At 72.8% G+C, this 55,354-nt stretch carries 57 protein-coding genes and 1 tRNA gene (1 of these 58 cut by a window edge); 26 read left to right on the top strand and 32 right to left on the bottom strand.

The window, feature by feature from the left end:
* The 3 genes from BIV04_RS17110 to BIV04_RS08510 all read right to left on the bottom strand — a co-directional run.
* On the bottom strand, positions 1-1,222 hold the 5' portion of the coding sequence (locus tag BIV04_RS17110; protein WP_071255793.1) for a hypothetical protein. Its footprint begins 659 nt before the window's first position; the window shows 1,222 of its 1,881 coding nt (coding positions 1-1,222); the start codon lies at positions 1,220-1,222; its stop codon lies off the left edge, out of view.
* 99 nt (positions 1,223-1,321) lie between these two features.
* Positions 1,322-2,374, bottom strand: coding sequence for a hypothetical protein (locus BIV04_RS08515; RefSeq protein WP_071255792.1), 1,053 nt, complete (start codon positions 2,372-2,374; stop codon positions 1,322-1,324).
* Between the two features lie 181 nt (positions 2,375-2,555).
* A complete protein-coding gene (locus tag BIV04_RS08510; RefSeq protein ID WP_071255791.1) occupies positions 2,556-3,239 on the bottom strand; it encodes a TetR/AcrR family transcriptional regulator in 684 nt (227 codons plus the stop codon).
* A 372-nt stretch (positions 3,240-3,611) separates the two neighbouring features.
* Here BIV04_RS08510 and BIV04_RS08505 point away from each other — a divergent pair, with 372 nt between their 5' ends.
* The 3 genes from BIV04_RS08505 (at position 3,612) to BIV04_RS08495 (ending at position 5,935) form a co-directional block, all read left to right on the top strand.
* Positions 3,612-4,913, top strand: coding sequence for an ice-binding family protein (locus BIV04_RS08505; RefSeq protein WP_071255789.1), 1,302 nt, complete (start codon positions 3,612-3,614; stop codon positions 4,911-4,913).
* Positions 4,910-5,320: a hypothetical protein gene (locus tag BIV04_RS08500; RefSeq protein WP_071255787.1), complete on the top strand. Its 411-nt coding sequence runs from the start codon at positions 4,910-4,912 to the stop codon at positions 5,318-5,320. Before BIV04_RS08505 ends, BIV04_RS08500 begins: the two co-directional genes overlap by 4 nt.
* Before the next feature lie 102 nt (positions 5,321-5,422).
* Positions 5,423-5,935 (top strand): MarR family winged helix-turn-helix transcriptional regulator, encoded by a 513-nt coding sequence (locus BIV04_RS08495; RefSeq protein WP_071255786.1) that lies wholly within the window; start codon positions 5,423-5,425, stop codon positions 5,933-5,935.
* A 24-nt stretch (positions 5,936-5,959) separates the two neighbouring features.
* On the opposite strand, the gene BIV04_RS16470 is transcribed toward BIV04_RS08495, so the two are convergent.
* The 4 genes from BIV04_RS16470 to BIV04_RS08475 form a co-directional block, all read right to left on the bottom strand.
* The gene (locus BIV04_RS16470; protein ID WP_083396291.1) at positions 5,960-7,378 is read right to left on the bottom strand and encodes a LamG-like jellyroll fold domain-containing protein; all 1,419 of its coding nucleotides are present in this window, start codon (positions 7,376-7,378) and stop codon (positions 5,960-5,962) included.
* A 35-nt stretch (positions 7,379-7,413) separates the two neighbouring features.
* Complete coding sequence (locus BIV04_RS08485; protein WP_071255784.1) at positions 7,414-8,019, bottom strand: hypothetical protein; 606 nt, start codon at positions 8,017-8,019, stop codon at positions 7,414-7,416.
* Positions 8,020-8,203: 184 nt separating this feature from the next.
* Positions 8,204-9,880 carry an AarF/ABC1/UbiB kinase family protein gene (locus BIV04_RS08480; RefSeq protein WP_255364222.1) on the bottom strand — a complete coding sequence of 559 codons (1,677 nt, stop codon included), beginning with the start codon at positions 9,878-9,880 and terminating at the stop codon, positions 8,204-8,206.
* 41 nt (positions 9,881-9,921) lie between these two features.
* Entirely contained in the window at positions 9,922-10,464 is a 543-nt protein-coding gene (locus BIV04_RS08475) for a PadR family transcriptional regulator (protein WP_054147384.1), read from the bottom strand.
* A 386-nt stretch (positions 10,465-10,850) separates the two neighbouring features.
* On the opposite strand from BIV04_RS08475, the gene BIV04_RS08470 reads away from it, so the two are divergent.
* Positions 10,851-13,133: an Ig-like domain repeat protein gene (locus tag BIV04_RS08470; RefSeq protein ID WP_071255782.1), complete on the top strand. Its 2,283-nt coding sequence runs from the start codon at positions 10,851-10,853 to the stop codon at positions 13,131-13,133.
* Between the two features lie 193 nt (positions 13,134-13,326).
* Here the strand turns inward: BIV04_RS08470 and BIV04_RS08465 are convergent, their stop codons facing one another.
* The 4 genes from BIV04_RS08465 to BIV04_RS08450 are packed head-to-tail and all read right to left on the bottom strand — an operon-like array spanning position 13,327 to position 18,953.
* A complete protein-coding gene (locus BIV04_RS08465) occupies positions 13,327-15,678 on the bottom strand; it encodes a glycoside hydrolase family 3 N-terminal domain-containing protein (RefSeq protein ID WP_071255828.1) in 2,352 nt (783 codons plus the stop codon).
* Positions 15,679-15,719: 41 nt separating this feature from the next.
* Positions 15,720-16,625, bottom strand: coding sequence for a carbohydrate ABC transporter permease (locus BIV04_RS08460; RefSeq protein ID WP_054147387.1), 906 nt, complete (start codon positions 16,623-16,625; stop codon positions 15,720-15,722).
* Entirely contained in the window at positions 16,622-17,656 is a 1,035-nt protein-coding gene (locus BIV04_RS08455; RefSeq protein WP_055977817.1) for a carbohydrate ABC transporter permease, read from the bottom strand. Before BIV04_RS08455 ends, BIV04_RS08460 begins: the two co-directional genes overlap by 4 nt.
* A gap of 10 nt (positions 17,657-17,666) precedes the next feature.
* Positions 17,667-18,953, bottom strand: coding sequence for an ABC transporter substrate-binding protein (locus BIV04_RS08450; RefSeq protein WP_071255781.1), 1,287 nt, complete (start codon positions 18,951-18,953; stop codon positions 17,667-17,669).
* 147 nt (positions 18,954-19,100) lie between these two features.
* Here BIV04_RS08450 and BIV04_RS08445 point away from each other — a divergent pair, with 147 nt between their 5' ends.
* The 3 genes from BIV04_RS08445 to BIV04_RS08435 all read left to right on the top strand — a co-directional run bounded on the left by BIV04_RS08445 (position 19,101) and on the right by BIV04_RS08435 (position 21,527).
* Positions 19,101-20,108 (top strand): LacI family DNA-binding transcriptional regulator, encoded by a 1,008-nt coding sequence (locus BIV04_RS08445; protein WP_071255779.1) that lies wholly within the window; start codon positions 19,101-19,103, stop codon positions 20,106-20,108.
* A gap of 235 nt (positions 20,109-20,343) precedes the next feature.
* On the top strand, positions 20,344-20,814 hold the full coding sequence (locus BIV04_RS08440; protein ID WP_255364221.1) for a hypothetical protein: 471 nt from the start codon (positions 20,344-20,346) through the stop codon (positions 20,812-20,814).
* Positions 20,811-21,527 (top strand): hypothetical protein, encoded by a 717-nt coding sequence (locus BIV04_RS08435; RefSeq protein WP_071255775.1) that lies wholly within the window; start codon positions 20,811-20,813, stop codon positions 21,525-21,527. The genes BIV04_RS08440 and BIV04_RS08435 overlap by 4 nt, the downstream gene beginning before the upstream one ends.
* 303 nt (positions 21,528-21,830) lie before the next feature.
* Here the strand turns inward: BIV04_RS08435 and BIV04_RS08430 are convergent, their stop codons facing one another.
* On the bottom strand, positions 21,831-23,195 hold the full coding sequence (locus BIV04_RS08430) for an SLC13 family permease (protein WP_071255774.1): 1,365 nt from the start codon (positions 23,193-23,195) through the stop codon (positions 21,831-21,833).
* Between the two features lie 111 nt (positions 23,196-23,306).
* The gene (locus BIV04_RS08425; RefSeq protein WP_071255772.1) at positions 23,307-24,668 is read right to left on the bottom strand and encodes a homoserine dehydrogenase; all 1,362 of its coding nucleotides are present in this window, start codon (positions 24,666-24,668) and stop codon (positions 23,307-23,309) included.
* A gap of 168 nt (positions 24,669-24,836) precedes the next feature.
* On the opposite strand from BIV04_RS08425, the gene otnK reads away from it, so the two are divergent.
* Genes otnK through BIV04_RS08410 form a run of 3 tightly spaced genes read left to right on the top strand, consistent with a single transcriptional unit; the run spans position 24,837 to position 27,570 of the window.
* Entirely contained in the window at positions 24,837-26,099 is a 1,263-nt protein-coding gene (gene otnK, locus BIV04_RS08420) for a 3-oxo-tetronate kinase (protein ID WP_071255771.1), read from the top strand.
* Positions 26,096-26,764 (top strand): class II aldolase/adducin family protein, encoded by a 669-nt coding sequence (locus BIV04_RS08415; protein WP_255364219.1) that lies wholly within the window; start codon positions 26,096-26,098, stop codon positions 26,762-26,764. The genes otnK and BIV04_RS08415 overlap by 4 nt, the downstream gene beginning before the upstream one ends.
* Positions 26,765-26,784: 20 nt before the next feature.
* Positions 26,785-27,570, top strand: coding sequence for a DeoR/GlpR family DNA-binding transcription regulator (locus BIV04_RS08410; protein WP_071255767.1), 786 nt, complete (start codon positions 26,785-26,787; stop codon positions 27,568-27,570).
* On the opposite strand, the gene opgC is transcribed toward BIV04_RS08410, so the two are convergent.
* Genes opgC through BIV04_RS08385 form a run of 5 tightly spaced genes read right to left on the bottom strand, consistent with a single transcriptional unit; the run spans position 27,571 to position 34,042 of the window.
* A complete protein-coding gene (opgC, locus tag BIV04_RS08405) occupies positions 27,571-30,117 on the bottom strand; it encodes an OpgC domain-containing protein (protein WP_071255766.1) in 2,547 nt (848 codons plus the stop codon).
* On the bottom strand, positions 30,105-30,524 hold the full coding sequence (locus BIV04_RS16765) for an ATP-binding protein (protein WP_143048621.1): 420 nt from the start codon (positions 30,522-30,524) through the stop codon (positions 30,105-30,107). Before BIV04_RS16765 ends, opgC begins: the two co-directional genes overlap by 13 nt.
* Positions 30,517-30,849: an STAS domain-containing protein gene (locus BIV04_RS08395; RefSeq protein WP_055977855.1), complete on the bottom strand. Its 333-nt coding sequence runs from the start codon at positions 30,847-30,849 to the stop codon at positions 30,517-30,519. The genes BIV04_RS16765 and BIV04_RS08395 overlap by 8 nt, the downstream gene beginning before the upstream one ends.
* On the bottom strand, positions 30,846-32,825 hold the full coding sequence (locus BIV04_RS08390) for a glycosyltransferase (protein ID WP_071255827.1): 1,980 nt from the start codon (positions 32,823-32,825) through the stop codon (positions 30,846-30,848). The genes BIV04_RS08395 and BIV04_RS08390 overlap by 4 nt, the downstream gene beginning before the upstream one ends.
* A gap of 29 nt (positions 32,826-32,854) precedes the next feature.
* On the bottom strand, positions 32,855-34,042 hold the full coding sequence (locus BIV04_RS08385) for a PP2C family protein-serine/threonine phosphatase (protein WP_071255763.1): 1,188 nt from the start codon (positions 34,040-34,042) through the stop codon (positions 32,855-32,857).
* Between the two features lie 167 nt (positions 34,043-34,209).
* On the opposite strand from BIV04_RS08385, the gene BIV04_RS08380 reads away from it, so the two are divergent.
* Together BIV04_RS08380 and BIV04_RS08375 are read left to right on the top strand one after the other, a co-directional pair.
* Positions 34,210-34,455 (top strand): type II toxin-antitoxin system ParD family antitoxin, encoded by a 246-nt coding sequence (locus BIV04_RS08380; RefSeq protein ID WP_071255761.1) that lies wholly within the window; start codon positions 34,210-34,212, stop codon positions 34,453-34,455.
* 11 nt (positions 34,456-34,466) lie between these two features.
* A complete protein-coding gene (locus BIV04_RS08375; protein WP_255364218.1) occupies positions 34,467-34,769 on the top strand; it encodes a type II toxin-antitoxin system RelE/ParE family toxin in 303 nt (100 codons plus the stop codon).
* Positions 34,770-34,825: 56 nt separating this feature from the next.
* Here the strand turns inward: BIV04_RS08375 and BIV04_RS08370 are convergent, their stop codons facing one another.
* The 8 genes from BIV04_RS08370 to BIV04_RS08335 all read right to left on the bottom strand — a co-directional run bounded on the left by BIV04_RS08370 (position 34,826) and on the right by BIV04_RS08335 (position 39,259).
* A complete protein-coding gene (locus BIV04_RS08370) occupies positions 34,826-35,425 on the bottom strand; it encodes a hypothetical protein (RefSeq protein WP_071255758.1) in 600 nt (199 codons plus the stop codon).
* Between the two features lie 77 nt (positions 35,426-35,502).
* Positions 35,503-35,895, bottom strand: coding sequence for a hypothetical protein (locus BIV04_RS08365; RefSeq protein WP_083396295.1), 393 nt, complete (start codon positions 35,893-35,895; stop codon positions 35,503-35,505).
* A gap of 20 nt (positions 35,896-35,915) precedes the next feature.
* Positions 35,916-37,010, bottom strand: coding sequence for an Asp23/Gls24 family envelope stress response protein (locus tag BIV04_RS08360; protein ID WP_071255756.1), 1,095 nt, complete (start codon positions 37,008-37,010; stop codon positions 35,916-35,918).
* A gap of 96 nt (positions 37,011-37,106) precedes the next feature.
* Complete coding sequence (locus BIV04_RS08355; protein ID WP_071255755.1) at positions 37,107-37,709, bottom strand: hypothetical protein; 603 nt, start codon at positions 37,707-37,709, stop codon at positions 37,107-37,109.
* On the bottom strand, positions 37,706-38,284 hold the full coding sequence (locus BIV04_RS08350) for a DUF6286 domain-containing protein (RefSeq protein WP_071255754.1): 579 nt from the start codon (positions 38,282-38,284) through the stop codon (positions 37,706-37,708). The genes BIV04_RS08355 and BIV04_RS08350 overlap by 4 nt, the downstream gene beginning before the upstream one ends.
* On the bottom strand, positions 38,281-38,634 hold the full coding sequence (locus BIV04_RS08345) for a hypothetical protein (RefSeq protein ID WP_071255753.1): 354 nt from the start codon (positions 38,632-38,634) through the stop codon (positions 38,281-38,283). The genes BIV04_RS08350 and BIV04_RS08345 overlap by 4 nt, the downstream gene beginning before the upstream one ends.
* On the bottom strand, positions 38,631-38,819 hold the full coding sequence (locus tag BIV04_RS08340; protein WP_071255750.1) for a DUF2273 domain-containing protein: 189 nt from the start codon (positions 38,817-38,819) through the stop codon (positions 38,631-38,633). Before BIV04_RS08340 ends, BIV04_RS08345 begins: the two co-directional genes overlap by 4 nt.
* Positions 38,816-39,259 (bottom strand): Asp23/Gls24 family envelope stress response protein, encoded by a 444-nt coding sequence (locus BIV04_RS08335; protein WP_071255749.1) that lies wholly within the window; start codon positions 39,257-39,259, stop codon positions 38,816-38,818. The genes BIV04_RS08340 and BIV04_RS08335 overlap by 4 nt, the downstream gene beginning before the upstream one ends.
* A 298-nt stretch (positions 39,260-39,557) precedes the next feature.
* On the opposite strand from BIV04_RS08335, the gene BIV04_RS08330 reads away from it, so the two are divergent.
* Genes BIV04_RS08330 through BIV04_RS08320 form a run of 3 tightly spaced genes read left to right on the top strand, consistent with a single transcriptional unit; the run spans position 39,558 to position 41,010 of the window.
* Positions 39,558-40,073, top strand: coding sequence for an RNA polymerase sigma factor (locus BIV04_RS08330; RefSeq protein ID WP_143048620.1), 516 nt, complete (start codon positions 39,558-39,560; stop codon positions 40,071-40,073).
* Positions 40,070-40,678, top strand: coding sequence for an Asp23/Gls24 family envelope stress response protein (locus tag BIV04_RS08325; protein WP_071255825.1), 609 nt, complete (start codon positions 40,070-40,072; stop codon positions 40,676-40,678). Before BIV04_RS08330 ends, BIV04_RS08325 begins: the two co-directional genes overlap by 4 nt.
* Positions 40,675-41,010: a hypothetical protein gene (locus tag BIV04_RS08320; RefSeq protein WP_071255747.1), complete on the top strand. Its 336-nt coding sequence runs from the start codon at positions 40,675-40,677 to the stop codon at positions 41,008-41,010. The genes BIV04_RS08325 and BIV04_RS08320 overlap by 4 nt, the downstream gene beginning before the upstream one ends.
* 99 nt (positions 41,011-41,109) lie before the next feature.
* On the opposite strand, the gene hxlA is transcribed toward BIV04_RS08320, so the two are convergent.
* Positions 41,110-41,733: a 3-hexulose-6-phosphate synthase gene (gene hxlA, locus BIV04_RS08315; protein WP_043597635.1), complete on the bottom strand. Its 624-nt coding sequence runs from the start codon at positions 41,731-41,733 to the stop codon at positions 41,110-41,112.
* 177 nt (positions 41,734-41,910) lie between these two features.
* Between hxlA and BIV04_RS08310 the strand changes: the two genes are divergently transcribed.
* The gene (locus BIV04_RS08310) at positions 41,911-42,762 is read left to right on the top strand and encodes a LuxR C-terminal-related transcriptional regulator (protein ID WP_071255746.1); all 852 of its coding nucleotides are present in this window, start codon (positions 41,911-41,913) and stop codon (positions 42,760-42,762) included.
* 371 nt (positions 42,763-43,133) lie between these two features.
* Here BIV04_RS08310 and BIV04_RS08305 read toward each other — a convergent pair.
* Together BIV04_RS08305 and BIV04_RS08300 are read right to left on the bottom strand one after the other, a co-directional pair.
* Positions 43,134-43,206: transfer RNA gene (locus tag BIV04_RS08305), tRNA-Arg, on the bottom strand.
* Between the two features lie 87 nt (positions 43,207-43,293).
* Complete coding sequence (locus BIV04_RS08300; RefSeq protein ID WP_071255745.1) at positions 43,294-43,584, bottom strand: hypothetical protein; 291 nt, start codon at positions 43,582-43,584, stop codon at positions 43,294-43,296.
* 221 nt (positions 43,585-43,805) lie between these two features.
* Here BIV04_RS08300 and BIV04_RS08295 point away from each other — a divergent pair, with 221 nt between their 5' ends.
* The 3 genes from BIV04_RS08295 (at position 43,806) to BIV04_RS08285 (ending at position 46,825) form a co-directional block, all read left to right on the top strand.
* A complete protein-coding gene (locus BIV04_RS08295) occupies positions 43,806-44,393 on the top strand; it encodes a helix-turn-helix domain-containing protein (RefSeq protein ID WP_071255743.1) in 588 nt (195 codons plus the stop codon).
* An 8-nt stretch (positions 44,394-44,401) separates the two neighbouring features.
* Entirely contained in the window at positions 44,402-45,892 is a 1,491-nt protein-coding gene (locus BIV04_RS08290; RefSeq protein ID WP_083396286.1) for an MFS transporter, read from the top strand.
* A gap of 72 nt (positions 45,893-45,964) precedes the next feature.
* Positions 45,965-46,825 (top strand): phosphatase PAP2 family protein, encoded by an 861-nt coding sequence (locus BIV04_RS08285; protein WP_143048619.1) that lies wholly within the window; start codon positions 45,965-45,967, stop codon positions 46,823-46,825.
* Positions 46,826-46,847: 22 nt separating this feature from the next.
* On the opposite strand, the gene BIV04_RS08280 is transcribed toward BIV04_RS08285, so the two are convergent.
* The gene (locus BIV04_RS08280; RefSeq protein ID WP_071255740.1) at positions 46,848-47,999 is read right to left on the bottom strand and encodes a VIT1/CCC1 transporter family protein; all 1,152 of its coding nucleotides are present in this window, start codon (positions 47,997-47,999) and stop codon (positions 46,848-46,850) included.
* A 100-nt stretch (positions 48,000-48,099) separates the two neighbouring features.
* On the opposite strand from BIV04_RS08280, the gene BIV04_RS08275 reads away from it, so the two are divergent.
* From BIV04_RS08275 to BIV04_RS08265, 3 genes are all read left to right on the top strand, one after another.
* On the top strand, positions 48,100-48,969 hold the full coding sequence (locus BIV04_RS08275; protein ID WP_071255738.1) for a DUF429 domain-containing protein: 870 nt from the start codon (positions 48,100-48,102) through the stop codon (positions 48,967-48,969).
* A 163-nt stretch (positions 48,970-49,132) separates the two neighbouring features.
* Positions 49,133-49,645, top strand: a complete 513-nt coding sequence (locus tag BIV04_RS08270; protein ID WP_071255823.1) for a GNAT family N-acetyltransferase — start codon at positions 49,133-49,135, stop codon at positions 49,643-49,645.
* 16 nt (positions 49,646-49,661) lie between these two features.
* Complete coding sequence (locus BIV04_RS08265; RefSeq protein ID WP_071255736.1) at positions 49,662-50,021, top strand: hypothetical protein; 360 nt, start codon at positions 49,662-49,664, stop codon at positions 50,019-50,021.
* A 391-nt stretch (positions 50,022-50,412) separates the two neighbouring features.
* Here BIV04_RS08265 and BIV04_RS08260 read toward each other — a convergent pair whose 3' ends face one another.
* Positions 50,413-50,832: a YchJ family protein gene (locus tag BIV04_RS08260; protein ID WP_071255733.1), complete on the bottom strand. Its 420-nt coding sequence runs from the start codon at positions 50,830-50,832 to the stop codon at positions 50,413-50,415.
* A gap of 719 nt (positions 50,833-51,551) precedes the next feature.
* Between BIV04_RS08260 and BIV04_RS08255 the strand changes: the two genes are divergently transcribed.
* The 3 genes from BIV04_RS08255 (at position 51,552) to BIV04_RS08245 (ending at position 54,110) form a co-directional block, all read left to right on the top strand.
* Entirely contained in the window at positions 51,552-51,947 is a 396-nt protein-coding gene (locus BIV04_RS08255; RefSeq protein WP_071255731.1) for a hypothetical protein, read from the top strand.
* A gap of 172 nt (positions 51,948-52,119) precedes the next feature.
* Positions 52,120-52,986, top strand: coding sequence for a metallophosphoesterase (locus BIV04_RS08250; protein ID WP_071255730.1), 867 nt, complete (start codon positions 52,120-52,122; stop codon positions 52,984-52,986).
* A gap of 107 nt (positions 52,987-53,093) precedes the next feature.
* Positions 53,094-54,110 (top strand): NAD-dependent epimerase/dehydratase family protein, encoded by a 1,017-nt coding sequence (locus tag BIV04_RS08245; RefSeq protein ID WP_071255728.1) that lies wholly within the window; start codon positions 53,094-53,096, stop codon positions 54,108-54,110.
* A 103-nt stretch (positions 54,111-54,213) separates the two neighbouring features.
* Here BIV04_RS08245 and BIV04_RS08240 read toward each other — a convergent pair whose 3' ends face one another.
* Positions 54,214-54,867 (bottom strand): HAD-IA family hydrolase, encoded by a 654-nt coding sequence (locus tag BIV04_RS08240; protein WP_071255727.1) that lies wholly within the window; start codon positions 54,865-54,867, stop codon positions 54,214-54,216.
* A gap of 58 nt (positions 54,868-54,925) precedes the next feature.
* On the opposite strand from BIV04_RS08240, the gene BIV04_RS08235 reads away from it, so the two are divergent.
* Positions 54,926-55,345, top strand: a complete 420-nt coding sequence (locus BIV04_RS08235; protein ID WP_071255726.1) for a hypothetical protein — start codon at positions 54,926-54,928, stop codon at positions 55,343-55,345.
* Positions 55,346-55,354 lie beyond the last annotated feature (9 nt).

Raw genomic sequence — 55,354 nt, 5'->3', positions numbered from 1 at the left:
CCACGGTCACGGGCAGGCCCGCCGACGGCACGACCTGCGTGCCGCCGAGGATGCCGTCGTCACCGCTCGTGGTGCCACCGGTCGAGCCGGTGCCGGTGCCGGTGCCGGTCGTGGTGCCGGTGCCGGCCGAGTCGCCGACCACCGAGATCGCGTTGCCGCCCACGGTCACGGGCAGCCCCACCGACGGCACGACCTGCGTGCCACCGAGGACGCCGTCGTCACCGCTCGTGGTGCCACCGGTCGAGCCGGTTCCGGTGCCGGTGGTGCCGGTGCCGGTCGTGGTTCCCGTGCTGGCCGAGTCGCCGACCACCGAGATCGCGTTGCCGCCCACCGTGACCGGAGCGGTCACAGCCGGGATCACCTGGGTGCCCCCGGCGATGCCGTCGTCACCGCTGGTGGCGGCTCCGTCCGTGGTCGACCCGGTGCCGGAACCGACGGCCGGAGCCGTGGACGAACCGGTGCTGCTGCTGTCGCCGATCACGGAGACGGCGTTGCCGCCGACCGTCACGGGCAGCTGCACCGACGGCACGACCTGCGTGCCACCGAGGATGCCGTCGTCACCGCTGGTGGTGCCGGTGGCCGAGTCGGCGGGAACGGCGTCAGCCGCGCCTCCTGCGGGGGCTTCGGTCGGGGTGCCGGTGCTGGCGGAGTCGCCCAGCACCGAGATCGCGTTGCCGCCGACCGTGACCGGCAGGGTCACGTCGACCAGGCCCTGGGTGCCCGAGCCGATCGAGTCGTCACCCGACGTGGTGGCCGGTGCGGGCGCCACAGGGGCGGCAGGGGCTGCCGGGGCTGCCGGGGCCGCGGCGGCCGAGTCGCCGAGCACCGAGATCGCGTTGCCACCGACGGTGACGGGCACGTCGACCGAGACGATGCCCTGGGTGCCCGAGAGCACTCCCGAGTCACCGCTCGTCGTGGTGACCGGCGCGGCAGGCGCGGCCGGTGCGGCAGGTGCCGCCGGTGCGGCAGGTGCCGCAGCCGGCGCGGCGGGAGCAGCAGCCGGGGCAGCAGGTGCCGCGGCCGTGCTGCTCGATTCGCCGAGGACGCTGACGGCGGTGCCGAGGGCCGAGACCGGGGCCTCGACGACGGCGCCGACCTGGGTGCCCGAGAGCAGCCCGTCGTCACCGGTGGTGGTCGCCGCGTTCGCGGCGGTCGTTCCGAGGGCCCAGATGCCCCCGACGAAGAGCGCTCCCATGAGCCCTCTCGAGACGTACTTGTTCATGGTCTTCTCCAAGAGATGAGGTGTGTGGTGCCGCGTGGTCGCGGCGGGGTCGCTGATGTCGCCGGCAGCCGGAACGCTGCAGGGGCGACGCGACCGGCCTCAGTCGGGGGAAGAGTCGGTGTCGTACGCAGGCGTCGACGGGAGGTCGTCGTCGCCGTCCGCGGACCCCGCCGAGACGGCGAGTCCGGGAAGCTGGGAGGCGCGGGTCGCGTCGAGCGCGACGGCACCGCCGGCCGCTCCACCGCCCGAGGCCTGACCGTTCGCGCCGCCGCCGGTGCTCGAGGGCAGGGCGGGCGTGCCGTGGTCGTCGCCGGCGGGACGCGGCGTGGGGCCCGGGGTGGGCGCCAGAGGCACGGTGGTCGTGTCGGAGGCCGAGGCCGAGGCCGCACCGGCGGCGATCTGCGCGCGCAGGGTGGTGACCGCGTCGGTCGCGTCCGTCGCCTCGGACGCCGCGTCGGCGAAGGAGGCAGCCGGGATGACGTCGGCTCCGGCAGCGCCGAGGGCGTCGATGCCGTCGGCGTCTGCGGCCGCACCGGTGAGCGCGTCGCTCGCGGGAAGCGTGACGCCGGGCCGGGGCGTGACGCCCTCGGGCACGACGGGCGGGAGGATCGGCGCGGCGGGGGCCGCCGCCGAGTCACCGACGGCGGCGAGGCCACCGTCGACGACGCCGGTCAGCGGGTCGGTCACGGTCGAGACGGGTGCCGGGCCGGTGACGGCGGACACCACCGGGACGGCCGCGACGACCTGGTCGACGGTCTGCGCGACGGGAGCCACGACGGACGAGACGGGCGCGACGGCCGTGACCTGCTGGACGGCCTGCGGCACCACGGGGGCGGCGGCCTGGACGACGTGCTGCACCGGCGGGGCGACGGCCGTGGCCTGGACGGCGACGTCCGTGACCTGCGACACCGCGCCTCCTGCGGTCTGGCCCACGGCGGCCACGGGGGCGTCGAGCGATCCGGCGACCTGGCCGACGGCCGAGGTGACACCGCCGAGGAGCGACGAGGGAGCCTCGTCGGCCGAGGCCGACGTCGACGAGAAGGCGAGTCCGAGACCGACCATGCCGATCGCGGCGAGACCGGAGAAGCCGAGGAGGCGCGCGAGACGGAGCGGGGCGGGTCGCCTCGTCGTCGTCTCGGCCGTCTGATCCACGGCGTACCTTCTTCGGTCGCAGTTCACGCCGGACTGGTGGGTTCCGGCGTCGGGGTCGTGCCCCTCATCACGCTGGTGAGTCGCGATGTGCCGTCTTTTCTACGCCGCCGGATCCGGAATGTCCATGAGTCTGCCTCAGATGTACCCCGATCGCCCCGGTCCTCCCCGCTCGAGGGGCGGGTCAGACCAGCTCGAGGTCCCAGGCCGGCGGCACGTAGGCGGAGCCCCACCCGGCGCGCAGACGGGTGACGGCGCGGTCGAACGACTCGAGCACGTCCATCTCGCGGCGGACCATCGACTGGAGCTGCAGCCCCTCGTACAGGGCGACCAGTTGCTCGGCGCCCCGGGCCGGCTGCATGGTCTCGGGCTCGCGCCCGAGCTCCACGTCCTGGGCGAGGGAGGTGTGGATCAGCCGGTAGAACTGCAACCACTGCTCGTACAGGGGCCTCGCGAGCGGGTGGCCGGGGGTGGCCGCGACGTTGACCGTGGCGCTCAGCAGGCGCATCAGCGCGGGCTCGGCGGCGTTGGCCTTGACGATGGCCCGCAACAAGGCGATCGTGCCGTGGGTCCGGGCGAGGGGCAGCAGGGGGCGGGTGCGGCGGCCGACCCAGAGGTCGACCGTCGCGAGCACGAGCCCGTTCCAGTGGGTGAACTCGTCGGTCACGACCTTCACGGGCAGGCCGGCGGCCCGGGCGACCAGCGCGAACGACGCCTCGTGGAAGGCGTGCTCGGTGAAGACGCGCATGGCCGCCTCGACGATGGCGATGCGTCGCTCGACGGCGGCGGAGGGGGCTCCGAACGGGATGACCCGGGCGGTGGTGGCTGCCGGGGCGTCCGCCGGCTCGGGGTGGGTCTCGTGGATCACGGATCGACGTTACGGACCGTGAGGGGTACCGGTCGACGCCCAGTCCGGGGCACAAGGCACCACTGCGCCGGCCGCGTCACCGAGGCGACGCGACCGACGGGGCCGGAGGGGGCGCGTACCCGAACGCCGCCGCCCTCCTTGCCGCACGACACCCGATGGGTCGTGGCCGGTCCTCACCCGAAGAGGACCGGTGTGGCGTGTCCAAGTAGTACGCCAGGCGTGCCCCGATCCCTATTCTCCCGGGCAGATTGTCAGGAACTAGATTAAACATTGTGTTATCAGCTTGAGCCGCGTATACCTCAGGTAACGGGGAACGCTCGCACGTACCGACACGTGTGTCCAGGTGGCTCCTCTTCTCAGTCAGGTGGCGCCATGCCCCGTTCGACGCCCACCTCCCTCCTCGCCCGCTCGGGGCTCGTCCTCGGCGTCGCCGCAGCCCTCACGGTGGCCTCGGCCCTGCCCGCCAGTGCCGCGAACGTCATCGACGGCCCCGTCGACCTCGGCTCGGCCTCGACCTACGCCGTGCTCGCCTCGTCCACGGTCACGAACACCGGGACCAGCGTCGTCAACGGCGACGTCGGCCTCAGCCCGGGCACCTCGGTCGTCGGATTCGACGCCGGCGGCCCCGGCGTGATCGTCGGCGGTGTGCAGCACGTGAACGACGAGCCGGCACAGCTCGCCCAGCAGGACCTCACGACGGCGTACGACGTGGCCACGGCCCTCACCCCGCAGGAGAGCAACGTCATCGACCTGGCCGGTCGGTCGCTGACCCCGGGCGTCTACTCGGGAGGCGCGGTGCAGGTCACCGACAACGGCGCCCTCGCGTTCGCCGGCAGCGCCGAGTCGGTCTGGGTCATCCAGGCCGCCAGCACCCTGACCATCGGCTCCAACACCACGATGACCTTCTCCGGTGGCGCGAGTGCCTGCAACGTCTTCTGGCAGGTCGGCAGCTCGGCCACCCTCGGCAGCGCGGCGCAGTTCCGCGGGACGATCCTCGCCCAGGAGTCGATCACGGCGACGACGGGCGCCACCGTCATCGGACGCCTCCTCGCCCGCACCGGCGCGGTGACCCTCGACACGAACACCATCACCGTCCCCGCAGCCTGCCCCACGGTCGGCACCCCGTCCACGACCGTCGCACCGACCATCACGTCGGGCAGCCCGACGACCGCGACCGAGGGCACCCCCTACTCGTTCACCGTCACGGCGACCGGCACCCCGGCCCCGACGTACACCGTCACCACCGGCACCCTGCCCGCCGGCCTCACGCTGAACGGCACCACGGGCGAGATCTCGGGCACACCGACCACGCCGGGTGACACCACCGTCACCATCACGGCCGACAACGGCACCACGCCGCCCGACACCGCGGACTACACGATCACGGTCACACCGGCCGACGTCGTCACCCCGACCCCGGGCGAGGGCGGCACCCCTCCCGGCACCGTGACTCCCCCCGGCACGACCACGCCGCCCGGCACGACCACCCCGCGGACCCCGGTGGTCCCCGTGTCCGACCGGAACGGCAACGGCCCCCGCGGCGACCTGGCCTACACCGGTTCGGACAGCACGCTGCCCGCGATCGGTGCCGGCCTGGCCCTGCTGCTCGGTGCCGCGCTCGTCGTCGTCACGGCGATCCGTCGCCGTCGACTCACCGCACGCTCCGGACGATGACCGTCCTCGGGCCCCGGCCGGCACCGGCCGTCGGCCCGAGGCGGGCACCGGCCGGTCCGGTGACCCGGCCCGTCCGGACCCGACCCGCCCATTCGCCCTTCACCTTGACCTACCTCGACGCTCCGACCACGGTCGAGACGCCGGGCGTCCCGGCCGGGACCTGCCTCGTCCTGCGGAACACCGGAGGCCGCGCCCTGCGCTGGGCGAGCGTCACCCCGGTCGACGGGACCGTCGGCGCCCGGGTCGGACGCCCCCTCCCCCGCCACGGCGACCTGGGCCTCGGCGGACGCGAGGACGTCGCCCGCCTCGCCGCCGCCTCGGACCTCTTCGTCGACTGGGTGGACCAGGCCGGGACCGACCGCTCCACCTGGATGCGTGTGCCTCCCGTGCCCGCCCGCTACCGCTGACCTCGCGGGGCCTCGACCCGAGCGTACGGATGTGCTTCGATGGGACTCTGCGGATGTTCTCTGTCACCGGACGGATGCTCGCGGACCACATGAGAGGTCCTGATGAGCCAACCCCCGCCGATCCCTGTCGACTACGTCCACGATCCCGACTCCAACTCGGGCCGCGTCGTCGACGCGATCTACGCCCTGCAAGACGCCGAGGCCCTCTTCCGGGCACGACTGCGGTCCAAGTTGGGCATCGGGGCCAGTGAGCTGACGACCGTGCAGTTCCTCGCCCGGCTCGAGACCCGCCGCATGTCGGCCAGACCGATGGACGTCGCGGCGCACCTCGGCATGACCAGCGGCGCCGCGTCGATCATCGTCACCCGCCTCGTGACCCGCGGCTACGTCGTCCGGCGGACCAACCCCCGCGACGGTCGGGGGCAGCACCTGCAGCTGACCGAGGCCGTGCACCGCGCGGTGACCCGAGCCGCGGGCGGGGGCCGACTCGGGGCGCTCGAGGGGGTCCTCGGCCTCTCCGACCGGGAGTCGCGACGCGTCGTGTCCCTCCTGTCGGGCGTGACCACCGGCTTCACGGACGGTGCCTCGACGGACCGACCCGCGCCTCCTGTCTGAGGCCGTCCGACCCGGTCGTGGGTCTCACCGACCGGCGGCGTACCTCGCGCTCACCTCGGCCGCCGTCGAGGCCACGTCCAGGACCGTCGTGTCGTCGAGGTCGCCGCGGTAGTACTTGCTCGTCGGGGACGACGGCCACGAGATGCTCACCGCGTCGTAGCCGATCCGCCAGTAGCCCCGGGCGTTCTCGGCGGCCGCCTGGGTCGACGAACCGACCCGCGTGCCGTCGACGTAGAGGGCCATGCCCGACGGGCTCAGGGTCGCCGTCGCCAGGTGCCACGCACCGTCCGTGTAGGTCGCCGGGCTCTCCACGCTGAAGTAACCGCCGCTGTAGACGCCGAAGATCAGCGTGCCCCTGTCGGTCAGGTAGAGGTGGCGGTCGTACTGGCCCGACGCGCCCGCCTGGCTGTTCCCGAAGCCGATCAGCTTGCCGCCCGTCGTCGTGGTCGTGCGGAACCAGGTCTCGACGGTGAAGACCTGCGGGCCGTCGATGACCTGCCCCGTCGTGACCTGGCCGCTCACGCCGTCGAGCCGCAGGTAGGGGCCGTCGCCGGCGGCGCACGTGCCGCTGCCGATCGTGGCCCCGCGGGTGAGGGTCCCCGATCGCCCGTTGCCACTGCTGTCGCGCGCGGTCGTGCCGACGCCGTCGTTGAACTGGTAGGCGAACCGCGCCTGCGCCGCCACCGGTCGGTCGAGGCAGGTGAACCGGGCCGTGGCGAGTGAGCTGGACGCCGACGTGGTGGCCGAGAACGCGGCGTGACTCGAACCGACGACGAGGAACAGCACCGCCACCCCGGCGACCACGGCCAGCAGGAGACCCGAGATCCGGACGGCGCGGGACCGGCCCGTCGGGTGCGTCGGTGCGCGGTGGCGGGAGAGGGCGAGGGGGTCGACGACGTCGTCGCTCGCCGGCTCCAGCCGGGTCGCCGCGAGCAACAGCAGCACGACGAGGGACACGACGAGCACGCCCAGGACGCGGTCGCCGCCGTGCCAGAGCATCGACGATCCGATCGACGGGACGAGCAGGACCCCGACGCCGTGCACGGCCTCGGCCGACACGAGGCTGGAGTCGACCTGGGCATTGGCGTCGCCCTTCAGTCGCAGCGAGCCGTCGTCGGTCGTGTCGACCAGTCGGTGCAACCGCAGTTCTCCGGCCCGGTCCGGGTCGTCGACCAGCAGCACCTGCCCCGCATCGAGGTCGGCTGTGTCCACGGGCATCGCCACCACGACGTCCCCGGCGGCGATCGCGGGCGCCATCGACCCCGAGACCACGGTCGTGGGCGACCAGCCCCAGAGGGCCGGGACGGCCGCCCAGAGCAGGAGGCACACGACCGTCGTCAGGACGACCCGCGCGACCGTCGCCAGGCACAGCGCACCCCAGAACGACAGGTCGGAGCGGACCTGCGGGGTGGTGGCGACGGTGGAGGTCGCGACGGTCGTCATGAGGGCGTGTTCCGGCTCGGGCGTCGACTCCCGCGTCAGCGGGTCTGGGCCTCCCAGGTGAAGGCGATCGCCGCGCGCGAGTCCTGACCGGTGTTCGGGGTGGACTGGCTGAGCGTGTACGAGAACTTGAACGAGCGGGACTCGCTGGTGGTCCCGGTCGGCGACCAGGTCGGGGCGCCGTTCGCGTAGCCGGTCCGCTGGCCCGCGAAGTCGGCCAGCGTGCCCGAGAAGACCTGGGCACCCTGGCTCGCCGGGGTGAAGCCGTCACACGAGGCGCTCGAGGCTCCCGACCCCTGTTGGATCGTCAGGTCGAGGTACGACGACAGCGAGTTCGTCGTGGTCGCGGCGGTGCCGTAGAGGCGGACGGCCGAGGGCAGGCTGCCCGTCGAGGTGACCGTGATGCACTTCGTCCCGGCGTCACCGGGCATCAGGTTCGAGGCCGAGAACAGGGCGACGCCGGAATCGTCGTCCGTGAGCTGCACGGTGCCGGTCGACCAGTTGCTCGTGGGGTTCGAGGTGGTGGCCGAGAAGGCCGAGTACGACGCCGTGGAGATGATGGCGCCGGAGGCGATGACGGCGACGGGCACGGCGGCCCAGCGGGCACGGCGCGTCCAGCGGGCGCGACTGATCGATCGGGACATGTCGGGGAGTCCTTCGGGTGGGGGGTCGCCGAGGCCCCCGTGGTGCCTGTCGGGAGGGGGCTCGGACGTCTCGGCACGGTGCCGATGGGGCGAAGGTACCGACGGAACGTCATCTCGGTAAGGGGCGTCGTGTCCCCAGTGAGGGGGATCGCCACGTACCCCGCCGGATCGTCCCGACCCCGCCTCAGCGGCCGCGACCCGCGACGAGCGCGTGCAGCAGCGGGACCGCCGAGGTGACCATCAGCACCGTGCCGACCACGTCGTCCCCGCTGCGCAGGACCGCTCCGGCGATGAGCAGGGCCGCGAAGAGCACGGCCGAGACCACGCGCCGGGCGGTCCGCTCGATGCGGGTCAGCTGACGTTCGATCCGGGGGCTGCCCACCTCGAGCGTCCCGTCTTCGAGGCGCGTGACGAGGTGGTCGAGTCGGCCGGGCAGGCGCACGGCCACCGTGGCGGCGTCGAGGGTGCGGCGCGTGACGTCCTGCACCGCGTTGCCCCGTTCGTCGCGGATCAGCTGGGCGGCGTACGGCTCGACCGAGTCCCACAGGTTGAAGGCGGGGTCGAGCGCGCTGGCGACCCCCGAGGTCAGCGTCATCGCCCGCAGGACGAGCAGGAAGTCCTCGGGCAGCTGGAACGGCAACGACCGGATGAGGTCGCCGAACTGGCCGGCGAACTCGCGGTACTCGCGCGGGTCGACCTGACGGAGCTCGGCGAACCCCATGCCGCCGAACCGGGCGAAGGTGGCGGTCACGGCCCGCTCGAGCCCGAGCGTGTCGGCGCTCGGCAGCAGGACGCCGAGGTCGCGCATGGCGTTGACCATGCCCGAGCCGTCGCGGGAGGCCGCCGCGATCAGCAGCTTGCGCAGGCCCGTCCGGGTGCCCGTCGGCACCTCGCCCATCATGCCGAAGTCGATGAAGGTGAGCTTCCACGGGCGCTGCCCGTCGACCGCGTCGGGCACGGGCGTGACGAAGATGTTGCCGGGATGCGGGTCGGCGTGGAAGAACCCGTGGGTGAAGAGCTGGTCGAACATCACCTCGGCGAAGACGGGCGCGACGTCGGCGGGGTCGATGCCGGCCGCGGCGAGAGCGTCGACGTCGGTGATCTTGATCGCCGAGACGTCGTCGAGCACGAGGACGCGACGCGTGGTGCGCTCCCACACGACGTCGGGCACGCTCACGCGGTCGTCGTCGGCGAAGTCGGCGGCGAACCGGGCCGAGTTGGCGGCTTCGTTCAGGTAGTCGATCTCCTCGAGGCTGGTGCGCGCGAACTCCTCGACGAGGGCGGGGGCGTCGACCCGGTCCGACACCAGCCGGACGTGGCTGAGCCAGCCGCCGACGCGACGGAGTGCCGCCAGGTCGACGTCGACCACGGCGTCGATGCCGGGCCGCTGCACCTTGAGCACGACGTCGGTGAGGCCCGTGTCGGCGGCGTCGGCGGGCCCGAGCGTCGCGCGGTGCGCCTGGCCGAGCGACGCGGCGGCGATGGGCGTCTCGGCCACCGTCGCGAAGACCTGCCCCAGGGGTCGGCGCAGTTCGGCCTCGGCCAGGGCGCGGATGCCGGCGAAGGGGACGGGCGTGACCTCGTCCTGCAGCCCCTCGAGTTCTTTGGTGATCTCGGGCGGCAGCACGTCGAGGCGTGACGACAGGTACTGGCCGACCTTGATCATCAGGCCGCCGAGGTCGAGCGCGAGCGCGTGGAAACCTCGGGCGAAGCGCCGCATGCGCCGGGCCCGGGTCCGTTCGGCCAGACGCCGCAGACCGAAGCGGGGCAGGACGAGTTCGAACCACCAGGTGACGGCGAGATGCCGCGAGGCGAACCGCAGGATGCGGCGGTAGCGCGCGCGGCCGGCTCGGTCACGCACCGGTGGACTGGACGCGGAGGGGTCGGTCGACGCCACCCTCGTCAGTCTCGGGCGAGGATCGAGTAGATGCGACGACGGGCCTCGTCGAGCACCGCCACCGCCTCGTCGACCTGCTCGGGCGAGCCCGTGCGGCCGACCTGCGCCGTGGCGCGGGCCAGCTCGACGCCGGCTTTCGGCAGGGCGCGGAAGCGGTCGCCGGTGGCGGAGCGCTCGGGCTCCCACGGTGCCGACGGGTCGACCCCGGCGGCGGCGCGGCCGGCGTCGGTCAGCGAGTAGACCTTGCGACCGTCGGTCTCCTCCGCGGCGACGAGCCCCTCGTCGGAGAGCAGCTGCAGGGTCGGGTAGACGGATCCGGCGCTGGGCTTCCAGTCGCCGCCGCTGCGCTCGTCGATCTCGCGGATGATCTGGTAGCCGTGCATCGGGCGTTCGGCCAGCAGCGCGAGGATCGCGGCACGCACCTCGCCCCGGGGGGCGCGGGTGCCCTCGCGGCGGTCGAAGGTCGAGCGGAGCTGCTCCATGGCCTGCCACATGCCGTCGAGGCCGGTGCCGAATCCGAAGGTGCCGGGTGCTGACGTGCTGCTCATGGTGTTCTCCTTCTCGAGGGTGGAGCGCGGTCGAACGATACCCGGACGATATACCCCGTCCCCCGGTCCGTCAGGGCTGACGCCCAGGCAGGAGGCGCGGCCCCGGAGATCCCGAACGGTCCTGTTCTGGGGGTGCCCGCCCACTCGTACGGGGGGTCCGCGAGGGCGGACGGGGGTGGTTGAGTTCCATTCGTGGGTATGAACCCCCACCGACGGCTCGCTGCCGTCACCTCTCCGGCGTTCCCCGACGTCCGCCGGCGAGCCCTGCCGCCTCGACGTTCCCCGACGTCCGCCGAGGCGGCAGGACCTCCGTCGTTCCCCGACGTCCGACGGAGCATCACATCCTCGGTGACGACTCGCGCCTCCGAGACCTCTTGGAGTCCTGCATGCCCTCGTTCCCGACCGGCCGCCTCGCGGCCACCGCCGCCGCCGCGGCCCTCGTGCTCACCGCCCTGGCGTCCGCACCGGCCCAGGCCGCCGCCCCCTCGTCCGTCTCGGCCGGCACGGTCCCGGTCACGACCTCCGCGGCCTCGACGTCCGCCGCCTCGACCGTCACCGCGGGCGTCGCGGCCGACCTGTCCCGCGACATGGTGAAGGTGCCCGCCGCGCCCCTCCTCAAGGCACAGACCGACGACGCCGTGTCGCCGGCGGCCGGGGTGACGAACCACCCGGTCTACGTCAGCATCGCCACGGTGACCGCCGCGACCTCGGACGACTCCGCCACGCCGCCCGACGACGCCTCGATCCGCACCGCCGTCACGCAGCTGCACGACTACTGGTGGGAGGAGTCGGGCCACACCGTGAACGTGACGCTCGCCGGCATCGAGACCCGCCCGCTCGACCAGGCCTCGTGCGTCCCCGCCACGGTGCTCAACACGGTCCACACCTCGGCCTTCGGAGGTCGGTTCGCCAAGTACGCCTGGGCCGGGACCAACGAACACCTGATCGTCCTCAGCCGCGAGACCTGCGGCACGACGGCGACGGCGTTCGGCACGGTCGGCGGCGACGGCGGCGAGGTCTTCAGCTCGTACGGTGCGGGGACCGCACTCGGCGTCCCGGTCCTGCTCCACGAGTTCGGCCACAACCTCGGCTTCGGCCACGCCGGCGCCGGCATGTGCCGCAGCACGACCTCGTTCGACGGGGCCGCGAGCGACTACCGCTACGCCACGTCGACCGACACCCCCGCCGCCTGCCCCGTGCTCGAGTACGGCGACTTCCTCGACATCATGGGCTACTCGGTCTCGTCGGCCCGACCCCACCTGTCGTCCGTCCAGAAGGTCCGTGCCGGTTACCTGACCGACGTCACCACGCTCAGCGGGGCCGGCACCACCCGGCAGGTCACCGTCGCCTCGCTCGACGGCACCGCCAAGGGCCGCGCCCTCAAGGTCGTCGATCCGCTCAGCGGGCAGGACTACTACGTCGAGTACCGCACCGCCACCGGCACGGACGCGACCAGCGCCGAGTTCGGCGGCCGGGCGGCGTCCTGCGCACTCGTCGCGTCGGGCTTCACCCGCTGTGCCCTCACCAGCGACAAGACGACCGGCAGCGTCCGCGTGCTCCGACCGCTCACCCTCTCGGGCAGCACGGTGTCGACCGTCGCCCTGGCCGTCGGCCTCGACGCGAAGCGCGACCCCAGCCGCCGCGACACGCACCTCGACGCGGGCGAGTCGTTCACGAGTGCGAACGGTGGCTTCACCGTGTCGGTCCGCTCCGTGACCCCGTCGGGAGGCGCGGTGCTCGACGTCACGTTCGCCGGCGCCGCGAAGAAGGCTCCCGCCACGACGACCACGAGCGCGCTGACCGTCGACCGGACCCGCCAGACCTATGGCTCCACCACGCTCATCACGGCCACCACGCAGGTCACCACGGCCGACGGGTCCGCCCCGGCCGGCACGGTCACGCTGCGGGACGGCACCACCGTCGTCGGCTCCGTGCGGGTCGGGGCCGGCGGACGCGCCGCGGTGACCCTGCCGGGGACGACGGCCGCGGGCGCCCACTCGCTGCGCGCCTCCTTCGTCCCCGACACGGCCGCGCAGGCCGCGTCGGACTCGACGGTCGTCCCCGTCACGGTCGACAAGGCGGCGTCGGCGACCTCGCTGACGCTGAACCGCAGCACCCAGGCCTACGGCTCGAACCCCGTGACGGCGACGGTCACCGTCACCGGCGTCGCCGGGGTCGTGCCGACCGGCACGGTCTCGGTGTCGCTCGACGGCACCCGCGTGGTACAGGTCGCCGTCTCGGGCGGCAAGGCGAGCTACGCGCTGCCCTCGACGACGACCGTGGGAACCCACCGCCTCGTCGCGACCTTCACCCCGGCCGACGCCTCGCTGACGTCGTCGACGAGCGTCACGGCCACCATGACCGTCACGAAGGCGACGTCGACCAGCGCCCTCGTGCCCGGCTCGACCGCCGTCAAGAAGAACACCGCCTCGAGCGTCACCGTCACGGTCTCGGCCGCGGGCGTCCCGAACCCGACCGGCACCGTCACCGTGACCGCCGGCGGCAAGGTCGTCGGCACGGCGACGCTGTCGGCCACGGGTTCGGGGCGGGTGACCGTCGCGGTCGCGAAGTTCGCGCAGGCGGGGACCTACTCGCTCTCGGCCTCGTACGCCGGGGCAAGCACGGTTTCGACCAGCGTCTCGAAGCCGGTGCAGGTCACCGTCCGCTGACGCCCGCCGCGCCGCCTGCCTCGCGCGACCGCCCCCGCACTGCCGTTCCGCACTGCCGTTCCGCGACGAACCCCGTTCCGTGCGATGAACCACGAAGGTTCGTGGTTCATCGCACGGAACGGGGTTCACGGGCAGAGGAGGTGCGGGTCGGCGACCAGCGGAGGCGCGGGGCGGCCACCCGGGGAGGCGCGGGTCAGCTCACGACGGGCGTCGCGATCTCGACGCCGACGATGCGCTCGTCGGCGAGCGTCACCGGGTACGCGTCGCCCGTCAGGCGCACCGCCGCCTCGGTCTCGCGCTCGGCGCACGAGCCGCCGACCCAGAGCTCGACGTCACCGGGCTCGACGACCCGTCGGTGCTGCCGGTCGGTCAGCGCCAGACGGGTGGTGGGGACACGGAAGGAGACCCGCGCCTCCTGACCGGGGTCGAGCGCGACGCGCGCGTAGCCGAGCAGCTGCGCGACGGGCCGGGTGACCGAACCCACGACGTCGTGCGCGTAGAGCTGCACGAGGTCGGTGCCGGGGCGGTCGCCCGTGTTGGCGACCGTCACCGACGCGACGAACGAGCCGCCCGCCGGCACCTCGGCCGAGTCGACGGCCAGGTCGGAGCGTCGCCACGAGGTGTACGACAGCCCGTGCCCGAACGGCAGCACGGGCGTGCTGTCGGCGCTCGTCACCTCCGACGGACCGCCGAGCACCGGGTGCAGGTACGAGAACGGCTGCGCCCCGGCCGAGCGCGGCAACGACACGGGCAGGTGCCCGGACGGCTCGACGCTGCCGGTCAGGACGCCGGCGACCGCGGCGCCGCCCTCCTCCCCCGGGAAGAACGCCTGGACGACGGCGGCCGGCGCCCCCGCGCCCGACACCGCCCAGCCGATGGCGTACGGCCGGCCCGAGAGCACGACCATGACGGTGGGAGTGCCCGTGGCGACGACGGCCTCGACGAGCTCGCGCTGCACCCCGGGCAGCTCGAGGCTCTCGACGTCGTTGCCCTCACCGACGGTGCCCCGCCCGAACAGGCCGGCCCGGTCGCCGACGACCACGACGGCCACCTCGGCCCCTCGGGCGGCGTCGACCGCGGCGGCGATCCGTGACCGGTCGTCGCCCTCGACGTCGCAGCCGGCCTCCACCACGACGTCGGCCGCGGACAACTCGGTGCGCAGGGACTCGGCGACGGTCGGCAGCTCGATGCCGAGCGGCACGCCGGGGTGGTGCGCCAGCACGTGGTTGACGAACGAGTAGCAGCCCATCAGGGCTTCGGCACTGTCGCCGTTCGGGCCGACCACCGCGACCGAGGCCGGGCCGGCACCCGCACCGACAGCGCCTCGCACCAGCGGCAGCACCCCGTCGTTGGTCAGCACGACGACCGACTCGTCGGCGAGGCGACGGGCGATCGCCCGGTGCTCGGCGGAGTCGAGGTCGATCGAGGTCGGCGGGGGCGTCTCGAAGGTCTCGTCGAGCAGCCCGAGCTCCTCCTTCTCGGCGAGCACGCGCAGCACCGCACGGTCGACGAGCGCCTCGTCGACCTCTCCGGCACGCACGCGCTCGGCGAGGGGCTCGAGGTAGGCGTCGCCGGTGGGCAGCTCGACGTCGATGCCGGCCTCGAGGGCCAGCGCCGCGGCCTCGCCCCGGTCGGCCGCCACCGCGTGCATCACCTGCAGGAACGCCACCGAGAAGTAGTCCGACACGACGACCCCGTCGAACCCCCAGCGCCGACGCAGCACGTCGGTCAGGTACGACGGCGTCCCGGCGACCGGCACCCCGTCGATCTCGGCGTACGAGTTCATCACCGAGCGCACCCCGCCGTCGAGCACGGCCATCTCGAACGGCGGCAGCAGCACGTCCTCGACGAACCGCGGCCCGACCTGCGCCGGCGCGTGGTTGCGCCCCGCCGCCGAGGTCGAGTAGCCCACGAAGTGCTTGAGGGTCGCGTGCACGCCGGCCGCCTGCAGCCCCTTCACGTAGGCGGTGCCGATCGTGCCGACGACGTAGGGGTCCTCGGCGATGCACTCGTCGACCCGACCCCACCGGGTGTCGCGGATGACGTCGAGCACGGGAGCGAGGCCCTGGTGCACGCCGAGGTCGCGCATCGATCCGCCGATGAGCCGGGCCATGCGTTCGACCAGTTCGGGGTCGAACGACGCCCCCCAGGCGAGCGGCGTCGGGAACGTCGCGGCCTGCCAGGCCGCGAGTCCGGTCAGGCACTCCTCGTGCACCAGCGCGGGGATGCCCAGCCGGGTCTCGTCGCGCAGACGGCGCTGTTCGCGCCACAACCAGGAGGCGCGCTCGACCGGGTCCACCGGCCTGGTCCCGTAGACCCGCGTCAGGTGGCCGAGCCCGTGCCGGGTCGCCTCGACGTAGTCGCCCGACGTCGCCATCTCGCCCTGCATCGGGGCGACGTTCTCGGCCCCCTGGTCGACCCACCAGCCGACCAGCTGGGCGAGCTTCTCGTCGAGGGTCATCTCGGCCAGCAGCGACGCCACCCGGTCGGAGGCGCGGGGTTCGCCGACCGTGAGGGCCTGCGGTCGGTGAGCGGTGTCGGTCATGTCGGCTCGCGCCTCCTGGTCTGTGACGGTGTCGGTGGCGGTCATCCCTTGACCGCCCCGGTGAGCCCGCCGACGATGCGGCGTTCGAAGAGGCTGAAGAAGATCAACGCGGGCAGCATCGACAACGCCGTGAAGGCGAGCACCCGGGCCGTGTCGACCGAGTACTGCGACGAGAACGCCTGCACGCCGAGCGGCAGGGTGAACGTCGACGGGTCGTTGAGGATGAACAGCGGCAGCAGGTACGAGTTCCAGGCGCCGATGAACGCGAGGATGCCCACGGTGATCACGCCGGGCAGCGACAACCGCACCACCATGCGGAAGAAGAAGCCGAGGCGGCTGCAGCCGTCGATGAACGCGGCCTCCTCGATCTCGTCGGGGATCGCGCGGAGGAACGGCACGAGGATGATGATCGTCGTCGGCAGGGCGAAGGCGATCTGCGGCAGGATCACGCCGGCCAGCGAGTTCGTCAGCCCGAGGTCGCGGATGACGAGGTACAGCGGGGTGATCGCGACGGTCATCGGGAACATCAGCCCCGCCGCGAACAGCGCGTAGAGCACCCCGCGACCGGCGAAGCGGTACCGGGCCAGCACGTAGCTGGCGGCCAGGCCGAGCGCGACCGTGCCGATCGTGGTCGCCCCGGCCGAGATCAGCGAGTTGCCGACCTGCCGCCAGAACGTGCCGCCGGTCAGGACGTCGAGGTAGTTGCCGACCTGCCACGGGCTGGGGAACCCGGACGGGTCCGTCGTGATCTGCGCGTTGGTGCGGAAGCCGCCGATCACGATGAACGCGACGGGCGCGAGCATCGCCACGATGACGACCGCCGCGACCACGTACGCGACGCCGCGTCCGGGATCGGCGATGCCGCGCCTCCTGCGCTTGGGCGGTCGGTCGCCGGTGGCGGCGGGCCCGCGGCCCCGAGGAGGCGCGGTGAGGGTCGAGGCGGTCATCGTTCTTCTCCTGCGGTGGTCGCCGAGGTCGTGACGGCCCCGGCCGTGTCGCGTCGCAGCACGTAGCGCTGGTAGACGAGGGCGACGACGAGCGAGATGAGGAACAGCACGACCGCGACGGCGTTGCCGTAGCCGTAGCTGCCCGAGGTGCGGCCGTTCGCGACCATGTAGGTCGCCATGGTCGAGGTGCCCGCGGTCGCCGCGATGTACTGACCCCAGATGATGTAGACGAGGTCGAACAGCTGCAGCGAGCCGATGATCGACAGGAACGCCCAGATGCGCAGGGTCGGGCCGAGCAGCGGCAACGTGATGCGGCGTTGGATCTGCCACCAGCTCGCGCCGTCGATGGCCGCGGCCTCGCTCAGCTCTTCGGGCACGCCCTGCAGTCCGGCAAGGAAGAGGATGACGGCGAAGCCGACGTACTTCCAGGTGATGATCACCAGCAGCGTCCAGATGGCGATGCTGGGGTCGGCGAGCCAGTCGGTCGCGAGCGAGCCGAGGCCGACCTTGGTGAGCAGGTCGTTGACGGCGCCGCTGCCCTGGAGCATGAGGCTCCAGCCCGTGCCGACGACGACCTCGCTGATGACGTACGGCACGAAGATCAGCACGCGGATCAGCGACTGACCGCGCAGCTTGCGGTTGAGCAGCAACGCGAGGCCGATGGCGACCGGGCCCTGCAGCACGAGCGAGAGCACGACGATCGTCGCGTTGTGCCGCAGGGCGTCGAGGAAGGTCGGGTCCTGGAAGATCGTGACGTAGTTGCGGAACCCGACGAAGTCGGTCGGCGGGCCGAAGCCGGACCAGCTGAAGAAGCCGTAGTAGGCGGCCATCACGATCGGGAACACCACGAAGGCCAGGAACACCACGAGGGCGGGGCCGACGAGCAGGGCGATCTCGAGGCCGCGGGCGCCACGCCCCTTCCGGGACACGGCCCGGGAGGCCGCCGGGGGCGAGGCGAGCGCCTCGCCCCCGGCGGTGGCGTGAGGCCGCGAGGGTGCGGCGGGCCGCACGGAGGGTTCGCGGAGACTCACGATCCGACCTCTACGCCTTCTTGGCGGCGGCGTCGACGGCGTCGACGAACTGCTGCGGCGTGCCGTCGCCCGAGAGCAGGTCGACCACGGCGACGTTCATCGCGTTGCCCACGTTCAGGCCGTAGACGGTGTCGAGCCACTGCGAGACGAACGGGGCGTCGTTGTAGGCGCTGAGCACGTCCTGCAGGTAGGGCTCGGTGACGGCCTCCTGGGCGACCGTGTTGACGGGAGGCGCGTTGAAGGCCCTGTAGTAGGCCGTCTGCACGTCGGGGGTCGCCAGGTAGTTCAGGAAGTCGACGCACGAGTCGGGAGCACCGGCCGAGCACGAGTACCCGTCGACGCCGCCCATGATGGCGCCGGTCTCGCCGTCACCGCCGTCGACGGCGGGGAAGGGGAACCAGCCGAGGTCGGCCAGCGGCTGCTGGTCGGGCGTGAGCGAGGCGATGACGCCGGGGTTCCAGGCACCCATGAGCTCCATGCCCGCCTGGTGGTTGGCGATGAGGCCGGCCGAGCTGCCGGCGCCCTGCTGGGCGGCAGTCGTGAGGAACCCGTCGTTGAAGGGCTCGGTGTCGCGGAAGTCGGCGAGGTCCTCGGCGGCCTTGACCCAGCAGTCGTCGCTGAAGTCGCGGTCGGCAGCGGCCTGCTCGAGCACGTCGCTGCTGCAGGCGCGCAGGGCGAAGAAGAAGTACCAGTGGGCGGCGGGCCAGGCGTCCTTGCCGCCGAGCGCGACGGGCGAGACACCCGAGCCCTTAAGGGCGGTGACGGCCTGGTCGAGCTCGTCCATCGTCTTCGGGGCCTCGGTGACGCCGGCCGCGTCGAAGAGGTCCTGGCTGTACCAGAAGCCCCCGGGCAGGACGGCGACGGGCATCGAGTAGACCTTGCCGTCGACCGAACCCGACCCGAAGGTGCCCTCGCTGATGTCCTGCTTCGCGTCGTCCGAGATGACGTCGGTGAGGTCCTTGACCTGTCCGGCCGAGACCATCGCCTGGAGCTTGCCGCCGCCGCGCTGGAGGAACACGTCGGGGGCGTCGCCCGAGTTGAGGGCCGTCTGCAGCTTGCTGTCGAAGTCCTCGTTCTGCACGGTCTGGACGTCGATCTTCACGTCCGGGTTGGCCTTCTCGAAGTCGGCCGCGGTCGCCGTCCAGAAGTCCTGGCCGGGGCCGGTCGTCGAGTTCTGCCAGAGGGTGAGCGTGCCGTCGTCCGACCCGCCTCCGCCCCCGGCGCTGCAGCCGGTCAGCAGTCCCGCTCCGATCAGCAGGGCCGCAGACCCGGCCAGGAGCCGTCGAGATGTGGTCATGGTTCCACCTTTTCCTCTTCGTTGAGCGGCCGTGGTCGGCCGAGCGTGCCGTGCTCCGATGCGCGGCATGGCCTCAGTGTCAAAAATGTCCGGGACGGTGTCAAACGTTTTCGAAAACCATTTCCGTCGGGCTAGGCTGCCGACGTGATGACGGCACGGGTGACGATCCACGACGTGGCACGGGCGGCCGGGGTGTCGGTCGCGACGGTGTCGAAGGCGGTCAACGGGCGCTACGGCGTCTCGGCCCGGGCGATCGAGCGCGTGATGGCGGCGGTCGACGAGCTCGGCTACGAGTCGAGCCTGGTGGCCAGCAGCATGCGGGCCCGCCGCACCGGCGTGATCGGGGTGCTGGTCGCCGACTTCGAGCCGTTCAGCTCGGAGGTCCTCAAGGGGGTCGGGGCGGCCGTGCGGTCACGGGGTGCCGAGTACGACCTGCTGGCCTACAGCGGGGCGCACCGCGGCGAGAACACCGGGTGGGAGCGTCGATCGCTGAGCCGGTTGAGCGGCACGTTGATCGACGGGGCGATCCTCGTCACGCCGTCGGTGCTGACGACGGCCGCGAGCATCCCCGTGGTGGCCGTCGACCCGCACACCGGGCGTACCGACCTGCCGTCGGTCGAGGCTGACAGCCGCGGCGGCGCGTTGCTCGCGGTCGAGCACCTGCTCGGCCTGGGCCACCGGCGCATCGGCTTCCTGGCCGGGCGCCCCGACCTGCGGTCGGCGTCGTTGCGCGAGGCGGGCTACGTGCAGGCGCTGCGGGCGGCCGGCATCACGCGCGACCCGGGGCTGACCCGCAACGGCGACTTCGAGTTGACGGCTTCGCGACAGGCGGCCCGCTCGCTGCTGACCAGTGCCGACCGGCCGACCGCCGTCTTCGCCGCCAACGACCTCTCGGCCATCGCCCTGCTGCGCACGGCCCTCGACCTCGGTCTGCGCGTGCCCGACGACCTCAGCATCGTCGGGTTCGACGACATCCCCGAGGCGTCGCGCGAGTCGCCGCCGTTGACGACCGTGCAGCAGCCCATGCAGCGACTCGGCAGCGCGGCGGCGGGCATGCTCTTCACGATGCTCGAGGGCGGCGAACCGGCCGCGCCCGAGGTGCAGCTGCCGACCCGGCTCGTGGTTCGCGGGACGACGGGGCCGCCGCGCGGGTGAGGCTCGCGCATTCCACAATCATTCGCGATCACGTATGGTTGTGGTCACCATGGCCGAGGTGAGCGCATCCGAATACGCGAGGGAGCACGACATCTCGGTCCGGCGCGCCCAGGCAGCAGCAGCAGCGGGTCGTCTCGACGCGAGGCGGGTCGGAGGGCGGTGGTTGATCGACGACGCTCTTCCTCATCGGCACCTTCCCGGTCGACCGCTCTCGCGTCGGTCCGCCGATGCCCTCATGGCACTGCTCTCCGACGCCCCCGACTGGGCCGAGGGTCTCTCGCCGAGTGAGCGCGGTCGGACCACCGCCCGCGTCGCCGAGCTCCGCCTTGAAGCGAGGCCGTCCGCCAGGCTCGCCCCGTGGCTGCGGACGGCGTACCCGGCCGCCCTCGAATTCGAGGCTCCCGCAGACGACCTCCCGGATCTCCGATCGGATGCCCGACTGACCCCCGGGGGCAGCAGCGACGACCGGTCGGGCATGAACGATGGAGGCAGGCTCGAGGCGCACGTGTCCACGGTCGACCTCGACGCCGTCGTCCACGAGTACCTGCTCGTCCCGTCCCGCCGACCGAACGTCGTGCTCAGGGTGCACGACGGTGCCGCACCGCGCCCGCTGCCACTCGGTGCACTCATCGCCGACCTCGCGACGAACACCGGGCCTCGAGAACGGGCCGCGGCCGACAGGTTGATCCTCGAGGGCGCGCGATGATCGTCGCCCCGGCACTGCGAACCGCCCAGGCCGAGGCATGGCACGCCCTATTCGAGGTGCACGCCCGCCTGCCGACCGGCTGGGCCGTCGTCGGCGGCCAGATGGTCCAGTCACATTGCTGGGAGCGCGGGTCGACGTCCGCCCGCCCCACGAACGACGCGGACACCGTGCTCGACGTGCGTGCCCATCCGACGATGTTGCTGCGGTTCACGACGGTCCTCCACGACTGCGGCTTCGTCGCGGACGGCCAGAGCTTCGAGGGCCATCAGCACCGCTGGGTCCGGGGCGGCGCTCAGATCGACGTCCTCATCCCCCGCTTCCTCGGCGAGCGGGCATCCTCGCGCCGCGGGGTCACCGGCGGGACGACCCTCGCCGCACCGGGCGCTCAAGGTGCGGTCGACCGGGCGCGCCCCGTCGAGGTCCGGGTGAACGGCCGTGACGGCGTCGTCTCGCGGCCGACGTTGCAGGGCGCACTCCTCGCCAAGGCCGCGGCCGTCGAGATCCCGGGAGACGACCACACGCGACACCTCGTCGACATCGCCACCCTCGGGTCGCTCGTCTCACGGCGAGATCGAGTGGGGGTGGACGTCACCGAGACCGAACGTCGGCGCATCCGTGCCGCCCTCAGCCTCATCGAGCGGGACCCGCTCGTCTGCCGGGTCGCGGATGTCGACCCGATCGTGATCGACCGGCTGCGACTGGCATTCGCCTGACGACCCCCGCAGACCCCGGTGTCGCCCTTGACACCAGAGTCCGTGCCGGGAATTCGGGCTCCCGACGGTGCCGGCGGTTCGGGCCGCCGACGGTGTCAGCGGTTCGGGCCGCCGACGTCGTGCCGCGACGGGGTCGGTCGGGCACGGGGTGCCCAGGAGCACCCGGGCATGTCTTCGGAGCGGCACGCCTCCCCCGTTTGGGTGACGTCGCGAGAAAATCGGAAACGCAGGAGGCGCGGGTCACGCGACCCGCGCCTCCTGCGTCCTCGAGGCCGTCAGGCCCGACCGATCAGGCCAGTCCGATCAGGCCCAGAGGAACGGCACCACGAACGCCAGCAGCGTGACGACCGGCCCGATGACCACCATCGAGAGACCCCATCGGGTCAGGTGGCGGTAGAGGCGGGGCCGGTCCTCCTCGACACCCGAGGCGACGATGGTCGCGCCGGTCGTGCCGAACGGAGCGCAGTCGACGAGCGAGGCGGAGATCGCCAGGGCGTAGATGAAGCCGGTCATCTCGAGTCCGCCGCCCGGGACGAGCAGGGGGACGGCGAGCGGGATGAGCGCACCCAGGATGCCGATAGTCGAGGCGAAGGCCGACACGAGGCCGGCGATCACGCAGATGACGAACGCGGCGAGGAGCGGCGACGAGACCGAGCGCGCGACCTCGCCGAGCTGGTCGATGGCACCGAGCCGCGTCAGGACGCCGACGTAGGTGATGATCCCGCCGAGCAGCAGGATGGTGTTCCAGTCGATGCGCGCCAGCGACGCACGGCCGACGTCGGGCTTGAGGAAGGCGAGGAAGACGGCGAGCGTCAGCGCGACCGCACCGAGGTTGAGGTCGACGTCGAGCAACGTGATCGTGAAGAAGCCGACGATCAGCACCGGGATGCTCACGAGCACGACGAGCTGGTAGGCGCCGAGTCGGGTGGCGGTGGTCGGCTCGGCGAGGACGGCGGTGCCGCCCTGACCGTGCCCACCACCGGTGACGGAGGTGCCGCTGGCCCCGCCGATGCCGCCGGTGCCGCCGGCCGCCACCGTGGCCCGGGCGACGCCCGCCGCCCGGGTCCGGGCGATGAGCTCGCGACCACCGAACAGGAAGAACGCGACCAGCACGACGAGCGTGTTCACGCCGACCGAGAGGCCGAACATCAGACCCGGGTTGTACGGGATGCCCGAGGCCCGCGCCACGGTCATGACCGTGATGCCGTTGATGCTCGTCGGGGCCAGGGCGCCGCCGACGATGGCCGAGCTCATGACGATGCCCATCATCGTCGAGTGGATCTTGTGCTTGTGCGCCAGGCTCATCGCGATCGGCACGATCGTGAAGGCTGCGTGCGACGTCCCCAGGCACGCGACGAGCGTGCCGATGACGAACATCGCCCAGGGGATGAGTGCCACGCGGTCGCCGATCAGTCCGACCGAGCGGTCGACCAGCCAGTCCACGACGCCGGTCTCGCGGGCGATGCCGAACAGGTAGGTGATGCCGAGCAGGATCAGCAGGGCGTCGACCGGGAAGCCGCCGAGGACGTCGTCGAGGCTCTCGCCGACGACGAGCACGCCGACCAGGAGGGCGGCGACGAGCGCCAGGGCGCCCATGTGCACGTTGCGGATCGCCGAGAGGGCGAAGACGGCGACGAGGACGATCAGCGCGACGAGCTCGACGCTCATGAGGTCGCCGCCGGGGTCGGGTCGGTCGGGTCGGGGGTGAAGGGCATCGTCGTCGATCTCCTGGTTGGGGGTGTCACGGGGTCGGGGGGGGGAAAGCCGAGGAGGCGCGGGTCAGCGACCCAGCGCGAGCCCGGCCCGGTAGGCCGCCAGCGCCGCCTCGGGCACGTCGGCGAGGTCGTCCAGTCGCACGAGGGCGCCGGGGGCCACGTCGGCCACGAGTCGCGCGCCGCCGAGCAGGTAGTAGGGGGCGATCCCGTCGTCGTCGGGATCGACGATCACGGGTGCGACACCGGCGATCTCGTGGTGGTGGCCTTCGACGCGGAAGGCGGTGCCGGCCGACAGGGCCTCGCCGGCCCGGGCCGCGAGGACCGTGTGCTGCCGGGGCTCGGGCAGGCGCGACGTCCCGTCGACGGCGGCGACGATGCTGAGCGGGGTCTCGACGCCCATGAAGTGGTACGGCCAGTAGATGCAGGCGTGACGGCCGTCGCGGCTGACGACGTGGCCCTTGCCCCGCAGCGTCTCCCAGGTGACGGGGTCACCGGTGCGGACGATCACGAAGACGCCGCCGGCGAAGCTGGCCTCGCCCGGCAGGCGGAGCATCGAGAAGACGTCGACGACGCCGGTGCGACCGAGCAGACCGCCGTCCTCGCGTGCCGTGTACAGGTCGGCGAGCTCGTCCGGGCGGGCGACGGGGTAGTGCATGGCCTCGACGTCGGCGCGGGCGCCGGTGTAGAGCGAGACGACGTTCATCTCGCACGAGTCGGCGGCCGCCGCCCGCTTGAGGCCGGCGACCGCGGCGGCACGCGCCTCGACGGTCGCCAGGGGGTCGTCGCCCAGGTCGAGCAACGACGCGAGGGCCGGGGCGTCCACGGTCGTGCCGGCCTGGTCGACGACGCCCGTGGCGGGGTCGAACGCGAGGTCGTACTCGCCCGACTTGCCGAGGGCCACGACGTCGAAGCCGCACTCGAGAACCCACGAGACGAGACGCAGCAGGTTCGCGGGCTGGTCGCCGTCGCCGGGCAGGTACCGCAGGCCGGCCGCACGGGCCTTGGCGCTCAACGCCACTCCGGCCACCGACTCGACCTCCTTGCTGACCATGACGACGTGCACGCCGCGCTCGAGAGCGGTGTCGGCGTAGCGGTGGCCGGCCTCGATGCGACCGGTGGCCTCGACGAGGACGTCGACACCGTCCCAGTCGACGGCCGAGGCGTCCGCGATCACGGCGACCGAGCCGGCCGACACCGCCTCGGCGGTGGCCGCTGCCGTCGACGGCGTCGCGACGGACGAGGCGGGCACTCCGAGCTGGTGGAGCATGGCCGTCACCCCGGCGACGTCGGGGTCGACGAGCTGCGTGGCCGTCATGTCGGGCAGACGGCGCAGCTGGTCGAGCAGCGTGCGGCCGTACCCACCGTTCGCACCGGTCAGGAGGACGCGGACCGGAGTCGCGCGAGACGTCGTCGAGTGGAGGATCACCGTTGTTCCCGTTCGTTCAAGAGGCCAGGAGCGGCCCGGGCGAGCATGGCAACTGTAGCGAGACTTATCAAATTGTCAAACATCGCACCAAATAGTCACATAGACTGTCCCCGCTCGCGGCGCCGACACGGCAGCACCGCGAGCCCGCCCGCCACCGAGAGGTCCCGCATGTTGATAGGTGCCGTCGCCGACGACTTCACCGGAGCCACCGATCTCGCCTCGGGGTTCCGCCGCCGCGGCCTCGAGACGGTGGTCGTCGTCACCCCCGCAGCCGTCGAGCCGGCGACGTACGCGGGCGTCGACGCCGTCGTGGTCGCCCTGAAGACCCGCACGGCCCCGGTCGACGAGGCCGTCGAGCGGTCGACCGCCGCCCTGTCCTGGCTGGTCGAGGCCGGCGCCGAACGATTCGCCCTGAAGTACTGCTCGACCTTCGACTCGACCGACGAGGGCAACATCGGGCCCGTCCTCGACGCCTTCCGCGACCGGCTCGGGGTCGACCGGGCGATCGTCGTCCCCGCGTTCCCCGCGAACGGCCGCACCGTCCGCGACGGTCGTCTCTTCGTCGGCGACGACCTCCTCGAGGACTCGTCGATGCGCCACCACCCGTTGACGCCCATGACGCGCTCGAGGCTGCGCGACCTCCTCGCACCCCAGACACCGACCCCCGTGACCGAGGTTCCCCTGGACGACGTCCGCGCCGGGGTCGACGCGCTCCGATCGGCCCTCGACGACGCGCCGTCGGGCTACCTCGTCGTCGACGCCGTGGACGACGCCGACCTCGAGACGATCGGTCGGGCGACGGCACACCACCGCCTCCTCAGCGGCGGAGCGGGCCTGGCCCTCGGGGTCGGTGCCGACGACGCCCCACCACCCGCCCTGCCCGCCGAGTTCTCGCACGTGAGCGGGCGCCGCCTGGTCGTGTGCGGGTCGGCGTCCGCCGCCACCCGCGGCCAGATCGCCCACGCGGCGGCCACCCACCCCACGCGCAAGGTCGACCTCTCGGCCGCCGCGACCGACCCCGCGGCCGAGATCGCGGCACTCGCCGACTGGGTGCGAGGTCTCGACGCCGATTCCGTCCCCGTCGTCTACTCGGTGGGTGACCCGTCCGACGTCGTGGCGGAGGGCCCCCGCGGCCTGTCGACCTCGACTCCGCCGGCCGCGTCCGTGGTCGAGGCGGTCCTGTCGACCCTCGTGCACGACCTCGTCGCCGACGGCACGGTCGGGCTGGTCGTCGTCGCCGGTGGCGAGACCAGCGGTGCCGTCGTGACGGCACTCGGGGCACCCGCCCTGGTCATCGGGCCGCCGCTGGGCCCGGGCGTCTGCTGGAGTGCCGCCACGACGAGTGACGGCCGACCGGTCGCCCTCGTCCTGAAGAGCGGCAACTTCGGTGCCGCCGACCTGTTCTCGACCGCCTGGGAGGCCCTCTCGTGACCGCAGTGACCGCACGGACCGCAGTCGAACGACTCGTCGAGGCCGGGCGGGCCCTCGTCGCCGCCGGCCTCAGCCCCGGCAGCTCGGGCAACGTCAGCGTCCGCGACGGCGACCGTCTGCTGATGACCGGCACCGGCACCATGCTGGGGTCGCTCACCGACGGCGACCTGTCGGTGCTCGCCCCCGACGGCACGCTGCTCGCCGGCCCGAAGCCGTCGAAGGAGGTCGCGCTGCACCGAGCGATGTACCTCAAGAACCCCGAGCACCAGGCCGTCGTCCACGTGCACTCCCCGTCCGCCGTCGCCCTGTCGTGCCTCGAACCCTGGTCGGAGCACTGCGCCGTGCCCCCGCTGACGCCGTACTCGCTCATGCGGGTCGGCCAGGTGCCGCTGCTGCCCTTCGTCGCCCCGGGCGATCCCGCCATGGGGTCGCTCGTCACCGACAGCCCCCTGCCGTTCCGGGCCGCATTGCTGTCCAACCACGGCAGCGTCGTCAGCGGCGAGGACCTCGACCGCGCGGTCCTCGGCGCCGTCGAGGTCGAGGAGGCCTGCCGGATCGCCCTGCTGACCCTCGACGCCGACCGCCGCCTCATCCCCGCCGACCAGGTGCTCGCCATCACCGCGGCCTCGGGCATGCCGTGGACGGGCCCTGCCGCACTAGGCTGACCGACGCGAGAAAGGCCGACGTGTCCCCCACAGCCCCCCTCATCCCCGAGCAGCGGCGCGAGAGCATCGTCGAGCACCTGCAGCGCGAGCGCGTCCTCAGCTATCGACAGCTGACCGACCTGCTCGGCGTCAGCCAGATGACGATCCGGCGCGACGTCGCGACCCTCGAGGACGAGGGCCGCGTCACGGCCACGCCCGGTGGCGCGAAGCTGACGCCGAGGCTGCTGGTCGAGGCGAGCCGTGACGTCAAGCAGGACGTCGACGTCGCTCAGAAACAGGCCATCGCCCGCGAGGCGGCCGCCCTCGTGCGCGACCACATGACCGTCTACCTCGACGCCGGCACGACCGTGCAGGCCATGCGCGAACACCTCGACGACGTCACCGGCCTGACGGTCGTCACCAACGACCTCGCGACCGTCCGGTCGTTCTTCGACCACCCGGACGTCGACCTCATCGTCGTCGGGGGCCGTGTCGACAGCGCGAACCAGTCGACGCTCGGGCGGCTGACCAGGTTGACCCTCACCGAGCTGTCGCTCGACCTGGCGTTCATCTCGTCGAGCTCGTGGGACCTCGCGCACGGCGTCACCACGCCCGTCGAGGCCAAGGTCGAGGTCAAGCGGGCCGCGCTCGAGGTCGCCGAACGCTCGGTGCTCGTCGCGGACAGCTCGAAGTACGGGCGCTTCGGCAAGTACCGGGCCCTCCGCCTCGCCGAGCTCCAGACCATCGTGACCGACGACCGGCTCGAAGACGACGCGACGCAGGCCCTCCTGGACGCCGGACTGGACCTGGTGGTCGCCGCCCCGTGATCAGCGGGGGACGACCGAGAACAGGAACTTCTTCTTCACCATCACCCAGAGCAGCATCACCGAGGCCAGGTGGACGATCGTGCCGACGATCACGCTCGAGCGGTCGAGACCGGGGATCGACGCGACGGCCAGCACGAAGAAGACCTGCCAGATGAACACGTACAGGCTCGCCTGCCCGAGGGGGACGTAGAACCAGCCGAACGCGGTCGAGATCGGCTTCCAGAACACGGTGAGGATCGCGTAGACGCAGACGACCACGAGCGCCACGTCGACCAGGCGGCCCCACTGCATGTCGACCCGCTGGTAGCCGGTCGCGTACAGGGTGTCGTACAGACCCGACGGGATCGGCCCCGGGCTGAAGCCGTAGGCGTGACCGGCCCAGATCAGCGCGAGGAACCCGGCGTAACCGACGACCCCCACGCCCACCAGGACCTTGCCGAGCCGGGTGGTCAGCGCCGCCACGATCTGACGCCGGTACCAGCCGATCACGAGCCCGTGGGTGAAGAGCACCTGCCAGGCGAAGAGCGGGAACACCGGCTCAAACTGCGACGGCAGCAGGTGGAAGTCCGGGAAGACCACACCGACGGCGTAGAGCGCCCAGCTCACCAGCAAGACGGCCCACCAGGCACGTCGTCTGATCGCCCACATCAGCGCCGGGATCGTCAGGCTGAGCACGACGAACAGGCCCATGATGTTGAACGGCCACGGCCCCATCTCGAGCAACAGCAGCTGGCGCACCGCGTACCACGGCGGCGGGTAGTCGAGCAGGCGGTCGACGTTCGGGTAGAGGTCGTAGACGCGTCCCTCGGCCGACGTGCCCGTCATGCCCGTGCCGCGGTCGGTGAAGGTCGTGATCGCGGCGGTGTTCAGGAACGGCACGAAGCTCAGCGCGAAGACGATCAGGATGACCGCGAGCGTCACGACGTATTGCTTGCGCGCCCGGACGAACGCGCCGATCGCCGCGGCCTTCTCTCCGTATTTCTTGACCCCGAGCGGATAGACCATGCCGAGCACGATGCCGCTGAGGAACACGAACATCTCGGCACCCGTGATCGCCCCGACGGCCTTGAGCGTGACGAACGAGAACGGTCCGGCGACCTCGATGTGCGTGATGACGACGGCCAGGATGATGAACCCACGGAACAGGTCGATGCGCAGGTCACGGGCGGGTGAACCGTCGTCGGGGTAACGCCAGCGGGGCAGCAGGCGTCCCACGACTCCGCTCACCAGGAAGGCCAGGGCGAGCGCCCCGGCACAGGCCACGATCCAGCCCATCTCGTCGCCACCGCCGTCGCGCACCTGCACGGTCGCGGCGTCGCCGTCGGTCGAGGTCACCCGGTCGGTGACCGGCCCGAGGTCGATGCGGTCGCTCGCCTCGAGGTCGGTGCGCAGGGCCCCCGCGATTCCCGGCTCGGCCGTGGCCCGCCAGTCGACGGGTCGGTCGCCGGCCTCGGCCTCGTCGCGTTCCACCTCGAGCCAGGTGACGCCGGCGATCCGGTCGTGGGTCGGCAGGGCGTCGAACACCTGGCGCCACCAGCCCTGCTTGACGTCGAGTTCGGACGCACCGTCGAACTCGTCGGCGTAGAGGGCGCCCGTGTCGAGCAGCATCGGCCGGTCGCGCCCCTCGGCGAACCGCTCGTAGAACGTCGAGGGCTGCGTCTCGGTGTAGCCCCAGGTCTCGTCGAAGCGTCCCTCGACCTCGCCGGTGGCCGGGGCCTGGTTCTCGACCAACGGCACCGACGTGCCGGCGGCCGTCGAGGCGCTGCCCTTGGCGAAGTAGAACATCGACTGGCCGACCCAGTCGACCGCGTCGTCGCCGGGGTAGTACGGCCCGTAGGGGTCGTCGGCCTCGGTCACGCGCCCGTCGTCGTTCGTGTCGAGCAGGTCGACGTCGCTCGAGGGGGTCTCGGTGAGGCGGCCGACGGCGTCCGAGAACGGATAGCCCGCACCGTACGACGGAGCCCAGACCATCCGTGCCCGGGAGTCCCCCGCGTGGACCACGTCGGCCAACGTGCGGAACGCGCCGACGAACGCGGTGGGTTGCTGCCCCCACCGCTGCCAGTTGCCGTTCATCTCGGGCGCGAAGCGCACCAGCTGCAGCGTGCCGTACTGCTGGTCGATCTCGGTCAGCAGGTCGTCGGCCCGACGCGCGTCGGCGGCGTCGAGGTCGCCGAGCCGCCCGGTGGGCTCGAGGCTGACCACGAGCACGGCGCCCTGGGCGGCCGCGGCACGGGCCGACCGTCGCCACTCGTCGGCGGCCCGGCCGTCGAGCGGGTAGTCGATGTTGACGCCGTACAGCGACGGCGTCGCGCCGAGTCGAGCGGCATAGCCGTCGGGGCCGTCCGAGCCCCAGTCGAGGTCCGGACCGAACCACGTTCCCGAGGGTCCAGGAGGCGCGGTGGCGGCCGACGCGGACGTCGCGTCCCCGAGCACCACCGGTCCCAGCGCCACCGGCACGAGGGCCGCGACGGCGAGCAGGGCCGCGCCGATCCGGCGGGCGAGCCGCCGCCGCGGCGCCGGCGCCGACGGGTGGTTCAGCGTCGGCACACGAGCGTCCACACGTTCCGGCCGTCCTCGTGGCGGTAGTCGAGACTCTCGAGGCTGAGCAGCGCCAGGGCCAGGCCGCGGCCGTCCTCGTCCTCGAGGTCGGCCATCGAGACGGCGCTGAGGTCGATGTCGCTGGGCATGCCGTTGTCGTGGAACACGGCCGTCAGGCGGTCGTCGGTGGCCGACAGCTCCAGGGTGAAGCGTCGGCCGAGGTCCGCCTCGGAGCGACGGGAGTGCTCGATGACGTTCGCCGCGATCTCGACGATCGCGGTCTCGAACGAGAAGCGCGTCTCGAGCGAGTCGTCGCCGAGCGAGGTCCACCAGGACTCGAAGGCGTTCTGCACCAGGTCGATGCTCTCGGGTTCGACGGCCACGTCGATCACGACGGGGCCGGGACGCTCAGTCATCGAGGGCGGCCGCGACCGAGGCGCGGGGCTTCAGGATGCGGTCGAGGTTCGTCAAGCGCAGCACCATCGAGACCTGCTCGGTGGGGGCGACGAGCCGCAGGTCTCCCCCGGCCTGACGCGCCGACTTGAGGCACGACACGAGGGCTCCGAGGCCCGACGAGTCGACGAAGGTCGTGCCCGAGAGGTCGACGACGATGAGCCGGTCGCCGGCGGCGAGGCGCGCCGCCACCTCGTCGCGCAGTTGGGGTGTCGAGACGACGGTGAGACGCCCCTGCGGTGAGAGGACGCAGCCGCCTTCGACGGCTTCGACGGTGACGGTCATCATGATGGTTCCTTGTCGTGGGGTGCCGAGGGCCCCGGATAGAGGACGGCCCGGACGATGATGCTGAAGATCACCAGGTCGAAGAGCACCCAGGCGATGTTGACGAGCGGCGCGATGCCCTCGGCCTGCCCGGTGGCGTAGCGGACGCCGACGAGCACGAGCGCGGCGACGAGGCAGGCGGCGGCCCAGATCTGCGGGCGGACGAGGTCCCACCGGGGGCCGGTGGCCGCCTGCTTGGTCTTGGGGGTGACCGAGAACCCGAGCGCCCGGCCGCGGTAGACGTTCTGGAAGGCCGTGGTGACCGACGCGATCCAGACGGGGAAGAGCGCCAGCGAGTACTGCTGCCCCCGCCAGGTCGGCCTGCCGGCCGCGACCACCCAGAACAGCACCTGGTTGAGCACCAGGAAGGGGATCAGGCGGGCGAAGAAGTCGACGCTGTAGGCCTGCACCGGGACGACGCCGAACGACAGGCACAGCACGGGCGCGGCGATGTAGACCACGGCCGCGAATCCCGAGAGGTAGCTCCACATGGTGGAGAAGTACATGAGACGCTGACCCCACGACAGCCCCTTCTGCACGAGCGGGTTCTCGCGGAAGAACACCTGCATGGTGCCCTGGGCCCAGCGCAGACGCTGCGTCATCATGGTGGCCAGGTCTTCGGGGGCGAGCCCGATCGCCAGGGTCTCGTCGTGGTAGACCGACCTCCAGCCCAGCCCGTGCAGGCGCATCGCGGTGGCCATGTCCTCGGTGACCGAGATCGTGGCCAGGGGCATGATCGCCTGGGCCTCGGAGCCGCGGTCGACGTCGAGCGCGCCGACGAGCAGCGAGATCGACTCGATGGCGGCCAGCGGCGAGGACGACCGCTGCGCGAGCAGGTCGAGGGCTGCCTCGTCGAGGGCGTCGAACGTGTCGGGACCGAGCGACATGGCGGCGAGATCGGCGAGGTCGCCCTTCATGGCCGCGAGGTCGGCGTCGGCGAAACGGAAGGCGATCGTGTCGATGCTGCGCTGGAACCGGTAGGTGACGTCACCGATGGACTCGCCCGCGGCGAACTCGGCCCGGGCCCGCTCGACGACGGTCTCGGCGTCGTCCAACGCCTCGAGCACGCGGGGCTGGTCGACGGCTTCCTCCCGTGCCCGGACGAGCAGTTTGCGCGAGGTGCGGACGGCCCGACGCACGGCGGCCTCGACCTCGGTGACGTACCGCGCGACGCCCAACTGCATCAGCGCCTCCCGACGGAGGACCGCGTTCGATCCGCAGAAGAACGCGCTGTTCCAGCCGTCCTTCGACTGCTGGATGGGCCCGTAGAACAACGGCGCCTGGCTGCCCAGGGGGTCGGACTCGGGCACGTTCTCGAACCACTGCGGCGTCTGGACGAGCGCGATGCGCTCGTCCTTGAAGTAGCCGAGGGTGCGGTCGAGGATCTCGGGCTTCGGCACCTGGTCGGCGTCGAGGATCAGCAGGAACTCGCCCTCGGTCGAGAGGAGCGCGTTGTTGAGGTTGCCGGCCTTCGCGTGGCGCGGCCGGTCGGCCCAGTCGTCCGACCGGGTGATGACGCCGATTCCGGCGGCCTCGGCCGCGGCCCGGATCTCGGGGCGACCGCCGTCGTCGAGTATCCACGTCGTGTGCGGGTAACGGATGCGCTGCGCCGCGAGGGCGGTGCGCATGACGAGGTCGACCTCTTCGTTGTAGGTGGTGACGAAGACGTCGACCGTGACCCGCGTCTCGAGGGTGTCGGGGTCGGGTGCGGCCGGCGGCTCGCCGCGCTCCCGAAGCCGCCAGGCACCGAGGCCGAACAGCAGGGAGTCAATCACGCTGTAGGTCTCGGCGAGGATCAGCGGCACCGCGATCCACCACGACGACCAGTTCACCGACGCGGCCCACCGCCAGACGATGTAGTTCAGGCCGGCGAGCGACGCCAGAAGCACCACGACGCGGATCGCGACGATGCGGCGACCGGGTGTGGTGCGGTCGAGCAGCCGCTGGTCGCGGCGACTGAGGGTGTCGGTCACGCGCGACGGTCCATCACGACGACGGTGACGTCGTCGCGTGAGAGTCGTCGGTGTGTGAGGGCCGCCATGGACTCGAGCAGGCCGGGCCCGTCGGAGCCGCCCGCGCGGGGCTGCGTCGCGAGCCGCCCGACCTCGAGGGCCCAGTCAAACTCGTCGTCGAGGACGTCGAGCACTCCGTCGCTCATGACGATCAGCTGGTCCCCGACGCCCAGGCGGGTCGTCTCGGTGACGTGCTGCTGCTCGTCGAGCCCCAGGGGCAGCCCCGTGCCCGCGAGGTGCTGGACGGTGCCGTCGGCTCGGACGATGACCGCCAGCCCCGACCCGGCGTCGACGAACGACAACTCGTCCGTGTCGAGGTCGAGGACGGCGTGGAAGTAGGTGACGAACGACCCGGTGCGCTGCAGGTCGGTCTGCACGGCCCGTTCGATGCGGTCGACCGCGAGGCCGAGTTCGCGTCCGGCGGCGACGTGCGGTGAGGCCGCCCGGCAGGCCGCCCGGACGGACGAGCCGATGATGGCCGCCCCGACCCCCTTGCCCATCACGTCGCCGACCGCCATGTGCACGAACCTGCCGATCAGCCCGTAGTCGTAGTAGTCGCCCCCGACGCTCAGCGACGGCAGGCAGATCCCCTCGACGTGGACGCCCTCGACCTCGAGGGGCTCTGCCGGCAACAGCGCCTGCTGCGTCGACCGGGCGGCCGAGGCCTCGGCGTCGGCGAGCAGCTCGACCTGCGCCCAGGCGGCCAGGTCGCGGAACTCGACCATCTCGTCGTCCGAGAGCTGCCGGGGCTCGGCGTCCATCAGGCAGAACGAGCCGACGACGTTGCCCGAGCCGTCGCGCAGCGGGTGCCCGACGTAGAAGCCCAGCCCGTTGTCGTTGAAGGCCCCGAGGTCGGCGAACCGCGGGTCGACGCGGGCGTCGTCGGTGGTGATGATCTCGCCCGTGTCGGTCACGAGGCTGCACGGGGTGTCGGTGCGAGCGGACTCGGGGTCGGCGAAACCGGCCCGGCCGACGTAGAGCGCGCGCTCGTGGTCCATGACGGTGACGGACGACAGCGGCACGCCGAACACGGCCCGGGCGACGCGGGTCACGCGGTCCAGGCGGTCCTCGTGGCCGGACTCGACGATGCCGAGGCTCTCGACCGCCCGCTGCCGACGTTCTTCGCGGGCTTCGTCCCTGATCACGCGGCTCCCCTCAGTGGGCGCGCCTGGTGGGAGCGTGCCGTTCTCCGAACGGCTCAACGATGCCACAGACCCCCCTCCTCGGTCATGACCACAAAAAGGGGGACATCGAGGAGGCGCGGTGCCGGAGGGCGCATGACAAACCTTGCCATCGCGTTTAGGATCAGCGCATGGCCACCATGAACGTCTCCCTGCCCGACGGGCTCAAGCATTTCGTCGAGGCCCAGGTCGGCGAGCGCGGGTACGGCACGAGCAGCGAGTTCATCCGCGAGTTGATCCGCCGTGAGCAGGCACGCACGCGCCTGCGCGACCTCGTGGTCGAGGGCATGGCGTCGGGGTCCGGCTCGGACCTCGACGAGCAGTACCTCGACGGCCTGCGTGACCGCGTGCACCGCGCCCGGGCTGACCGCGCGTGAGCCGCCGCGTCGTGACCTCCCGACGCGCCGACAGCGACATCGAGTCGGCCGTCGACCACTACCTCGACGAGGGGGGCCACGGAGCCGCACTCGACTTCGTCGACGCCCTCGACGACGCCCGATCGCTCATCTCGGCGCATCCCACCCTGGGCTCGTCCCGATTCGCCGTCGAGACGGGCATCGACGGCCTGCGCAGCATCGCGCTCCGTCGCTTCCCGTTCGTGCTGCTCTACACGGACGACGCGAACGCCGTCAGGGTCCACCGGGTGTTGCACACCAGCCGAGATCTCCCGGCCGAGTTCTCCGGACCCTGACGGCCGAGGAGGCGCGGTGCCGGTCGACCGGCACCGCGCCTCCTCGAGGGCTAGCGTCAGCGGACGAAGGCCACCGTGGCGTCGACCATCTGCTCGATGTCGAGTCGGACAGGGACCCCCGTGGGGGCGGCCGTGAGGACGCCCACGGTGCCGTGGGGCGTGACGACGACCGCGCCGCCTCCGGCCACCGGGGAGTCGGCCGTGGCCGAACCGGTGAAGAGGCGACCCCCGAGGGAATCGATCCTGTCGTCCTCGACCCGTTCGAGCGAGAGGCCGTCCGAGTCGGGCACCGCGTCGTCCATCTCGGCCTCGGTGTTCTCCTCGACCTCGGCGTAGAAGCCGACACGCGTGCCGTCCGCCTCGCTGGTCCACGTGCAGGCCGCGCCCCCGTCCTCGACCTCGGAGGTCGTCGCGTCGAGCGTGAGGCCCTCGACGGCCTGGCCCAACACGGTGGCGACTGTGTCGCAGTCGGCCGGGAGCGCGATGTCGCCTCGACCGGTCTGCTCGGCGGCGTCGGCCGTGGCCGTCGCCTGACCGGTCGACGACCGACCGGCGTCACCGGAGTCGTCACCGCCGCCGGTGCAGCCGGCGAGCAGCAACGTGAGCGCGACGGCCCCGGTGACGGTGGCGAGTGCTGGTGTGGTGGTGAAGCGCATGATGATCCCCCGATGGTGCGCCGGACCCCTTCCGACGACCGCCTCAGCCTAGACGGGTCGGTCCACCTCGGGGCCGGTCAGTTGCCGGGCCAGAACCGGGCGATCAGGTCCTGGATGAAGGGGATCAGGTCCTGCACCTGGTCGACACCGGCGATCGCGACGGCCACGAGGGGCCACAGCGACACGACGAGGGTCGAGATCACGGCCGCCACCCCGAGCACCCAGGCCAGGGCACCGTTGCGCACCTTCACGATGAGCAGCAGCAACACCAGGGCCAGGACGTAACCGATGGCGATCCCCGCGGCGATCGAGCCGACGGGCACGTCGAGGGCGCCGGCCGTGCCGCCGTCCGCCGCACCGATCAGGGTGAGGACGGGCAGCAGCACGCCGACGACGATCAGCACGCAGAGGACGACCGAGGTCACCAGGGCGGCCCAGACGGCCCGCGGCCGGGGGCGTCGGGTCGTCATCGAGGTGCGCCGCCCGAACATCACTTCTCCGTCGTCGAGACGGCGTCGCCGTCTACGACGACCTGCGCGTCGCTGTCGGAGTCGACCTCGACGGTCACCGTGCCGCCGTCGACCGTCACGGTCACGTCGGCGCCGTCGGCGTCGGCGTGGCGGCCGTCCGAGGAGGCGCGGGTGGCGTCGCCGTCCGAGGCCCGGTTCTCGTCCACCGCGTCGGCCACGCCGTCCACGGCGTCGGCGGCCTTCTCGCGGGCGCCGGCGACGACCTCGGACGTCTTGTCGAGTGCGGCGTCGGTCGCGTCGGCGGTCGCCGAGCGGGCGTCCTCGCCGCGGTCCGCCGCGGAGTCGCGGGCGTCGGCAGCAGCGTCCTTCGCCTGCTCGGCCACGTCGCGGGCCTTGTCGGCGACGTCGTCGGCCTCGTCGGCCGCCTTCTCGCCGACCTCGGCCGCGGTGGCCTTGGCCTGCTCGGCGACCTCGCCGGCCTTGTCGCCCAGCTCGCGGGCCTTGTCGGACAGGTCGCTCGCCGCAGCCGCGGCCTTGTCGGACAGGTCGCTCGCGGCGGCCCCGGCGCGGTCGCGTGCCTCACCGGCGGCGGCCTTCGTCTTCTCGCCGGCCTCCTTCGCCCGGTCGCCCGCGGCCGAGGCGGCGGCGCCGACCTTGTCGCCCGCGTCCGAGACGGCCTGCTTCGCCTTGTCCGCCGCGGCGTTGACCTTGTCGGCGGCGTCCTCCTCGGAGTCGAACGGGCCGTGCACGTCCGTGACGGTCACGTTGACCGTGACCTCCTCGCCGTCGAGCTGCCCGACGGCGTGCTGGACCTGCGTGCGGACGGTGTCGGCGAGCGTGGTGACGTTGGTGGGGTACTCGGCGACGACGGCGATGTCGACCACGAGTCCCTCGTCGGTGGTGCCGGCGCGGACGCCCGGGACGGAGCCCGTGCCGATCGCCGTGCGCAGGGCACCGGCCAGCCGCTGGGGTGCGCTGCCGAGAGCGTGGACGCCCGAGACGCCGAGGACGGTGACGCCGATCGTGTGCTCGAGGACCTCCTCGGGCGAGCGGGCCTGGGTGGACGCCGCGGCGTCGATGTCGATGGGTGTGACGTGGTGGGTGGACTCGTTCATGAGACCGGCCTTTCATCGTGGAACGTGGGTGGTGCGACGGACGGCCCCCGTCCTCGGTCGAGGGCGAGGGCCGTCCGCGCGGTGGGGCGACGGGCGTCAGTCGAGGCGGGTGGCCGACGACATCTGGCTGCGGAGTCCGCCGTTGATCTGGATCACGACGGGGGTCTCGGTGCCGAGGACGCCGTCCCAGTGGGCGACGGCCTTGTCGATGCTCCGACGGATGTCCGTCGGCGAGACGCCCCGGCGGGCGTTCGCGGTGACGCGCAGGACCGACTCGCGCTTGACGCGGAAGGCGGTGACGTCCACCGAGACGATGCCCGGGGTGTCGGCCAGCGCCTCCTCGAGGACCTGCTCGGCGACCTTCGCGTCGATCACCAGGCGACCACCGGTGGTCTGGTCACCACGCGAACCCTCGTCGACGGTGAGCAGCGTGCCGGTCTGGCCGTGCCCCTGCCGCAGGGCGAACCAGGCGAGCAGCACGATCAGCACGAGGGCGACCACCGCGACGACCCAGAGGATCCACGGCTGCTCGGTGAGGGCGTCGGTGGTCGGGCCCCTCACGTCGGAGGCACTCTGCGAGACGGTCTGCTGGACGTCGGGCAAGAGGGCGCCGACGGCCACCGCTCCACCGGCGAGCAGGAGCACGAGACCGATGACGAAGACGACGATGCGGTTCAGAGCGCGATTGGTGCTGTTCATGAGCCGACCGTTCCTTTCTCGGACAGCTTGACCTTGTGACGCAGGGCCGGGCTGAAGTCGTAGGCGTCCAGTTCGTCACGGACGGCCTCGTCGATGCTGCGGACGTCTGTCTGACGGCCGGAGGTGCGGGTGACCTCGATCAGGGCGCTGCGCTTTCCGACGCTGACGCTGACCTGCGAGGGGTCGACGTCGCCGGCGTAGCTCGCGGTGCGGGCCAGCGAGCGGGCGATGACCCGGTCGTCGACCACGGCCACGGTGCGCTCGGCCTTGGCGCCACGGCGGCCACGACGGCCCGGGGCGAGCGACACGACGATCAGGACGAGCCCGATCAGCGCGACGACGACCGCGACGGCGGTCAACACGCCGACGGGCGCACTCGCGGCGTCCAGGGTCGAACCGACGAGGTCGGTCGGCGCCAGGAGCAGCGGAGCCGTCCCGACGGCGGCGAGGACCGCCTCGGTGCCGATCCACGCCAGGGCGACGATCAGCAGGACGGCGAGCGTGATGGCGATGCCGGCCCGGGACGAGTGCGTCTCGCGGCGCACGATGCGCTTGTAGAGCGATGCGGTGCTCATGCGACGCGCTTCCTCTCTCGGATGTCGGCACCGGTGATCTGCAGGTCGACCTTGTCGATGCTCGACCCGGTCAGCTGCAGCACACGGTCACGGATGGTGGACTGGGCCGTCGTGAGGCGGTCCAGCAGGGTGCCCGAACGATGTCCGGAGACGCCCAGGGGCGAGACCCGGATGGGGGTCTTGGCGATCACGCTGAGAGCGCCGTCGTGGTCGGCCAGCTCGACCGACACCTTCGACGCGGAGACCTCGAGGGCCTCCGCGGTGACGGCCGAGACGACCCGACGCACGGCACGTGACGTGATCTTGTTCCGGCCGTGGAGGGCCTGGTCGGCCGTCACCGCCGCGGTCACGACGACCGCCGCCCGCGGAGTGCGTCGGCCAGGCCTCGGATGTCGAGCTTGCCCTCGACGACACGACCCACGCCGTAACCGACGGCCATCGCGATCGCGACGAACACGAAGGCCCAGAAGCCGAAGGCCACGGCGGTCAGTGCCAGGACGGCTCCGACCAGGATGCCGGTGGTCGTGGCGGTCACTTGACGCGGCTGTCGTTGTCGTCGTCGTTGTCGTCCTCGGAGGGGATGTAGACGTCCGAGATCGTGACGTTGACCTCGGTGACCTCCATGCCGACGACCTGCGAGATGGCGTCGGTGACGGCCTTGCGGACGTCGTCGGCGACACGCTGCAGCTCGACCGGGTACTCGGCGACGATGACGATGTCGGCGGCGACCTGCTTCTCGCCGACCTCGACCGAGACGCCCTGGCCGCGGTCCTGCTGGTTGATCACGTTGCGGATCGCGCCGATGGCACGAGCGGCACCGTTGCCCAGGTCGTGGACGCCGCGCACCTCGCGGGCCGCGATGCCGGCGACCTTCGAGACGACGCCCTCGGCGATGGTGTTCTTGCCGGCGGCGTGCGACGACGTGTTCTTGGCAGCAGCGGTGCTGGTGCTGGTGGCGGGGGTCACGTTGCTCATGATTTCTCCTTGTGCTGAGGCCGGGTGTGGAGCGGCCGATGTGTGAGTGCCCGTGAAGCGGGTCACATCATTCAGACGCATCGGTCACGACCGGTGTCATGGTGGGTCAGCCAGCTCTCAGTGAACGATCCGTGGCCACTCACTTTTCGGCCATCACGTCCCCCGATCCGGGCGCGGGGTGGTAGTCAAGGAGGCGCAGTGCGGGCCACCCGGCCCGTGCACCAGGTCCCGCCCCGTCCGATCGCAGGAGGTCGTCATCACCACCGACGACCCCCTCCTCGACGCTGCGGACGCGACGTTGGCCGTCCGGGCGCGCGACGGCGACGTCCACGCCTACGAGGTCATCGCCCGTCGTCACGGACCGCTGATGCGGGTGTACGCCGCGCGCCTGCTGGGCTCCGACCTCGAGTCGGACGACGTGGTGCAGGACGCGTTCCTCACCGCCTGGCGGCGCCTGGCCGACCTCGACGACCCGTCCCGGGTCCGCAACTGGCTGATGCGCATCGTCAGCAACAAGGCGGTCGACCGTCTGCGGGTCCGGCGCGACCACGACGACGTCGACCGGCTCGAGGTGTCGGCCCCACGACACGAGACGCCCGAACGCGTGGTCGAGGCCCGGCTGCAGCTCGACGCCATGTGGTCGGCGCTCGACAAGCTCCCCCTCGACCAGCGACGGTGTTGGCTGTTGCGAGAGACCGCCGACTACTCGTACGCGGACATCGCCGAGGCCCTCGACCTGCCCGTCTCGACGGTCCGGGGCAAGATCGCGCGGGCACGAGCGTTCCTGATCACCGAGATGGAGGCGTGGCGATGAGCATCGACGACCATTCCCCCCTCGACGTGCCCGAGACCGACGACACGGTCGACGGCATCCCGGTCGACCGCCTCGTCGACTACCTCGACGCCGGGCGCACGCCCCGCGACCCGGCCATCGAGGGGTCCGCCGCCTGCCGGCTGTACCTGCAGTCGCTGGCCCGGGTGCACGAGCTGTCCCGCGCCTCCCTCGAGGACCGGGCCACGCGCGAGCCCGACCGCGACGGCGCCTGGATCGACGGCCTCCTCGACTCGATCCGACGTGAGGTCGTGGGCGGTCGCGAGATCCCGGTGACGCACCCCGACCCCGCGGTGCGGCTGAGCGTCACCGAGGCCGCGGCACGCGGACTGGTGCGACGGGCGGGCGACGCACAGCCCGGCGTCGTGCTCGGTTCGACGGCCTTCGAGGGCGACCTGACGACGGCGGGGGCCGACGTGGTCGTCCGGGTGACGGCCGCGGCCCGGTACGGACTCGACCTCGGCGCCGTCGCGGACGAGCTGCGCAGCCGCATCACCGAGACGTTGACCCGGCACACCGGGCTGACCGTCACGAGGGTCGACGTGCTCGTCGACGACGTCTTCGTGGCGAGGGAGGACGACCGATGAGCGACGATGCGCTCTCCCGTGACCTGACCGAGGCGCTGCGTGGCGTCGGGGGCGTCGTGGACGTGTTCGACGCGCATCCGATCGTCGAGGGAGCGGTGCGGGTCGTCGCGGCCGGACTCGACCTCGCGGGCTCGACCGGCCTCGTCGAGATCTCGCGGGCACCCGGGTCGGTGTCCGTCACCGCCCACGTGGCGACCGCGCTGGACTCCCCGACGCCCGAGACGCTGGCCCGAGCGGCCGACGCGCTGCGTGGACGCCTGGCCGCCTCCGGCCTCGCGGGCGACGAGGTCGTGGTGTCGGTCTCGGCCCGCCTGGTCGACGCGCCCCGCTGACCGACGGACGACGAGGAGGCGCGGTGCCGGTCCGACCGACACCGCGCCTCCTGCGCGTCACAGCTTTCTCGCGAGCTGCTGCGTGTGTTGCGTGTGCTGCTACTTGATGGCGGCGCGGATCTCGGCGGCGGCACCGGCGACGTCGTCGGCCGAGTAGATCGCGGCACCGGCGACGGCGACGTCGGCTCCGGCGTCCTGGACCGAGCCGACGGTGGCGGCCTTGACGCCACCGGCGACCGAGAACGGCACACCCGACGCCTTGCCGGCCTCGAGCAGCTTCTCGAACGTGAAGCCCTCTTCGGCCTGCTCGTCGAGCCCGGCGTGCATCTCGACGAACTCGGCACCGAGCGCGACGACCTCCTTGGCGCGGGCGGCCTTGTCGCCGACGCCGATGAGGTCGACGACGATGCCCTTGCCGTGGGCCTTGGCGGCCTTGACGGCACCGGCGATGGTGCTGTCACCGGCGACGCCGAGCACGGTCACCAGGTCGGCGCCGGCCTTGAACGCCTCGCCCGCCTCGAGCTCGCCGGCGTCCATCGTCTTGAGGTCGGCGAAGACGATCTTGTCGGGGTGCGCCTCTTTGATGGCGGTGATGGCACGGAAGCCCTCGGCCTTGATGAGGGGCGTGCCGAGCTCGATGATGTCGACGCTCGGCGCGGCGGCGGCGGCCAGCTCGAGGGCGGCGTCGGTGGTCAGGGTGTCCATGGCGAACTGCAGCTTCATGTGGTGCTCCTCGTGGGGGCGACGGGGCCCGATCGGGCCTCTGGGTACGTCGTCGATCCCGTTGCCTTCGATCCTGGTCCGACGATGCTGTGAGGGCAGCCCCTCGACGGGGGCGTCCCACCCACCCGTTCGGGTAGGGACGGTGGCGACGGGTAGGTGGACGCCTAGGGTGGGCCCATGAGTCGCACCCTGCACGACGGCCCCACCCGAACCGGTTCCGACACCCTCGCCCGGACGTTGGCGTCCGAGCACGCGCGGGCGACCGCCGACCTGGTCGACCGGCACGCGATGACCCTCGAGTCCGTGCTGGCCGCCCTGCGCTCGCGACGCCTCGACGACCGAGCGGCGCGGGCCGAGGCCATCGACGTCGCCGCGAGTGCCCTGGTCGCCCTGCGGACCGGTTCCGACCGCGACCGGGGCACGACGCTCGAGCCGGTCGTCGGGGCCTTCGCGCGCCTCCGGTCGGACCTGCGTCCGCTCGTGCGCTTCGGCGACCTGGACGTCCAGTTCGTCGAGCCGCCGGCGACGGGCCGGGCCCTGCCGGGTGACGTGGCGCACGTGGCCCGAGCCGTCGTCCGGAACGCCGTGCTCACCTTCGTGGACGCGGGCGACGCTCGTCGGGTGCGCATCCAGTGGGACTGCGACGGCCTCAACCTGTTGATCGCGATCCGGGACGACGGCGCGGGCGAGCTGACGGCGCACGACGACGCCCTGCGGCCGATCACCGAGCAGGTCTCGGGGGTCGGGGGCGAGCTGACGGTGGCGTCGACGGTGGGGTGGGGTTCGGAGTTGACGGTGCGTCTGCCGCTCGACCCGCCGCCGTCGAACGAGCCGTGGGAGTTGGTCGCCGCCCTGAGCGAGCGGGAACGCGAGGTCCTGCACCGTGTCGCCGCGGGAGACCGGAACCGCGACATCGCGTCGGCGCTCGGCATCAGCGACAACACCGTGAAGTTCCACGTCTCGAACCTGTTGCGCAAGCTCGGGGCCCGCAGCCGCACCGAGCTCGCCGCCCTGACGTCGTCCCCCTGACCCGGAGCCCCGGCTCCGCCCTCTCGGCCCCCTGCGGCCGGTCGAGTGGGCAGAAAACGTCCTCCATCTCGCCGGGAGGGACATCTTCTGCCCACTCGACGGCCGGGCGGGGCCGGACGGGTGCGGCGCGAAGCGCCAAGCCTCGCCCTCGCGTGACGTCAAGTGGTCCAGAAACGTCCTTCGGCCCGCCACGAGCGACGTTTCGCGACCACTCGACCACGGAACGCTCGACGTGGGACGGGTGAGGCGCGAAGCGCCAAGCCTCGTCCCGTGCAAGTTCGCGCCGAAGGCGCGCGCCGCCGGAGGCGGCCAGACAAGCACCCAAGACGAGAAAAGCCCCTGCCGTGTAGGGCAGGGGCTTTCGAGTCGTGTGCGCCTGGAGGGACTCGAACCCCCAACCTTCTGATCCGTAGTCAGATGCTCTATCCGTTGAGCTACAGGCGCATTTCTCTGGCCGATTGGCCAGAGGAAACACTACACGAGGGAGGCGCGGGGCGCGAATCGAGCCGACCCGCGCCTCCTCGGGTCGTGTCAGTAGGTGTGTTTGCCTTCGCCGTCGCCCTTGTAGTCGCCGATCAGCTCGTCGACCTGGCTGGCCTCGGCCTGGCCGGGCTTGCGGGTGGGGACGGCGTCGTCGGCCGGTCCGTCGTCGAGCGTGCGGGAGCCGGTGCCGCCGTCGGGGTGGTTCTCGCTGGTGATCTCGACGGGGCGGTCGTCCCGCTCGCCGACGGTGTGGTCGCCGTGACCCTCGCCGCTGCTGTTGCCGCTGCGCTCGAGTTCGGTCTCGTCGGTGCCGTGCGGGTCGTCCGGGGTCTTCGTCATCGGGTTCCTCCTGCGAGCCGGGCCGTCCGGCGCTCGTGCTCCGAGCATGCGCCGCGGGCTCGACCTCCGCCCGCGACACCCACCACACTCACGGCTCGACCGGTCGAACCGCTCGTCGCCGCACGGTCCGACAGCACGAACGGACAGCGCGAGCCTCGGCCCGATTCGACAACCCACAACGACTCTTGCGCAACACCTCTTGCGCACCTAGGGTCGACCCCATGACCCCGCGTGAGACATCCCGCAGCACCCTCACCGACGCCGCCTCGATGCGCGTGCTCGCCCACCCGACGCGGTTGCGCCTCCTCGGTCTGCTGCGCGAACGCGGCGCGCAGACGGCCGCCCAGCTCAGCGACGCCGTCGACGAGGCCCCGGGGACGATCAGCTACCACCTGTCGAAACTCGCCTCGATCGACCTCATCGGCCCGGCCGAGCCGCAGACCACCGACCGTCGTGAACGCTGGTGGCAGGCCACCGCCCAGCTCACTAGTTGGGAGCCCGCCGAGCTGCTCGACGACCCCGACCGCCTCGTCGCGTCGTCCGCCCTCGAGAAGTCGATCGGCCAGGCCTACGCCGCGCGCTTCGGCGAGTACGTCGACGCGATGCCCACCCTGCCCCGCGAGAGGGTCGCGGCCGGGGCGAGCGGCGACCGCAGCCTGCGCCTCACGGCGACAGAACTGGCCGCACTCCGCCGCGACCTCGAGGCCCTCGTCGACCGCTGGCTCGACGCCAGCGCCGCCCACGACCCGGCGGCCGACGACGGCGCCGAGTCGGTCGTCCTCGTCTACCAGGCCTACCGCCGCCCCTGAGGCCCGTCATGAGCGAGAGCAGACGAACCGAGGAGGCGCGGGTCACCGACAGCGCCCCTCACCTCGGCCGCACCGACCGGCCCCGCAGCGGGCGCCCTGGCCGCCCCGGGCGCCCCGCCCGCGTCGCGCTGTCGTCCCTGGTCGCGGCCCACGCGATCTCGCAGACCGGCAACGTCGTGACGGCGTTCGCCGTGCCCTTCTACGTCCTGGGTCTCGGCGGGTCGGGGGCCGAGGTCGGGCTCGCGGCGGCCTTCGCGACGGCCCCGGTGATCATCGGCGGACCGCTCGGCGGCGTCGTCGTCGACCGGGTCGGGCCCCGGAGGGCCGCGATCGTCGCCGACCTGGTGAGCGGCACCTCCGTCCTCGCGATGCCCGTGCTCGCCCTCACCGTCGGGCTGCCGTTCTGGGCCCTGCTCGCCCTCGTCTTCGTCGGCGGACTGCTCGACAGCCCCGGGCAGGTGGCACGCCGGGTGATGCTGCCCGGGCTGACCGAACGGGCCGGGGTGCGCATCGAACGCAGCGTGGGGCTGATCGACGGGTCCGAGCGCTTCGCCAAGCTCATCGGGGCCTCGATCGCGGGGCTGCTCGTCGCCGCCGTCGGGCCGGTCGCGTCCCTCTTCGTCAACGCCGCCACCTTCGCCGTCTCGGCCGCGCTGACCTGGGCGCTCGTCCCCGCGCCCGATCCGGTACGTACCGGATCACCCGGCTCCATCACCGCTGCTCCCCCGCCCGACGATCCGGTACGTACCGGATCACCGAATCCGAGAGACGACCACCCGGCCACCACCGCGGCACCGACCGACGGCGCCACCGCCACCGACCACCCGACCGACGCGTCCGAGCCGACCCGCGCCTCCTACCGGGCCGACCTCGCCGAGGGCGCCCGGTTCGTCGTCCGCGATCCCCTGATGCGGCTGATCGTGGCGCTCGTGCTGGTCACGAACCTGCTCGACGCCGCCCGCGGGTCGACCCTGCTGCCCCTCTACGCGAACGACCGACTGGGAGGCGCGGCCGCCCTGGGACTGCTCGTCGCCACCATGGGCGGCTGCGCCCTCGCCGGCAACGTCGCCTTCGGCTTCGTCACCCACCGGGTGCCGCGCCGTGTCACCTTCGTCGTCTGCTTCACCCTCGCCGGTGGGCCGTCGAGCCTGGCGTTCGCCCTCGGGGCCCCACTCCCGGTGCTGGTCGCCGCGACGGCGCTCTCGGGACTGGCCGCCGGCGCTCTCAATCCGATCCTCGGCACGGTGCAGCTCGAGCGCACCCCCGAACGCCTGCGCGGACGGGTCTTCGGGCTGGTCACCGCCGGAGCCTGGGCCGGCATCCCGATCGGCGCCCTGCTCGGTGGGGTCGCCGCCGACACGATCGGACTGGCGGTCGCGTTCGGCATCGTCGCCGTCGTCTACACGACCGTCACGCTCGCACCCCTCACCGGTGGCGCCCGGCGACTGATGGAGCGACGACGTCCGCACGGCGGCCGATCCCCTGCACCCCCGCTGTGAGTCCCGTCGGCCACGGCGCATCGGCAGGTCGGACCGAGCCGGTTTCCAGGCGACGTGTAGTTAGCTCATCCGGTGACTGCTCACCCCACCCTCTCGACGGCCCCGACCGTCCGTCGACGGGCCACGGGTCGCTGGGTGGTCGCGTCGTCGGCGTCGCTCGTCGTGCTGGCGGGCGTGTACACGATCGCCGTCCTCACCGAGGCGGGCCAGTCGATCGAAGACAGCATCCTCCGCTCGGTCGACGGCACCACCCTGCTGCAGTCCGGGGTCGCGCTCGACGCCATCTCTCCCCCGGCCGTGCTGCTGGTCGTCGCCCTCACGATGGTGGTCGCCTTCCTCCGCCGCCGGCCCAGCTCGGCCGTCCAGGCGGGCGTGCTGATCGTCGGCGCCACGGTCACCACGCAGCTGCTCAAGCAGCTCGCGCCCCGTCCCGAGCTGACCGGCGAGCTCTACGGCAACAGCTTTCCCAGCGGGCACGTCACCGTCGCCGTCGCCGCCGTCCTGGCGATCATGACCACCTTCGGTCGGCACGCCCGGCCGCTGTTCTACATGATCGGCGCGGCCTTCGCGGCCGTCGTCGCCGAGCAGACCGTCGCCTTCGGCTGGCACCGTTGCAGCGACGTCGTCGGCGCCTGCGCCGTGGCCCTGCTCTGGCTCGGCATCGTGCGCATCGGGGCCGCCCGCCTCTCGCGCGACCCTCGCGGCCGCGACGACGTCGGCCCGCGGTCGCACGGCGCCACCTCGGTGGTGCTCGGCCTCGCGCTGGTCGTCTGCCTCACCCTGTCCGGTGCGATCTGGAGCATCGGCATCGGCTCCGACATGAGCCTCACGACGTCGACCGGTCAAGGCGTGCTGATGGGCGCCCGCCTGGCTGCAGCCGGTGTCGTGCTCGTCACGTGCTGGATCGCGTGGAAGCTCGACCGCAAGGCCTGACGCCTCGACCCGCCCGAACGGCTCAGCCCGCGGCGCCCGTCCCGAACAGCAGCCCGAGCAGGTACGTCACGGCGGCCGCCCCGAACCCGATGCCGAGCTGGCGCAGGGCCCGTTTGACCGGGCTCGCCCCCGACAGCAGCCCGACCACGGCGCCGGTGCCGAGCAGGGCGACGCCGACCAGGGCGGACGCCACGACGACGGCCGCGAGCCCGGACAGCCCGAACAGGTAGGGCAGCACGGCGATGACGGCCCCGGACGCGAAGAAGCAGAAGCTCGAGGCGGCAGCGCCGAAGGCCGTGCCGAGGGTCTCGTGGGTGGCGGGTTCGTCACCCGAGCGCGCCTCCTGGTCCGGGGCGTCCGCCCAGCCGGCCGTGGCGGCGCCCGGCGCGGCCCCCGCAGGAGGCGCGCTCGGCGACGAGGCACCTCGCCCCGCGCCCGCGAGCACCTGCCGCGCGTGGGCCTCGGCCTCGTCCGGCGACATGCCCCGCGCCCGGTAGACGAGCGCCAGCTCGTTCGCGTCGACGTCGAGGTCGGGCAGCACCTGCCGCGCCGTCGGATCGGGGGTGGAGGCGTCGAGCAGCTCGCGCTGCGACCGCACCGAGACGTACTCGCCCGCTCCCATCGACAGGGCGCCCGCGAGCAGGCCCGAGAGCCCGGTGAGCAGCACGACGTGGTTCGCGACACCGGACGCGCTGATGCCGAGCACGAGCGCCAGGTTGCTGACGAGCCCGTCGTTCGCCCCGAACACCGCCGCACGGAACGACCCCGACAGGCGGTTGCGACCCCGCTCGGCGAGGCCGCGCACGACCTCGCCGTGGATGCGCTCGTCGGCGGCCATCGCGTCGGTGGCGTCGGCGTCGGTCGCGTAGGGCGATCGCGCCTCGGCGCTCTGCACCAGCGCGAGGACGAAGATCGAGCCGAAGCGCCGGGCGAGCACCCCGAGCACGCGGGTGCGCAGGTCGGTGCGGGCCGGGCGTCCGATGTCGTCGCCGAGCAGGTCGACCCAGTGCTGCGCGTGACGGCCCTCGGCGTCGGCCAGGGCGAGCAGGATCGCACGCTCCTCGCCGTCGCGGCGGCGGGCGAGGTCGCGGTAGGTCGACTCCTCGGCGCGTTCGTCGGCGAGGTAGCGCCGCCAGCGGCGCAGGTCGGCCGGGGCGCGGGTGCTGGTGGGCATGGGGACAGTATCGTCCGGCACACGCGACGGACGCGAGACGGCAGGCGCCGGGAGAACGCGACGGGGTCGGGCCGACCGGCCGCGCGGGTACGGTCGAGCGGTGACCCCGCCCGACGCCGCGACACCGACCGCGCCCCGCTACCTCGGCGTCGACCTCGCCTGGCGCGACTCGACGCCCGAGCGTCCCGCGAACGAGACCGGCCTGGCCGTGATCGACGCCGACGGCACGGTGCTCGACGCCGGTTGGGCCCGCGGGGTCGACGAGGTCGAGGCCTGGGTCCTGCACTGGTCGACGCCCGGTTCCGTCGTCGCGATCGACGCCCCCGTGCTCGTGCCCAACGCCACGGGCATGCGGGCGAGCGAACGACTCGTGGCGCGCGCCTACGGTCGCTGGCACGTCTCGGCCAACGCGAGCAGCGCCTCCTTGCCCTGGCTCGGCGGGCGCACCCTCGGCGAGCGCCTCGAGCGTGCCGGCGGCGTGTACGACGACGGCGTGCTGCCCGTGCCGGTCGAGGCGGTCGGGCACTTCGAGTGCTACCCGTACACGACGCTGGTCGGGATGAGCGAGCTCGGCTACGACGACAAGCGCCCCCGCTACAAGCGGCCCGACCTCACCCTGCCGAAGGAGGCGCGGCGCGAGGCTCGCGCGGCGGCCTGCGACGAGCTGCTGCGTCGGTTGGCGGGGCTGGCCGGGGCCGAGGTGCCGGTGCGTCTCGACTCGCACCCCGTGTCGGCGGCACTGCTCGACGAGCCGTCGCCGCTCGTCGACCGGGCCTACAAGCACCGCGAGGACCTGCTCGACGCCCTGGTCTGCGCCTGGACGGCGGCGCTCCGCGCCCGCACTTCCGAGCGCATGCAGGTGCTCGGCGTCGACACCGAGCCGGACGACCGCGGGAGGCGCGCGACGCTGATCTCACCGGCTCGCCCCGAGCAGCGACTCGGCCCCGCGCCCGTGGCGAGGGTCGGCTGAGACGCGACCCGCGCCTCCCGACGTGACGCCCTCGGGGCGCGACCCGGCGCGCTGACGCGACCCGCGCCTCCTGACCTGACGCCCTCGGGGCGCGACCCGGCGGGGTGACGCGACCCGCGCCTCCTGCACCCGCCTCGTTCCGCCCGTGTGGCAGGGTGGCGACATGCCCGCACGACCCGTGACCGTCCGCCGCACGACCGCCGACGACTGGCAGCACGTCCGCGACCTGCGCCTCGCGATGCTCGCGGACACCCCGATCGCCTACGGCGAGACGCTGCCCGTCGCCCGTCGTCACGCCGAGGCCGAATGGCGGATGCGCGCGGCCCGGGGCGAGGCCGAGCACGGCACCTCGCTGGTCGCGATCGACGACGAGACGGGCGACTGGGTCGGCGCCATGGGCGGCTTCCTCCAGGCACCGGGGCAGCCCCTGCTGGTCGGCGTGTACGTCGCCCCGACCCATCGGGGACGCTCGGCCGGCGTCACCGACCTGCTGCTCGACGGTGTCGAGGCCTGGGCCGCGACCGAGGGCGACGCCCTGCGGCTGCACGTCCACGAACAGAACGAGCGGGCCATCGCGTTCTACCGCCGACGCGGGTACGAGCCGACCGGCCACACCAACGCCTACGCCCTCGACCCCACGGCGCAGGAGCTCGAGATGCTCGCGCCGCTGCGCTGACCGCCGCGCCGGACCGGTGGCGAGCACGCACGACGTCTTCCTCGAGGGTCCGCACGACGAGTCGCGGCACCTCGTCGAGCAGACCCTGATCGATCACGGCTTCACCCTCTCGCTCGCGCCCGACGGCAGCACCCGGGCCGTTCGGGGCACGCTGGCGTCCACCCTCGCGTTGCGCGCCTTCGCCGGGCGGGCGCAGTTGCTGACCCTCGACGTGCAGTGGTTCGTCGACGACCGGGGACGGCTCGTGGCGCGGGTCGTGCACGAGGCGGCCCTGTCGGTGCTGGGCGGGCCGATCGGTGTCGTGCGGGCGCAGCGGGTCGTGGCGGAGGTGGTCCGGGCGCTCGAGGCGGTCGCCGCCGGACGCGGGGCGCCGTGACGGCAGGACCGGCCGTGCGGTCGGCCGTGCGGTCGGTCGCGGGTCAGGTCGTGCGCTCGGCCGTGGATCACCCGTCCTGTCCCCCGAAACACGCGTCCCGTCGCCCGTCCCTGTGAGGAGCGTCCACGTCTGAACCGGACCAAATCGTGCGGCCTAGCGTTCGACGAGATGGAGGGCGCAAGCCTTGCATCGGTGTCGTCCGGACCGTGGGTCCCTGCCCGTGAAGCTCTCCCTGCGGCCCGGCGGCGTCACGGAGAGGATGCCGGGCCCGACGGACCCGCCGTCCTCTTCGTGACGCCCGATGCCGATGTCGATGCAGCTGCAGACGCTGTGTGCCCTCGGTGGCCCCCGTCCGCTCGGTTCGGCGGCTGCCTGCCTGGTTCGGTCCGCGTCAGCCCGCGACGCCGTCGACGTAGAGCCACCGTCGGTCGTCCCTCACGAACCGACTGACCTCGTGCTGTGACCCGGCCCCCTCGGCGTCACGGAAGTGCGCCTCGAACTCGACCGTCCCCTCGGCGTCGAACGGCCCGCCCGCCTGCGTCCGCACGACGTCGAGCCGGAACCACCGCGTGGCCGGGTCGACCTCGAGCGTCGCCGGGCGCGTCGTCGGGTGCCAGGTCTCGAGCAGGTAGGAGGCGCGAGCGAGCGCGAACGCCGAGTACCGCGAGCGCATCAACCGTTCCGCGGTCGGGGCGGGCGTGCTGCCCCGGTGCAGCGGTCCGCAGCAAGAACCGTAGGTCTCCCCGCTGAGGCAGGGGCAGCGGGCCGAGTCGTCCAGGTCGCGGCCGTCGAGGGGAGCAGCAGGAGGCATCGTGCAATTCTCCGGCACGTCCCGACGCCTTGACACCCCCGCCTCCCTCGTCCCCCTCCCTCGTCCCCACCCGCCCCGCCCTCCTCCGTCGGCAACTCCTCCCCCGTCCCGCCACCCCGCCCTGCCCTCCCCCGTCGGCAACTCCTTCCCCGTCCCGCCACCCCGCCCTGCCCTCCCCCGTCGGCAACTCCTGCCTCGTGTCACAGACCGCCCGCGCCAGGCCCGCCCCGACAACCCGACGTTGCACCACCCCGGAATTGCCGACACCAGCCGGCTCTCGCCCGGCTCTCGCCCCGCTCCGCCGCACCCCAACCCACACCCGCACCCGGCGCACCTCCCCGTCGGCAACTCCGGCCCCGTGTAGCCGCCCGCCCGCGCCACGCCCATCCCCGCAGCCCCGACGCTGCACCACCCCGGAATCGCCGACACCAGCCGCCCCGCGCCCCGCCCCGCTCCGCCGCACCCCACCCGCACCCGCACCCGTCTACCCGTCGGCAACTCCTGCCTCACGTCACCGCCCACCCGCACCAAGCCCACCCCCGCACCCCCGCCGCAGCACCGACCCGGAAGTGCCGACACCGGCCACGCACGGCGGTCCGAGGTACACCGTCGGCGGGCGCCGGGCGCGCCGAGTCGGCTCCCCAGTCCGGGTCGCACCCCAAGGGGCCGCCCCCGCACTGGGCGTCGCCCCGGGCGCCTCGACCTGCCACGGTGATGAGGTGACGATCTCGCCGACCTCCGCCTCGCACCCCGTCCACGAGCAAGAGCTCGTGTTCGCCCACGTGCGTGCGGTCCTGGGCGCGGCGGAGGCCAGCCCCGTGCTTCCCCGGCTGTCCCGTCGCAAGACCGCGCGTGCCCTGGCGTCGGCCGGCTTCTGCAACCTGACCGGCGAACCCGTCCGGGCGTCCGCCCTGAAGCAGGACGGGACGCAGTTCTTCGACCGCTCCGAGACCGTCCTGGTCGAGTCGCTCACCAGGGGTCGGCGCTTCTACGGCCTGTTCGTCGAACCGACTTCGCCGACCCACGAGGACTGGGCGACGATCACCGACATGTTCGCCGAGCTGGGGCGCCGCGTGCACGGCCGCCTCGCCCCCGCCGACCAGTTCCGCGGCTGAGCCCGCCCGCCACATCCGGGGTCGCACCATCCGGGGTCGCACCATCGATGTGCTGTCGAACCACCCATCTGCGTGGTTCGATGCCCCATCCGTGGTTCGACTCGACCGCCCGAGCCGCCCGAGCCGCCCGAGCACCGTGCCGCTGCCACCCCGCACCCGGTAGCGTCGCGGCATGCACGCCATGCCGCCCGGAGCCCTCCGCATCGTCCACCTCAGCGACGCCCACCTGCTCGCCGACGGAGCCCTGCACCAGGGTGTCGTCGACACGGCCGAAGCCCTCGACCTCGTGCTGGCGGAGGCCGCGCGGGTCGAGGGGGTGCGACTGCTGGTGGGGTCGGGTGACCTGTCGGACGACGGGACCCGCGCCTCCTACCGGCACCTGCGCGATCGCACCGACGCCTGGGCCCGCGCGGCCGGCGCCGAGGTGGTGCTCGTGCCGGGCAACCACGACGTGCGCGAGGGCTTCGCCGAGGTGCTCGGCGGCGACCCGGCCCGACCACTCGACCTCGTGCGCGACGTCGACGGGTGGCGGGTGATCGGGCTCGACACGTCCGTGCCCGGGGCCGGCTACGGCCTGCTGCGATCCGAGCAGCTCACCTGGCTCCGCGACGAGCTCGCGACGCCCGCCGGGCGCGGCACCGTGCTCGTGCTGCACCACCCGCCGGTCGCGGCGCCGACCACCCTGCACGAGTCGCTCGCCCTGCAGGACCCGGAGGCGCTGGCTGCGGTCCTCGAGGGATCCGACGTCCGCGTCGTCCTCGCCGGGCACTACCACCACCACGTCGTCGGCCACCTGGCGGGCGTGCCCGTGGTGGTCGCGCCCGGGGTGGCCAACGACACGGACGTGCTGGCCGCCGTCGGCACCGAACGGGCCGTGCGCGGCTCGGGGTTCGCCGTGGTCGAGGTGTCGGCCGACGGGTCGGTGCGCTCGACCCCGGTGCCCGTGCGCGACCCGCGCGACGGCGACGAGGTGTTCGCGCTCGACGAGGCCGCCGTCGCCCGCATCTCCGCCGAGGCCGGCCCTCCCCCCGCCGCCTGACCCGGGCCGGACCCGCGCCCAGGGGCCGCGCGTAGGCTCGGAGCAGGCCTGCCGCCCACCCGGGGCCGGCGAGAGGCCGATCGTCGAGTCGTGAAAGTGAGACCCCCATGCGCGTGGTCGTCGTCGGAGCCACGGGCAACCTGGGCACCGCCCTGCTCACCCGCCTGCAGGCCGAACCCGAGGTGACGTCGCTCGTCGGCGTCGCCCGCCGGGGTCCGCGCATGGCAACGCCTCCCTACGGCGAGGTCACCTGGTTCCCGATCGACGTCGGGGCCGACGACTCGCCCGTTGCCCTCGAGCACGCGTTCGCGGGGGCCGACGCGGTCGTGCACCTCGGCTGGGCCCTCCAGCCGAGCCACCGTAAGGCCGTGATGTACCGGACGAACGTCCTCGGCACCTCGCACGTCCTCGACGCCGCTGCCCGGGCCGGTGTGCCGCACGTGCTCGTCGCTTCGTCGGTCGGCGCCTACTCGCGGGGCCCCAAGGGCCGCCGGGTCGACGAGACCTACAAGACCAAGGGCGTCCGCCGCTCGAGCTACTCGAAGCACAAGTCGATCAACGAGCGCGTCATGGACGCCTTCGCCGAGCAGCACCCCGAGGTCACGCTGACCCGCATGCGCCCGGGTCTCGTGTTCCAGGCCGCCGCCGCGAGCGAGATCATCGGCCTCTTCGCCGGCCGCTGGGTGCCCACCCGCTGGATGCAGCGCGTGCGCCCCCCGTTCCTCCCGCTCGCCCCGCGCTTCGTGTCCCAGGTCGTGCACGCGAGCGACGTCGCGGACGCGTTCTGGCGGGCGATCGACCGCCGTGCCGGTGGGGCGTTCAACCTCGCCGCCGAGCCCGTGGTCGACCCCGACCGCATCGCCCGGGCGTTCGGCTCCCGCCTGCTGCCCGTGCCCTACCGCCTGCTGCGCGCCGTCGTGCAGCTCACCTGGTTGGCCCGTCTGCAGCCGACCGAACCGGGCTGGCTCGACATCGCGGCCAAGATCCCGGTCATGTCGACCGAGAAGGCCCGCACCGTGCTCGGCTGGGCGCCCCGTCACACCTCGGACGAGACCCTGCGCGAGTTCGCCCACGCACTCGCCCAGCGCACGAACCACGAGGGGTCGCACCCGCTGCACGGCTGATCCCCTGCCGTCGGTAAGACCGGCAGAGTCCGTACGGCTCGCACGGCCAGCCCGGTCCGCACGGCTCGCCCGGTCCGCCCGGCCAGCCCGGTCCGCCCGCCCCCTACGGCAGCGTCAGCTCGAGCAGTCCGTCGTCCCGCACGATCACCGACACGCCCTCGTACCCGGTGACGCGCGGCAGCCCGTCGGCGGCCGGCCCGTCGTGGTCCCCGACCACGACGACCGAGGCTCCGGAGGCGCGGGCGGCCTCGAGCCCCGCCGCGGCGTCCTCGAAGACGACGACCTCACCGGGCTCGACCCCGAGCAGCTCGGCAGCCAGCAGATAACCGTCCGGGGCGGGTTTGCCCACCGCCACCTGCTCGGACGCCAGGACGACGGCCGGCCAGGGCACCCCCGCCTCGGCCATCCGTGACCGCGCCAACTCGTGGTTCGCGCTCGTGACCAGGGCCACCCGGTCGCCCGGCAGGCCCGCCAGGAAGGCGGCCGCACCCGGGATCTCGACGGTCCCGTCCCTCGTTCCGGCCTCGACGGCCTGCAATCCGTCGGTCAGCGCGCGTGCCTCGACCTCGGACGACCCGGGCAGGAACCGCGTGACGGTGTCGTGGGTCTGCCGTCCGTGCGCGAACGCCAGCAGCTCGACGACGTCGAGCTCGTGTTCGGCGGCGAAGTCGCCCCAGATGCGTTCGACGACAGCCGTCGAGTCGACGAGCGTGCCGTCCATGTCGAACACGATCGCGCGGCAGGTGAGGGTCGTCATGTCGTCAGTCTGCCCCGGCGCACATGCGGCACGCACCCCCACGGCGTACCGTGCCCGCATGCACGAAGACGAGCACGAGACCCAGACCGGCACCACCCCGCGCGACGCGTCGTCGACCACGGGCGGCGTCGGCTACGCCGGAACCGCCGACTCCGCGCCGGACCGTCGCGACGCCGACGACCCGACGGCCGACTTCCCGCGCAGCGAGGCGACCACCGCCGAGATGCAGCGATCGGCCGTCGAGGACTCCCCCGCCGTCGACGAGGACACCGACCTGGACGCCGTCCAGGCCCTGCCCGGTGAGGGCGGGCCGGACGACGGCGGCGACATCGAGGTGGACCCCGACGACCTCAACCTCTCGGGCGACTCGATCCCCGGGCACCCCAAGCCCGGCGAGCCCGATCCCGCCGGCGACTCCACGGGTGACGGCGCCGCCCCGTCGCACCCGAAGCCGGGGCCGCCCAAGCCCCGAGGCTGACGCCTCCCG

The organism is Frigoribacterium sp. MCBA15_019 (assembly GCF_001864945.1).
Taxonomy (GTDB): domain Bacteria; phylum Actinomycetota; class Actinomycetes; order Actinomycetales; family Microbacteriaceae; genus Frigoribacterium.
Note: the sequence above shows the minus strand (reverse complement) of the source record. Positions and strands in the feature narration are given on the sequence as shown.

Excerpts from the sequence above, each read along its gene's own strand:
- BIV04_RS08325 (WP_071255825.1), top strand. The coding sequence starts at position 40,070 with ATGAGCATCGACGACCATTCCCCCCTCGACGTGCCCGAGACCGACGAC.
- BIV04_RS08350 (WP_071255754.1), bottom strand. The coding sequence starts at position 38,284 with ATGAGCACCGCATCGCTCTACAAGCGCATCGTGCGCCGCGAGACGCAC.
- BIV04_RS08395 (WP_055977855.1), bottom strand. The coding sequence starts at position 30,849 with ATGATGACCGTCACCGTCGAAGCCGTCGAAGGCGGCTGCGTCCTCTCA.
- BIV04_RS08260 (WP_071255733.1), bottom strand. The coding sequence starts at position 50,832 with ATGCCTCCTGCTGCTCCCCTCGACGGCCGCGACCTGGACGACTCGGCC.
- BIV04_RS08270 (WP_071255823.1), top strand. The coding sequence starts at position 49,133 with ATGCCCGCACGACCCGTGACCGTCCGCCGCACGACCGCCGACGACTGG.
- BIV04_RS16765 (WP_143048621.1), bottom strand. The coding sequence starts at position 30,524 with ATGACTGAGCGTCCCGGCCCCGTCGTGATCGACGTGGCCGTCGAACCC.
- BIV04_RS08335 (WP_071255749.1), bottom strand. The coding sequence starts at position 39,259 with ATGAGCAACGTGACCCCCGCCACCAGCACCAGCACCGCTGCTGCCAAG.
- BIV04_RS08500 (WP_071255787.1), top strand. The coding sequence starts at position 4,910 with ATGACCGTCCTCGGGCCCCGGCCGGCACCGGCCGTCGGCCCGAGGCGG.
- BIV04_RS08355 (WP_071255755.1), bottom strand. The coding sequence starts at position 37,709 with ATGAACAGCACCAATCGCGCTCTGAACCGCATCGTCGTCTTCGTCATC.
- BIV04_RS08475 (WP_054147384.1), bottom strand. The coding sequence starts at position 10,464 with ATGAGCAGCACGTCAGCACCCGGCACCTTCGGATTCGGCACCGGCCTC.
- BIV04_RS08360 (WP_071255756.1), bottom strand. The coding sequence starts at position 37,010 with ATGAACGAGTCCACCCACCACGTCACACCCATCGACATCGACGCCGCG.
- BIV04_RS08320 (WP_071255747.1), top strand. The coding sequence starts at position 40,675 with ATGAGCGACGATGCGCTCTCCCGTGACCTGACCGAGGCGCTGCGTGGC.
- BIV04_RS08240 (WP_071255727.1), bottom strand. The coding sequence starts at position 54,867 with ATGACGACCCTCACCTGCCGCGCGATCGTGTTCGACATGGACGGCACG.
- BIV04_RS08300 (WP_071255745.1), bottom strand. The coding sequence starts at position 43,584 with ATGACGAAGACCCCGGACGACCCGCACGGCACCGACGAGACCGAACTC.
- BIV04_RS08310 (WP_071255746.1), top strand. The coding sequence starts at position 41,911 with ATGAGTCGCACCCTGCACGACGGCCCCACCCGAACCGGTTCCGACACC.
- otnK (WP_071255771.1), top strand. The coding sequence starts at position 24,837 with ATGTTGATAGGTGCCGTCGCCGACGACTTCACCGGAGCCACCGATCTC.
- BIV04_RS08495 (WP_071255786.1), top strand. The coding sequence starts at position 5,423 with ATGAGCCAACCCCCGCCGATCCCTGTCGACTACGTCCACGATCCCGAC.
- BIV04_RS08380 (WP_071255761.1), top strand. The coding sequence starts at position 34,210 with ATGGCCACCATGAACGTCTCCCTGCCCGACGGGCTCAAGCATTTCGTC.
- BIV04_RS08365 (WP_083396295.1), bottom strand. The coding sequence starts at position 35,895 with ATGACGACCCGACGCCCCCGGCCGCGGGCCGTCTGGGCCGCCCTGGTG.
- BIV04_RS08450 (WP_071255781.1), bottom strand. The coding sequence starts at position 18,953 with ATGACCACATCTCGACGGCTCCTGGCCGGGTCTGCGGCCCTGCTGATC.
- BIV04_RS08295 (WP_071255743.1), top strand. The coding sequence starts at position 43,806 with ATGACCCCGCGTGAGACATCCCGCAGCACCCTCACCGACGCCGCCTCG.
- BIV04_RS08485 (WP_071255784.1), bottom strand. The coding sequence starts at position 8,019 with ATGTCCCGATCGATCAGTCGCGCCCGCTGGACGCGCCGTGCCCGCTGG.
- BIV04_RS08370 (WP_071255758.1), bottom strand. The coding sequence starts at position 35,425 with ATGCGCTTCACCACCACACCAGCACTCGCCACCGTCACCGGGGCCGTC.
- BIV04_RS08460 (WP_054147387.1), bottom strand. The coding sequence starts at position 16,625 with ATGACCGCCTCGACCCTCACCGCGCCTCCTCGGGGCCGCGGGCCCGCC.
- hxlA (WP_043597635.1), bottom strand. The coding sequence starts at position 41,733 with ATGAAGCTGCAGTTCGCCATGGACACCCTGACCACCGACGCCGCCCTC.
- BIV04_RS08280 (WP_071255740.1), bottom strand. The coding sequence starts at position 47,999 with ATGCCCACCAGCACCCGCGCCCCGGCCGACCTGCGCCGCTGGCGGCGC.
- BIV04_RS08465 (WP_071255828.1), bottom strand. The coding sequence starts at position 15,678 with ATGACCGACACCGCTCACCGACCGCAGGCCCTCACGGTCGGCGAACCC.
- BIV04_RS16470 (WP_083396291.1), bottom strand. The coding sequence starts at position 7,378 with ATGACGACCGTCGCGACCTCCACCGTCGCCACCACCCCGCAGGTCCGC.
- BIV04_RS08435 (WP_071255775.1), top strand. The coding sequence starts at position 20,811 with ATGATCGTCGCCCCGGCACTGCGAACCGCCCAGGCCGAGGCATGGCAC.
- BIV04_RS08290 (WP_083396286.1), top strand. The coding sequence starts at position 44,402 with ATGAGCGAGAGCAGACGAACCGAGGAGGCGCGGGTCACCGACAGCGCC.
- BIV04_RS08250 (WP_071255730.1), top strand. The coding sequence starts at position 52,120 with ATGCACGCCATGCCGCCCGGAGCCCTCCGCATCGTCCACCTCAGCGAC.
- BIV04_RS08245 (WP_071255728.1), top strand. The coding sequence starts at position 53,094 with ATGCGCGTGGTCGTCGTCGGAGCCACGGGCAACCTGGGCACCGCCCTG.
- BIV04_RS08440 (WP_255364221.1), top strand. The coding sequence starts at position 20,344 with ATGGCACTGCTCTCCGACGCCCCCGACTGGGCCGAGGGTCTCTCGCCG.
- BIV04_RS08445 (WP_071255779.1), top strand. The coding sequence starts at position 19,101 with ATGACGGCACGGGTGACGATCCACGACGTGGCACGGGCGGCCGGGGTG.
- BIV04_RS08505 (WP_071255789.1), top strand. The coding sequence starts at position 3,612 with ATGCCCCGTTCGACGCCCACCTCCCTCCTCGCCCGCTCGGGGCTCGTC.
- BIV04_RS08430 (WP_071255774.1), bottom strand. The coding sequence starts at position 23,195 with ATGAGCGTCGAGCTCGTCGCGCTGATCGTCCTCGTCGCCGTCTTCGCC.
- BIV04_RS08470 (WP_071255782.1), top strand. The coding sequence starts at position 10,851 with ATGCCCTCGTTCCCGACCGGCCGCCTCGCGGCCACCGCCGCCGCCGCG.
- BIV04_RS08235 (WP_071255726.1), top strand. The coding sequence starts at position 54,926 with ATGCACGAAGACGAGCACGAGACCCAGACCGGCACCACCCCGCGCGAC.